General features: G+C 60.7%; 51 protein-coding genes and 1 pseudogene (1 of these 52 running past the window's edge). 22 read left to right on the forward strand and 30 right to left on the reverse strand.

What is annotated here, in order from left to right; translation table 11 throughout:
* Positions 1-380 (forward strand): annotated as a pseudogene (locus tag AC4IHP_RS21575) (hypothetical protein); the annotation flags it as partial.
* Between the two features lie 134 nt (positions 381-514).
* Here AC4IHP_RS21575 and AC4IHP_RS21580 read toward each other — a convergent pair.
* The 13 genes from AC4IHP_RS21580 to AC4IHP_RS21640 all read right to left on the reverse strand — a co-directional run bounded on the left by AC4IHP_RS21580 (position 515) and on the right by AC4IHP_RS21640 (position 16,143).
* Entirely contained in the window at positions 515-2,158 is a 1,644-nt protein-coding gene (locus AC4IHP_RS21580; protein WP_490832697.1) for an arylsulfatase, read from the reverse strand.
* Positions 2,159-2,178: 20 nt separating this feature from the next.
* Positions 2,179-2,973: a cyclase family protein gene (locus tag AC4IHP_RS21585; protein WP_490832698.1), complete on the reverse strand. Its 795-nt coding sequence runs from the start codon at positions 2,971-2,973 to the stop codon at positions 2,179-2,181.
* Positions 2,951-3,952 carry an NAD-dependent epimerase/dehydratase family protein gene (locus tag AC4IHP_RS21590; protein ID WP_490832699.1) on the reverse strand — a complete coding sequence of 334 codons (1,002 nt, stop codon included), beginning with the start codon at positions 3,950-3,952 and terminating at the stop codon, positions 2,951-2,953. The genes AC4IHP_RS21585 and AC4IHP_RS21590 overlap by 23 nt, the downstream gene beginning before the upstream one ends.
* 9 nt (positions 3,953-3,961) lie before the next feature.
* The gene (locus AC4IHP_RS21595; protein ID WP_490832700.1) at positions 3,962-4,945 is read right to left on the reverse strand and encodes a fumarylacetoacetate hydrolase family protein; all 984 of its coding nucleotides are present in this window, start codon (positions 4,943-4,945) and stop codon (positions 3,962-3,964) included.
* Positions 4,942-5,523 carry a cupin domain-containing protein gene (locus AC4IHP_RS21600; protein WP_490832701.1) on the reverse strand — a complete coding sequence of 194 codons (582 nt, stop codon included), beginning with the start codon at positions 5,521-5,523 and terminating at the stop codon, positions 4,942-4,944. The genes AC4IHP_RS21595 and AC4IHP_RS21600 overlap by 4 nt, the downstream gene beginning before the upstream one ends.
* 13 nt (positions 5,524-5,536) lie before the next feature.
* On the reverse strand, positions 5,537-6,784 hold the full coding sequence (locus tag AC4IHP_RS21605) for an MFS transporter (RefSeq protein WP_490832702.1): 1,248 nt from the start codon (positions 6,782-6,784) through the stop codon (positions 5,537-5,539).
* Positions 6,774-9,248: an efflux RND transporter permease subunit gene (locus AC4IHP_RS21610; protein ID WP_490832703.1), complete on the reverse strand. Its 2,475-nt coding sequence runs from the start codon at positions 9,246-9,248 to the stop codon at positions 6,774-6,776. Before AC4IHP_RS21610 ends, AC4IHP_RS21605 begins: the two co-directional genes overlap by 11 nt.
* Before the next feature lie 4 nt (positions 9,249-9,252).
* Complete coding sequence (locus tag AC4IHP_RS21615; protein ID WP_490832704.1) at positions 9,253-10,344, reverse strand: WD40/YVTN/BNR-like repeat-containing protein; 1,092 nt, start codon at positions 10,342-10,344, stop codon at positions 9,253-9,255.
* Between the two features lie 58 nt (positions 10,345-10,402).
* Positions 10,403-11,791, reverse strand: a complete 1,389-nt coding sequence (locus AC4IHP_RS21620) for a DUF1329 domain-containing protein (protein WP_490832705.1) — start codon at positions 11,789-11,791, stop codon at positions 10,403-10,405.
* A gap of 12 nt (positions 11,792-11,803) precedes the next feature.
* Positions 11,804-13,501 (reverse strand): DUF1302 domain-containing protein, encoded by a 1,698-nt coding sequence (locus AC4IHP_RS21625; RefSeq protein ID WP_490832706.1) that lies wholly within the window; start codon positions 13,499-13,501, stop codon positions 11,804-11,806.
* 57 nt (positions 13,502-13,558) lie between these two features.
* Positions 13,559-14,695: an FAD-dependent oxidoreductase gene (locus tag AC4IHP_RS21630; protein ID WP_490832707.1), complete on the reverse strand. Its 1,137-nt coding sequence runs from the start codon at positions 14,693-14,695 to the stop codon at positions 13,559-13,561.
* Between the two features lie 86 nt (positions 14,696-14,781).
* On the reverse strand, positions 14,782-15,192 hold the full coding sequence (locus AC4IHP_RS21635; protein ID WP_490832708.1) for a Rieske (2Fe-2S) protein: 411 nt from the start codon (positions 15,190-15,192) through the stop codon (positions 14,782-14,784).
* A gap of 9 nt (positions 15,193-15,201) precedes the next feature.
* The gene (locus AC4IHP_RS21640) at positions 15,202-16,143 is read right to left on the reverse strand and encodes a VOC family protein (RefSeq protein ID WP_490832709.1); all 942 of its coding nucleotides are present in this window, start codon (positions 16,141-16,143) and stop codon (positions 15,202-15,204) included.
* Between the two features lie 259 nt (positions 16,144-16,402).
* On the opposite strand from AC4IHP_RS21640, the gene AC4IHP_RS21645 reads away from it, so the two are divergent.
* On the forward strand, positions 16,403-17,365 hold the full coding sequence (locus AC4IHP_RS21645) for a LysR family transcriptional regulator (RefSeq protein ID WP_490832710.1): 963 nt from the start codon (positions 16,403-16,405) through the stop codon (positions 17,363-17,365).
* A gap of 59 nt (positions 17,366-17,424) precedes the next feature.
* Positions 17,425-18,582: an alpha/beta hydrolase family protein gene (locus AC4IHP_RS21650; RefSeq protein WP_490832711.1), complete on the forward strand. Its 1,158-nt coding sequence runs from the start codon at positions 17,425-17,427 to the stop codon at positions 18,580-18,582.
* A gap of 339 nt (positions 18,583-18,921) precedes the next feature.
* Here AC4IHP_RS21650 and AC4IHP_RS21655 read toward each other — a convergent pair whose 3' ends face one another.
* Positions 18,922-19,122: a hypothetical protein gene (locus AC4IHP_RS21655; RefSeq protein ID WP_490832712.1), complete on the reverse strand. Its 201-nt coding sequence runs from the start codon at positions 19,120-19,122 to the stop codon at positions 18,922-18,924.
* A gap of 143 nt (positions 19,123-19,265) precedes the next feature.
* On the reverse strand, positions 19,266-19,895 hold the full coding sequence (gene ycaC / locus AC4IHP_RS21660) for an isochorismate family cysteine hydrolase YcaC (protein ID WP_016774235.1): 630 nt from the start codon (positions 19,893-19,895) through the stop codon (positions 19,266-19,268).
* Between the two features lie 206 nt (positions 19,896-20,101).
* Between ycaC and AC4IHP_RS21665 the strand changes: the two genes are divergently transcribed.
* Positions 20,102-20,365 (forward strand): hypothetical protein, encoded by a 264-nt coding sequence (locus AC4IHP_RS21665; protein WP_217850025.1) that lies wholly within the window; start codon positions 20,102-20,104, stop codon positions 20,363-20,365.
* Positions 20,362-21,099: a Fic/DOC family protein gene (locus AC4IHP_RS21670; RefSeq protein WP_460119948.1), complete on the forward strand. Its 738-nt coding sequence runs from the start codon at positions 20,362-20,364 to the stop codon at positions 21,097-21,099. Before AC4IHP_RS21665 ends, AC4IHP_RS21670 begins: the two co-directional genes overlap by 4 nt.
* A 117-nt stretch (positions 21,100-21,216) precedes the next feature.
* On the opposite strand, the gene AC4IHP_RS21675 is transcribed toward AC4IHP_RS21670, so the two are convergent.
* Positions 21,217-22,143: a Gfo/Idh/MocA family protein gene (locus tag AC4IHP_RS21675; RefSeq protein ID WP_490832713.1), complete on the reverse strand. Its 927-nt coding sequence runs from the start codon at positions 22,141-22,143 to the stop codon at positions 21,217-21,219.
* Between the two features lie 275 nt (positions 22,144-22,418).
* On the opposite strand from AC4IHP_RS21675, the gene AC4IHP_RS21680 reads away from it, so the two are divergent.
* Together AC4IHP_RS21680 and AC4IHP_RS21685 are read left to right on the forward strand one after the other, a co-directional pair.
* Positions 22,419-23,024, forward strand: coding sequence for an SCO family protein (locus AC4IHP_RS21680; protein WP_016774221.1), 606 nt, complete (start codon positions 22,419-22,421; stop codon positions 23,022-23,024).
* Complete coding sequence (locus tag AC4IHP_RS21685) at positions 23,024-23,503, forward strand: copper chaperone PCu(A)C (RefSeq protein WP_490832714.1); 480 nt, start codon at positions 23,024-23,026, stop codon at positions 23,501-23,503. Before AC4IHP_RS21680 ends, AC4IHP_RS21685 begins: the two co-directional genes overlap by 1 nt.
* Before the next feature lie 219 nt (positions 23,504-23,722).
* Here the strand turns inward: AC4IHP_RS21685 and AC4IHP_RS21690 are convergent, their stop codons facing one another.
* Entirely contained in the window at positions 23,723-24,739 is a 1,017-nt protein-coding gene (locus AC4IHP_RS21690) for an ABC transporter substrate-binding protein (protein WP_490832715.1), read from the reverse strand.
* Positions 24,740-24,849: 110 nt separating this feature from the next.
* Here AC4IHP_RS21690 and AC4IHP_RS21695 point away from each other — a divergent pair, with 110 nt between their 5' ends.
* Positions 24,850-25,047, forward strand: coding sequence for a hypothetical protein (locus AC4IHP_RS21695; RefSeq protein ID WP_490832716.1), 198 nt, complete (start codon positions 24,850-24,852; stop codon positions 25,045-25,047).
* An 18-nt stretch (positions 25,048-25,065) separates the two neighbouring features.
* Positions 25,066-27,276 carry an LTA synthase family protein gene (locus AC4IHP_RS21700; RefSeq protein ID WP_490832717.1) on the forward strand — a complete coding sequence of 737 codons (2,211 nt, stop codon included), beginning with the start codon at positions 25,066-25,068 and terminating at the stop codon, positions 27,274-27,276.
* A gap of 9 nt (positions 27,277-27,285) precedes the next feature.
* Here AC4IHP_RS21700 and AC4IHP_RS21705 read toward each other — a convergent pair whose 3' ends face one another.
* Positions 27,286-27,687: a hypothetical protein gene (locus AC4IHP_RS21705; RefSeq protein ID WP_490832718.1), complete on the reverse strand. Its 402-nt coding sequence runs from the start codon at positions 27,685-27,687 to the stop codon at positions 27,286-27,288.
* Positions 27,688-27,974: 287 nt separating this feature from the next.
* Here AC4IHP_RS21705 and katG point away from each other — a divergent pair, with 287 nt between their 5' ends.
* On the forward strand, positions 27,975-30,248 hold the full coding sequence (katG, locus tag AC4IHP_RS21710) for a catalase/peroxidase HPI (RefSeq protein ID WP_490832719.1): 2,274 nt from the start codon (positions 27,975-27,977) through the stop codon (positions 30,246-30,248).
* A gap of 110 nt (positions 30,249-30,358) precedes the next feature.
* Here katG and pepN read toward each other — a convergent pair whose 3' ends face one another.
* Genes pepN through AC4IHP_RS21740 form a run of 6 tightly spaced genes read right to left on the reverse strand, consistent with a single transcriptional unit; the run spans position 30,359 to position 36,877 of the window.
* Positions 30,359-33,016, reverse strand: a complete 2,658-nt coding sequence (gene pepN / locus AC4IHP_RS21715) for an aminopeptidase N (protein WP_490832720.1) — start codon at positions 33,014-33,016, stop codon at positions 30,359-30,361.
* A 10-nt stretch (positions 33,017-33,026) separates the two neighbouring features.
* Positions 33,027-33,857 carry a DUF2797 domain-containing protein gene (locus AC4IHP_RS21720; RefSeq protein ID WP_415762122.1) on the reverse strand — a complete coding sequence of 277 codons (831 nt, stop codon included), beginning with the start codon at positions 33,855-33,857 and terminating at the stop codon, positions 33,027-33,029.
* The gene (locus AC4IHP_RS21725) at positions 33,854-34,114 is read right to left on the reverse strand and encodes a YeaC family protein (RefSeq protein WP_016774215.1); all 261 of its coding nucleotides are present in this window, start codon (positions 34,112-34,114) and stop codon (positions 33,854-33,856) included. The genes AC4IHP_RS21720 and AC4IHP_RS21725 overlap by 4 nt, the downstream gene beginning before the upstream one ends.
* A 35-nt stretch (positions 34,115-34,149) precedes the next feature.
* Positions 34,150-35,019, reverse strand: a complete 870-nt coding sequence (locus tag AC4IHP_RS21730; RefSeq protein WP_460119967.1) for a rhomboid family intramembrane serine protease — start codon at positions 35,017-35,019, stop codon at positions 34,150-34,152.
* The gene (locus AC4IHP_RS21735) at positions 35,016-35,987 is read right to left on the reverse strand and encodes a metallophosphoesterase (protein WP_460119969.1); all 972 of its coding nucleotides are present in this window, start codon (positions 35,985-35,987) and stop codon (positions 35,016-35,018) included. Before AC4IHP_RS21735 ends, AC4IHP_RS21730 begins: the two co-directional genes overlap by 4 nt.
* Positions 35,987-36,877: an NAD(+) kinase gene (locus AC4IHP_RS21740; protein WP_041480619.1), complete on the reverse strand. Its 891-nt coding sequence runs from the start codon at positions 36,875-36,877 to the stop codon at positions 35,987-35,989. Before AC4IHP_RS21740 ends, AC4IHP_RS21735 begins: the two co-directional genes overlap by 1 nt.
* Before the next feature lie 114 nt (positions 36,878-36,991).
* On the opposite strand from AC4IHP_RS21740, the gene AC4IHP_RS21745 reads away from it, so the two are divergent.
* Positions 36,992-37,942: a DUF1853 family protein gene (locus AC4IHP_RS21745; RefSeq protein ID WP_460119971.1), complete on the forward strand. Its 951-nt coding sequence runs from the start codon at positions 36,992-36,994 to the stop codon at positions 37,940-37,942.
* A gap of 115 nt (positions 37,943-38,057) precedes the next feature.
* Here AC4IHP_RS21745 and AC4IHP_RS21750 read toward each other — a convergent pair whose 3' ends face one another.
* Positions 38,058-39,341, reverse strand: a complete 1,284-nt coding sequence (locus AC4IHP_RS21750) for an arsenic transporter (protein ID WP_434765960.1) — start codon at positions 39,339-39,341, stop codon at positions 38,058-38,060.
* A gap of 150 nt (positions 39,342-39,491) precedes the next feature.
* Positions 39,492-40,049: an NADPH-dependent FMN reductase gene (locus tag AC4IHP_RS21755; RefSeq protein WP_039763234.1), complete on the reverse strand. Its 558-nt coding sequence runs from the start codon at positions 40,047-40,049 to the stop codon at positions 39,492-39,494.
* A gap of 183 nt (positions 40,050-40,232) precedes the next feature.
* Between AC4IHP_RS21755 and AC4IHP_RS21760 the strand changes: the two genes are divergently transcribed.
* Positions 40,233-40,469, forward strand: coding sequence for a hypothetical protein (locus tag AC4IHP_RS21760; RefSeq protein ID WP_434765961.1), 237 nt, complete (start codon positions 40,233-40,235; stop codon positions 40,467-40,469).
* An 84-nt stretch (positions 40,470-40,553) separates the two neighbouring features.
* Positions 40,554-41,447: a LysR family transcriptional regulator gene (locus AC4IHP_RS21765; RefSeq protein WP_460119976.1), complete on the forward strand. Its 894-nt coding sequence runs from the start codon at positions 40,554-40,556 to the stop codon at positions 41,445-41,447.
* On the opposite strand, the gene AC4IHP_RS21770 is transcribed toward AC4IHP_RS21765, so the two are convergent.
* From AC4IHP_RS21770 to AC4IHP_RS21785, 4 genes are all read right to left on the reverse strand, one after another.
* Entirely contained in the window at positions 41,413-42,027 is a 615-nt protein-coding gene (locus AC4IHP_RS21770) for a GNAT family N-acetyltransferase (protein WP_460119978.1), read from the reverse strand. The two genes, AC4IHP_RS21765 and AC4IHP_RS21770, sit on opposite strands and share 35 nt — an antisense overlap.
* Positions 42,028-42,325: 298 nt before the next feature.
* Positions 42,326-43,084, reverse strand: a complete 759-nt coding sequence (gene dnaQ / locus AC4IHP_RS21775; RefSeq protein WP_490832721.1) for a DNA polymerase III subunit epsilon — start codon at positions 43,082-43,084, stop codon at positions 42,326-42,328.
* Between the two features lie 214 nt (positions 43,085-43,298).
* A complete protein-coding gene (rnhA, locus tag AC4IHP_RS21780) occupies positions 43,299-43,769 on the reverse strand; it encodes a ribonuclease HI (RefSeq protein WP_007910572.1) in 471 nt (156 codons plus the stop codon).
* A gap of 89 nt (positions 43,770-43,858) precedes the next feature.
* Entirely contained in the window at positions 43,859-44,617 is a 759-nt protein-coding gene (locus AC4IHP_RS21785) for a class I SAM-dependent methyltransferase (protein WP_130888665.1), read from the reverse strand.
* A 66-nt stretch (positions 44,618-44,683) separates the two neighbouring features.
* Between AC4IHP_RS21785 and gloB the strand changes: the two genes are divergently transcribed.
* The 9 genes from gloB to AC4IHP_RS21830 all read left to right on the forward strand — a co-directional run.
* Positions 44,684-45,451 (forward strand): hydroxyacylglutathione hydrolase, encoded by a 768-nt coding sequence (gloB, locus tag AC4IHP_RS21790; protein WP_490832722.1) that lies wholly within the window; start codon positions 44,684-44,686, stop codon positions 45,449-45,451.
* 99 nt (positions 45,452-45,550) lie between these two features.
* Entirely contained in the window at positions 45,551-47,014 is a 1,464-nt protein-coding gene (locus tag AC4IHP_RS21795) for a transglycosylase SLT domain-containing protein (protein WP_041480626.1), read from the forward strand.
* 241 nt (positions 47,015-47,255) lie between these two features.
* Positions 47,256-49,088 (forward strand): extracellular solute-binding protein, encoded by a 1,833-nt coding sequence (locus AC4IHP_RS21800; RefSeq protein WP_490832723.1) that lies wholly within the window; start codon positions 47,256-47,258, stop codon positions 49,086-49,088.
* Positions 49,085-50,926, forward strand: a complete 1,842-nt coding sequence (locus tag AC4IHP_RS21805) for an extracellular solute-binding protein (RefSeq protein WP_490832724.1) — start codon at positions 49,085-49,087, stop codon at positions 50,924-50,926. The genes AC4IHP_RS21800 and AC4IHP_RS21805 overlap by 4 nt, the downstream gene beginning before the upstream one ends.
* A 4-nt stretch (positions 50,927-50,930) precedes the next feature.
* Positions 50,931-52,004 carry a microcin C ABC transporter permease YejB gene (locus tag AC4IHP_RS21810; RefSeq protein ID WP_016774154.1) on the forward strand — a complete coding sequence of 358 codons (1,074 nt, stop codon included), beginning with the start codon at positions 50,931-50,933 and terminating at the stop codon, positions 52,002-52,004.
* A gap of 1 nt (position 52,005) precedes the next feature.
* Positions 52,006-53,025: an ABC transporter permease gene (locus AC4IHP_RS21815; RefSeq protein WP_016774153.1), complete on the forward strand. Its 1,020-nt coding sequence runs from the start codon at positions 52,006-52,008 to the stop codon at positions 53,023-53,025.
* A 1-nt stretch (position 53,026) separates the two neighbouring features.
* The gene (locus tag AC4IHP_RS21820; RefSeq protein ID WP_490832725.1) at positions 53,027-54,637 is read left to right on the forward strand and encodes an ABC transporter ATP-binding protein; all 1,611 of its coding nucleotides are present in this window, start codon (positions 53,027-53,029) and stop codon (positions 54,635-54,637) included.
* A gap of 19 nt (positions 54,638-54,656) precedes the next feature.
* Positions 54,657-55,451 carry an enoyl-ACP reductase FabI gene (gene fabI, locus AC4IHP_RS21825; protein WP_014339032.1) on the forward strand — a complete coding sequence of 265 codons (795 nt, stop codon included), beginning with the start codon at positions 54,657-54,659 and terminating at the stop codon, positions 55,449-55,451.
* Between the two features lie 150 nt (positions 55,452-55,601).
* Positions 55,602-57,365, forward strand: partial view of a hypothetical protein gene (locus AC4IHP_RS21830; protein WP_490832726.1) — the 5' portion only. 1,359 nt of this gene lie beyond the right edge of the window; the window shows 1,764 of its 3,123 coding nt (coding positions 1-1,764); its start codon is at positions 55,602-55,604; its stop codon lies off the right edge, out of view.

Consider the following 57,365-nt stretch of genomic DNA (forward strand, 5'->3'; position numbering starts at 1 on the left):
ACATTGTGGGAGTGAGCTTGCTCGCGAAAGCGCTGGGTCAGTCGGCGAAGATGTTGAATGTGCCGCCGCTTTCGCGGGCAAGCCCGCTCCCACAGGAGACTTGTGGCGCCACCGAATCAATGGTCAACACGGAACATTGTGGGAGTGAGCTTGCTCGCGAAAGCGGTGGGTCCGTCGGCAAAGATGTTGAATGTGCTGTCGTCTTCGCGAGCAAGCCCGCTCCCACACGTTTTTGTGGCGCCACCAAATCAATGGTCAACACGGAACATTGTGGGAGTGAGTTTGCTCGCGAAAGTGCTGGGTCAGTCGGCAAAGATGCTGGATTTGCCGCCGCCTTCGCGGGCAAGCCCGCTCCCACAGGGGTTTTGTGGCACCACTAAATCAATGGCCAACACGGAACATTGTGGGAGTGAGCTTGCTCGCGAAAGCGCTGGGTCAGTCGGCAAAGATGTTGAATGTGCCGCCGCTTTCGCGGGCAAGCCCGCTCCCACAGGGGTTTTGTGGCGCCACCAAATCAATTGCGCGCCGGAAACACCACTCCGACCCGCCGCGCATACGCCATCCACGCGGCCTTCAACCGCTCGACCGTCTGCGGTTGCTTGCTCGCCAGATCAGTCGTTTCACCGCGATCGCGCGCCACATCGAACAACTGCCACTGCACCGGCTGCGCAGCGTCACCCAACCCGACCTGCGGGCGCATCCCCAACAACTTCAAATCTCCCTCGCGATAATAGGCATTGCCAAACAGCTCGCCGGCCAATGCGCCGTCGGCATGCGGGCTGCCCTTGCCCGCCAGCATCGGCAGTAGCGAGCGGCCGGTAATCGGCTGCTTGCCAGCCTCATTCGGCACGGCAATCCCGGCGAGCTCGAGAAAGGTCGGCGCCAGGTCATCAACCCGTGCCACACCGCGCTCGATGCCCTGACGACGCAACGCCTTGGGCAGTTGAATGATCGCCGGGACGCTGATGCCGCCCTCGGCCGTGGTGCCTTTGAACAGGTGAAACGGCGCCGCGCTGACTTCGGCCCAGCGCAGGCCGTAATCAACTTGCGATCCCACGCGCCCGAGGTTGCCCAGGCTGTTGTCAGTACGCGGTCCCGGTGGATAGAACTGCCCATGGTTCTCGCCCGCCGCGCCGTTGTCGGACATGAACACGATCAGCGTGTTGTCGTACTGCCCGCTCTTGCGCAGGTAATCGAGCAGTCGGCCGATGTTGTCATCGAGGTTATCGACCATTGCCGCGTATATCTCCATTTTTCGTGCGGCGACCTTGCGCTGTTCCGGGCTCAGTTGTTCCCAGCCCGGCAGTTTCGGATTGACCGGCAGCGGCTGCGCAGGGTGCGCATCCGCGGCGAGCAGGCCGAGCTTTTTCATGCGTTCGATCCGCGACAGGCGCACGCTGTCGTAACCCTCGTCGAACCTCCCTCGGTATTTGTCCAGGTACGCTTGTGGTGCCTGCAAGGGCCAATGCGGCGCGGTGTAGGCGGCATAAGCAAAGAATGGCTTGCCGTCTTGTTTGACGTTCTGCAGATAGCCGATCAGCTTGTCGGTATAGAAATCCGTAGAGTAGAAATCTTCCGGCACCTGCACGGACTGACCGTTCTCGCGGTAATGCACTTGTTCGATCTTTGTCGGGTCGACAGTCTCCGGTTTGAAGTGCGGCGCGCCCCCCTCAAGTAAGCTGAACGACTGGGTGAAGCCCCGTCGGTCCGGGCCCTGATCGGCATCCAGGCCCAAATGCCACTTGCCCGCCATCAACGTGTCATAACCCCCGCGCTGCAACAGCTCGGCGACCGACCAGGCTCTCTGATTCAGGTAGCCCTCATAACCCGGTTTGCCGCGCTGGAACGGCTGCAATGCTTCGGCCATGGTACCGAGGCCGACCAGATGATTGTCGGCTCCGGACAGCAGCATCGAGCGGGTGATCGAACAGGTCGGCGCCGCATACAGGCTGGTGAACTGCAAACCATCGCGGGCCAGTTGATCGAGGCTCGGCGTATGGATCTCGCCGCCGTAACTGCCGAGGTCGGAGTAACCCAGATCGTCGGCAACGATTAGCAGAATATTTGGCTTCACCGCAGCATCGGCAGCCAGCGCCGCTCCGCTGCCAAGGGTCAGCACCGCGCAAAGCATGGGCCAAAACGTTCGCAAAACAGGCATAAGGACTCTCTTGTTATTGTTCAGTCTTCGAAAATCGCCACCGCGCGGACAAATCCTGCCGAAGCATGTTTGATCTTGTAGGGGAAGCACGACACGGTAAAACCGCTGGCCGGCAGTTGGTCGAGGTTGGCGAGTTTTTCCATCTGCCCGTAACCGATGTCACGCCCGGCCTTATGACCTTCCCAGATGATCGAAGCGTCGCCGCTGGCAGCGAATCGTTCGCGAGTGTATTTGAACGGCGCGTCCCAGCTCCAGGCATCGGTACCGACCACCCGCACCCCGCGCTCGAGCAGATAAAGCGTCGCCTCTCGACCTATGCCGACACCGGCATCCAGATAACCCGGCTGGCCGAACAGCGCGCCGGCGCGGGTGTTGATCAGCACGATATCCAGCGGTTGCAGCTCATGCCCGATGCGCGCCAGCTCGGCTTCAACCTCGGTAGCAGTGACCACATGGCCGTCAGGCAAATCACGGAAATCCAGTTTCACCCCCGGTTGCAGGCACCAGTCCAGCGGCAGTTCGTCGATGCCAAAGGCCGGTTCGCCGCCGTCGGTGGTCGAGGCGTAATGCCAAGGCGCGTCCATGTGCGTGCCGCTATGGGTGGTGATGTTCAGGCGCTCGGCGGCCCAGGATTCATTTCCGGGCATTTGCTCAAGTTGCAGGCCGGGGAACATCGCAGCCATTTCCGGCCAACCTTGCTGGTGATCCATGTAATCGATCTTCGGCAGCAGCGGCGGCGGGTCCGTGTAAGGGTTGTTGTCGAGGGTCACCGACAGGTCGACCAGACGACGTTTACGCGCGATGGGCTTTGACATGGGTAATCTCTCCGGGCAATGGCAGATGCCGATAAGGGGCGGGATTCAAGGCATTGCGCAGCAACGCGGCGACATTGCCGTCATGGCTGAAGCCGGCCGCGCGGGCTTGTGGGGTCTTCAGGGGCGGCAGGCGCCCGAACAGCGTTTGCAGAGCTGCGTCGGGAGCAAAACTGATCAGCGAGCGGCGCTGTTCGCCATAGACTGCCGCCAGCGCATCGATCACCTGGGCAATCGACAACTGCAGCACCGGCAGTTGCCAGACTCGCTGCTGCGCCACGCTGCCGTCCAGTTCGGCAGCCTGAATCAGGTTGCTCACACAGCAGCGCGCGGACATCCACCACGCCGTCGCTTCGGGCGACACCGGGCAGCAATAGTCGACATCTTCGGCAAAGGCGCGCAGCAGGTCGCTCATGAACGCCGAGCGCAAGCCGTTGGGCTCGCGCGGGCGGGCGACGATTCCCGGAAGGCGCACCGCGCGGCCATCCACTTCACCGCGCCTGGCCAGATCCATCAGCGCCTGCTCTACCATCGCCTTGTGCGTGCCATAGGACAGTTGCGGGCGAATCTCGGCCTGCTCGTTCATCTTCGCTGGCAGGTCGGCGCCGTACACCGCGACGCTGCTGGCATACACCAGCACCGGCGGTCGTGTCTTGTTGCGCAGTTGGTCAAGCAATTCCAGGCTCGCCAGCAGGTTGACCTGATAGCCCGCCTCGTAATGTTGTTCCGCCGCGCCCCCCGGAATGCTCACCAGATGAAAAACCACGTCGATGCCATCGGCGAGCACCCGGCGCATCAACGCTGCGTCGGTCACGCTGCCGCTGTGTCGACGCAGACGCGGGTCGTCCGGCAAGCCCTGCACTTCGGTGTCCAGCGCCAGCAACGAACGAATGACCTGTCCGCGCAAGCTGCCCCGCGCGAGTAGACAGCGCAGCAGTTCACGGCCGACGAAACCGTTGGCGCCGGTAATCAATACACGCATGGGCATTCCTCAGCCATGGGCCTTGACGACGCGCTGGTCGATGGCGCCAAAAAGTGAGCGGCCATCGCTGCCAATGACGTCCATGCGCACTCGATCGCCAAAGCGCATGAAGCCGGTTTGCGCTCCACCCTGCTCGATCATTTCGATCGCGCGACGCTCGGCAATGCACGCCGAACCGGCGCTGCGTTCGGCATTCGACACGGTGCCGGAACCGATCAGCGTGCCGGCGCGCAAACGCCGGGTCAGTGCGGCGTGGGCGATCAGTTCACCAAAGTGAAAATTCATCTGCCCGCCGTGCGGCTGACCGAACCGTTCGCCGTTCCACTCAACCTGCAGCTGCAAATGCACACGACCTTCGTGCCAGGCTTCGCCGAGTTCGTCCGGAGTAATCGCCAGCGGCGCGAAACTCGAAGATGGCTTGGCCTGCAGAAAGCCGAAACCGGTACGCATTTCCCGTGGTGCCAAAGCGCGCAGGCTGACGTCGTTGATCTGCAGAATCAGCTTGATGTGGGCCAGGGCGTCTTCAGCCGGGCAGCCCATCGGCACATCGTCAACCAGCACAACAAACTCGCCTTCGAAGTCGATGCCCTGGCTTTCGCTCGGCAACTCGATGTCATCGCGTGGGCCGATGAAATCATCGCCGGCGCCCTGATACATCAAAGGCGTGTGGTCGGCGCCTTCGATCGGATCGAGGTTGAACGCCTTCTGCATCAGCGCGCCATGGCTGAGAAACGCCGAGCCGTCGCACCACTGATAGGCACGCGGCAACGGCGCCATGGCTTGCGCGGGATCAAAGGCAATCGTCTGCCTGAAGTCGCCCTCCTCCAGCTGCCGCGCCAGGGCCTGCAAGCGTGGTTCGACCACTGACCAGTTTTCGAGGGCGTGTTGCAGCGTCGGTGACACAGCGCTGGCGTCCAGCGCACGGGTCATGTCACGCGAGACAACAACCAGGCGGCCGTCGCGAGTGTTGTTTTTCACAGTAGCGAGTTTCATGCCGAGGCTCCCTGGCGCTGTTGCAGTTCGGCGGCAAGGCGCCCGTCGAGAAGAATGAAGACCATGCGTGCCATAGCCTCGGTGCGGTTACTCCACGCGTGGTTGGTGCCGCGCTGCACGACCACGTCGCCGCGCTTGAGCTGCACTTCCTGATCGTCAAGCACCAGCCACACTTCGCCCTCGGTGACGATGCCGTAATCGAGGGTTTCGGTGCGGTGCATCAATTTGTGCCGGGCGGAGGCATCGCCGGTGCCGGCGTGGGACTGGCCGATCTCGGCGAACACTGCTGCTGCGTCGGCGGCGCTGACCTGGTTCTGCACGCTGTCCGGCGGAATATCAACGACGCGGATCACACTGCCCTGCGGGTCGGGACTCAGTTGTAACGGCTTGCGTGTCGGGTCGTCGCCGTTGTCGAGTACGGCCGGGCTGGCGCTGCTGTTCCACAGTTCATGAAACACCGTGCCGGGTACCGCTTGCAGGGCGAATACGCTGGCGGTCGGGCCGCAACTGGCGATCACTGCGCGGCCAGCAGCATCATGCCCGGTGACCACGCGTTTGAAGGGGGGAAGCGCTTGCATGGAGATTCCTCGTTCAATGACCATTGCTGATGGAGTCGTGACTGCCGACAGGCGCACGCGGCAACAGACCGCCGAGCTTAGGCACCAACAGACAAAACAGCGCCACGACCAGTTGCAGCCAGCCGATGACGGCCAAGGCTTGTGGCAGGACAGAAACAGCGCCGGCGGTGATGGCGAGCACCACCAACGGGCTGATGAATTCACCGGCGAAAATCGCCGCAGTAAAACAACCGGCGGCGCGCCCGCGTTGCTCGAAACCGACCTGCGCCATGATCCAGGTGATCAGCGTCGGCAACATCAACCCAATACCCAAACCATTGACCAGCACCGCAACCACCACTTGCACATGGCTGCTCGCACCGGCCATCAACAAACCGCCGATACCCGCCAGCCCGTAGGCGATCAGCAGCAGATGCTGGCTGCGCAAGCCACTAAGCAGGCGAAAACTCAAGGCCCCGACCAGCACACCGAGCTGGTTGGCGCCCATGGTCATGCCGATCTGCTGCGGCGCATCGACGTGCAGCAGATTGAGCAGGTAACCGGCCTGCACCGGCACGATGAACAAGCTCAGCCCGGCCAGCAGTGCCAGCGCGTACATCGGCGTCAGCGCGCGCCATGGAAAAGCGCGTTTCACCGGCTGCGCAAGGGTTGAGGCCGCTGGCACACGCGGTTGCGGTTCCCAGAGCTGCCAGGCCATCAGCGGAAGAAAAACCAGCCCCACCGCGTACAGCGCGAACGGCGTGCGCCAGTCGTTCTGGCCGAGAAAACCGCCGAGGGCGATGAACACCGCTGCCGACAACGAGGTCGCGACCATTTGCAAGGCGAACAGGCGTTCACGCCGTGCGCCGCTGTAGTAGTCGCCCATCAACGTGGTGCAGCAGGTCATGATTCCCGCCTCGGCCAGACCGATGCCGGCGCGGCTGGCGACAATCGCCGGCAACGACTCGAGCCACAACGGCAACACCCCGCACAGCACATACAACGCCATGCTCGCCAGCAACAGCGGCTTGCGTCCGAGACGATCGGCGATCACCCCGGCAAACGGCGCGAGCACGGCAATCATCAACGCCGGCAAGGTCAGCACGATCGGCACCAGCACCGCATTGCCCGGCACCTCGGCGAAATGCGCCTGCATGCGCGGCAACACCGGCGCAAGCAATACCGCGCCAAGCACTGGCAGACAGCTGCCGAGCAGCAACAGCAGCGATTGCGACAGACCGGCTTCACGGCTGTGGGTTGGCACTGCAAGTTCAACGGCCATGACAGGTCTCCCGGTGGCGCGATTGATGAACGTCGGCGGCGACAGCACTGGGCGGTTGCACCACGTTGACCACCTCGATCGAGGCTTCGACACCGCTTTGAGTGCGCTGCGCCGGCAGCAGGAAGTACGCCAGTGCCGGCAGCAGGACCAACGCGCCGACCATGTTCCAGACGAACATGAAGGCCAGCAGAACGCCCATGTCGGCCTGGAATTTGATCGGCGAGAAAATCCACGTCGCCACCCCAATCGCCAAGGTGATACCGGTGAGCATCACCACTTTGCCGGTCGACACCAGCGCGCGGTAATAGGCCTCCGACAGGCTCGCGCCCTGACGCAGATGACCGAGCAGAATGCTCATCACGTACAGCGCGTAATCGACGCCGATACCTACACCGAGGGCAATCACCGGCAAGGTCGCCACCTTGACGCCGATATTCAGCCAGACCATCAACGCCTCGCAGAGGATCGAGGTGACGATCAGCGGAATCACAGCGCACAGCGTCGCGCGCCAGGAACGGAAGGTGATCAGACAGAGAATGATCACCGCGCCATAGACCCAGAACAGCATTTCGCGGTTGGCCTGCTTGACGACGATGTTGGTCGCCGCTTCGATCCCGGCATTGCCGGCGGCGAGCAGAAATTGCACGTCCTGATTGTTGTTGGCAGCGGCAAATTGCTCGACGTGCTCGACCAGCCGCGTAAGGGTTTCGGCCTTGTGATCAGTGAGGTAGGCGTAAAGCGTCAATAGGCTGCAATCTTCGTTGTACAGGCCACGCGGTGCGCTGGCGGTGATCATGTTGAGCATCGCCTGATTGTTCTGCAGCTCGTACCACTTGGCACTGCCTTCGCTGAGGCCGACCAGCATGCGTCGGTTGAGCAAGGCCAGTGAATTGGTCGAATCCACCCCCGGCAGCGCACGCAGTTGCCAGTCCAGCGCATCGACTTTGGCCAGGATGTCGTAACGCGCACACTGCCCGGGCGGGGTCTTGACCATCACCGCGAACAGGTCGCTGCTGGCGCCGTAGTGCCGGGTCAGAAACGCGTCGTCCTGGTTGTAGCGCGAGTCGGCACGCAGCTCCGGGGCACCGGCATCAAGGTCGCCGATCTTCAATTGCAGGCTGACGACAAAGCCCATCGCCGCCAGCGCCAGACTGATGGCAATGCACAGGCTGGCCCAACGCCTGTGGGTGAACAGGTCGAGAAAACGCCAGAATCCATGTCGGCGCTGGCCGGCCTGTTCGCCTTGCTCGCTTTTCAGGCTCAATTGCGCCGCTCGTGGTGTGACGCCGATATAGGACAGCAGCACCGGCAGCAGGATCAGGTTGGTGAAAATCAACACTGCCACGCCGATGCTGGCGATCACTGCCAGATCCTGAATCACCTGGATCTTGATCAGCATCAGCACGGCAAAGCCCACTGCATCACACAGAAGCGCGGTCAGCCCGGCGAGGAACAGTCGGCGAAAGGTGAACCGCGCCGCGACGACGCGATGCATGCCACGGCCGATGTCCTGCATGATGCCGTTCATTTTCTGCGCGCCGTGGCTCATGCCGATGGCGAACACCAGAAACGGCACCAGCACCGAATACGGGTCGAGTTGATAGTCGAACAGCGGTAACAGGCCGAGCTGCCAGACCACGGCCACCAGCGAGCAAAACACCACCAGCACGGTGCTGCGCAGGCAGCGGGTGTACCAGAACAGCACCGCCGTGGTGATCAGAATGGCCACGGCAAAGAACAGCAAAATCTGCTTGAGCCCGGCAATCAGATCGCCGACTTTCTTGGCAAAACCGGTGATGTGGATGCCGACCTTGTCGCTTTGGTATTCGCTGCGCAGCGCCTCCAGTTGCTCGGACAACGCTGAATAATTCAGCGCCTGGCCGTCGCTGGTGGTAGCCAGCAGCGGGACGTAAATGATGCTCGAGGTCTGATCGAACGCCACCAGTTGCCCGAGTTCGTTGGAGCGCTGCACATTGCGGCGCAAGGCGTCGAGGTTGGCTGGCGTGCCGGCGTAATCGTCGGGGATCACCGGGCCGCCATCCAGTCCTTCTTCAGTCACCGCCACCCAACGGGTGGCCGGTGTCCACAACGATTTCATGTAGGCGCGATCGACACCCGGCAACAGGTACAGTTTGTCGCTCAGCGTCTGCAGGGTTTTCAGGTAATCGGCGTCGTAGATATCGCCCTGACGGTTGGCAACGACGATGCGCAATGAGTTGCCCAGACCGCTGAGCTGTTTCTGGTGCTCAAGATAATTGGCAATGTACGGCTGCTGCGTCGGAATCATTTTCTCGAAACTGGCATTCAGTTCGATGCGCGTAGCCTGATAACCCAGCACCAGCGTGGTGATCAGACACACCAGCAACACCCACAGCCGATGGTTGAACAGCGTGCGTTCCACCAGCGAACCGGAGCGCGGATCGAAACTCGCCAGGCTGACCGTGGCGTTGTCGAATGACTTCATGACCTCACTCCGAAGCAATAGCGGTGGGTGGCGCCAGACGCGTCAACCCGGTGAACCCGGCCAGCACAAGGCTGCCATCGGCGGCCTGCACGACGCTGGCGACCGGTTTGGCCAACGGCGCGCCATAAGGCCGCAACTGCGCATCGGCTTGAGTGCGGAACAGCGCGCCGCTCTGATTGACCAATAACAACTGGCCATCGGCGGTGCGGATCGCGTCGCTGAAGGAGACTGGCATCGGCACTGGCGCCGGGACGAAACTGGCGCCGTTGTCGCGGGACACGAAGGCGTTGCCCTTCAAGCCCGCGGCCAGCAGAGCGCCGTCTGCGCGCACCTGCAAGGCGAAGAAACTGCCGCTATAGGGGCTGTCGAGGGCGGCGAAGGACTGTCCGCCATCCTCCGAGCGGGCCAGATAACCCTGCTCGCCGGCGATGAACCACTGCGCGCCGTGCGCGGCGAGTGCATACAGATGTGCCCCAACCGGGTTGTCGATCTGGCCGACCAGCGACTGCCAGCTCGCCCCGCCGTCCTCGGTTTTGAAGGCGAGCCCGTAGGCGCCAACGATCAAACCGTGGCGGGCGTCGCTGAACTTCAGCGCCAGAAAGGGTTTGTCCGCACCTTCAGCGACCAGGCGCTCAGCGGTTAGCACTCGCGCCGCGGCCGCATCGGCATCGCTGGCGATGGCCGCTTGTGCGCGGGCCGCGTCCAATTCGAGCTGCGCGGCGCGGCGGCCGTCCAGTTGCACCTGCCAGGTCTCCCCCGCATCGGCGGACATCAGCACCGCCCCGCCATGGCCGACCGCCCAGCCGTGTCGGGCATCGACAAATTGCACTGCCGTCAGGCTTACCGACACCGGCACGGACGCCTGACGCCAAGTGATACCGTTGTCATCAGAGAGCAAGACGATACCGCGCTCGCCCACCGCCACCAGCCGCGCGCCGGCCTGTGCCAGATCGAGCAACACCGCGTGTTCAGCCTGCGGCGCGTGCATCGCCGGAGTGCTCAATACATCGCCGACCGCTGCTTCGGCTGCGCTCAAGGGCAGTGCCAAAGGCAACGCCAACGTCAGCAAGCCCACCAACTGACAGATTCTGTTCATAGCCACCTCGAAACCAGTGTGAAACCGGACCTCGACCTGCGTCGCGGTCCGGCTCGATTCAGCGAACCCCGGCACCCGCCATCGCCGCCGGTGAGAATTCCGAGGCCTTGTAGCGATCGACCACGCCGTACTGCTCAGCCAGACCGGTGTAGACGTTTTGGATAAACCAGGCGCCGGACGTCAGGTCATAGAAACCCGAAGACAGCTGCGCCTGCGCCGGCAGGTCCGGCAGAACGGCGGGCAGCGACCACAGGGTCTTGGCCAGTTGGCCGTTGGCGTCCCAGCGATCGCCAAGCATCGCTTGCCAGGTGTCTTCGTCGAGGTAGTAGCGGCCCTTCGGCAATTGGTGGCGCTTGCCCGGTGCCAGCTCGGCATCGATTACCCACACGCGATGCAGCTCCCAGCGCACGTAATCGGGGTTCATGTGATGGGCGGAGAACAGATCTTCGGGTTTGTTGGCGGTGAGGACCTTGTTGGTGTTGTAAGGGATGTACATTTCCTGCTTGCCGACCAGTTTCCAGTCAAAGCGATCCATGCGCCCCTGGAACACGCTCAATTCATCGAACGACATGACTCCGGCGGTGGCCGGTGTCGGGGTGTCACAGCAAGCGTTGGGCAACTTGCGCACGCGGCGCTGGCCAGTCAGGTAAACGTGGGCCTGTGATTTGTCGCCGTTGATATTGGTGCGGCCCATGATCTGCTCACCGGCGCGCAGCGGCGGGCCGACGTTGAGCAGGCGGAACAGCCAATAATCGCCGGCGAACGTTTCCGGCGAGCCGTCCTGGTAGTAATACGGCATGTCCTGAATCGCCTGGCCGTCGGTGGTCATCACCGACTTGCCGTCAGCGGTCATCAGGTAATGACGGAAGTGCATGGCCAACGAGGTCCCGCGCCAGTTCAGCACGTGGTTCCACATGGCTTCGGCGCCGTTGCGCGGGATCGGGAACGGAATACCGCCGAACGCACCCTCCGGTACCGGCCCGGCGCTGCTGTCCACCAGTTTGGCGCGGGTCGCGTTTTTCAGGGTGTTGTCATACACCCACTGCGGCGCGGCAGCCGAGCGCCGGGTCGGGTAGACGTCGATGCGATAGGTGTCCGGAAAGCGCTTGAACATTTCCCTGGTGCCGTCGCTGAGTTTGCTGGCGTACTGCGCAAGATTTTTTGAAGTGATGCTGAACAACGGTTTGTCAGCGGCAAACGGATCGCTGCGCTTGCCGCCCGGTTTGTAAGACGGCTCGACCTTGGTGTAACCGCCCTGCCAGGCCGGGATGCTGCCGTCGGCATTGCCGGCACGCTCGGCGCCCATCGGCGTCAGCGTCGTCGACAGTTTCGCTGCTTCCTCGGCAGTGGCGGCGCGCGCGCCATGGCTCAGAACGGCCAAAGTCCCCAGCAGTGCGAAACACACAGCCTTGAGTCGAAAGGCACGATGGTGATGATGAGAAGTCATGCGCAAGTCCTCTTAAAACGTGGTCTTGACGGAAAAGGCCAGGTAATCCCGATCCTTCAGCGATTGTTTGTAATTGAACTGGCTGAGGCCATTGAGGTTGGTGTCCTCGGCGCCGTAGTAATGGGTGTAGGTCAGGCCGGCGGTGACGCGGTCGAGGTAGGTAGCCGAGATGCCGATGTTGATGTCGCCACCGTTATCCGGGCCGAACGAGCTGACCACCGCTGATTTGCCCAAGGGGAAGTAGCTGACGCCCACCGGAATGCTGATATCGACGCCGGAGAAGAACTGCCGATAGGTCGGCGTGTAGACGAGTTTGAAACCGAGGCCGTCGTCGGTGGCGTTGGGGTCCAGCGCGGCGCGGTTCTTGGTCACGCTGAGCAGACGGTTCCATGCGACTTCGCCGACCAGTCCGGATTCCCGGGCGAGAAAGTTGGGGCCGAACGAGGCAATGACGTTGAGGTTGACGTGAGCCGTTCGACCCACCGCGTATAGCGCATCGTCATCGTTATCGGCGACGACGCCTGGCAGCACGGTCTGGCCGTTGGACACCAGCGGCATGTTCCAGCGCATCGACGCTTCACCGGCGAAGCTGTATTCGTCCATGGTCGTGGAAAAACTGGCACCAAGGGCGCGAATGTCTTCCGGGTAGACCCAGTAATACTCGCCGATCTGCCCGGTGCTGAAGTTCGGCGCACCCGCCGAAGGTTTCAGGTAAAGCTTGGGCGTCTTGTCGTGATACTGGATCGCATAGAGGCCGTATTCAACGCTTTCGGCGCTGTATTTCAGCTGCAAACCGCCCTGCCCCGAACTGCGTGCTTCCTTGTCATTGCCATGGAAAAAGGCCGCCGGACTCGCCGGATTGCCGCCGAGAAATGGCGGGAACGGTGCACCGACAATCAGCCGCTCGGTGCCCTCGCCGATGGTGTCGCTGGTGGAGAAATAGCTGCCCGCCGCCGGCAGGCGTGTCTCTTCCCATTCGAGCTGGTAGAAGCCGCCGAGCGAGATGTCGTTGGTCAACTGGAAGGTGCCCGACAGTTGATTGACCGGACGGGTGATTTCCTTGAACTGGGTGTTCGGCACCGACTGCGCCTTGACCACGTCGACCGGGGCCATGCCGCCGGCAATGCCGTTGGCGCCGAAGAACAGGCTCTCGCCCCAGATCAGACCGTGGCGTCCGGCGCGCACCGAGGTCGCGCGGTCGGCCAGTTCGCCGTTCCAATACACGAAGGCGTCGAGGATTTCCGCATCACCGCCGTGCAGGTGGCGGGTGTCATCGGTGAACTCGTCGTAATCCACCGAGCGTGCGTTGGCCCGGGACGGATCGTTGTTGTCATTGCTGCCTTGATACTCAGTGTCGTACCACCCCGCGCCACTCAAGCGTGCGCCGAAATCCCGATACGACAGATCGAGTTCGGACAGGATGTCGGTACGGTTGGAGATCAGGCCTTTCTTGAATGCGCGATCGCCGTCGTCCTGATTCAGCGCAACCTGACCTTCGGACAATTTGCTGCTCGGGTTTTGCGTGCGCCACGCGGCGCTGTACTTGACCGTGTTGTCCCAGCGCAATGTGAAATCCGGATTGCCGGTGTCGATGTCGAACGCCTGCGCCGCGTGGCTGCACACCACCAGCACGGCAGCGATACTCAAACCGAAGGGTGCAGACGAGCAGACCCGGCGACGCGCGAGCGCCGCAGTCGTTGAACTAACCATCGCGTTAACCTCTTGTTTTTATAGTGGTAACTGCTGTGGGTGGAGCGCCGTGGGCGGCTAGATCGGCTCGGCGGTGCGCGCGAGCATTTGCTTGACCAGACCGATGCGATCAAAGCTGCGGTCGTGTTGCATCTCCTTGTCGCCGGCCAGCACCGAGCTTTCGCTGATGTACTTGCAGCGCTCGAAGCGCCGCGCCATGAAGCGCTGCAACTGCGCCTCGACACTGCTCGCAGCGGACGAATCACGGGTGAGTTCTTCGCTGAGCACGATTGCATCTTCGATGGCCATGCCAGCGCCCTGCCCAAGGTGCGGGGTGGTTGCGTGGGCGGCATCACCGATCAGCAGCACGCGGCCGCGATGCCACGGTTCATCGACGAATACCACTTCCATCGGCTTGTAGACGACTTGGCGGCTGTCGGTGATTTGCTCGCGCAGTTCGCCGATCAGGCCGCTGAAGCCTTGCAAGCGTTGGCGCATCTGCGGCGCGAGATCGGCCGGGTCCATCCATGGGTTGGACGGTTCGTGGGAGGTCAGGAACAGGTACATCAGATCACCGGCCAGCGGCACCAGCCCGGCGTTGCCTTCGGCGCTTTGATAGTTGGCCAGGTGATCGATCTGTGGCGCGCGGGGGAAGTTGTAGCGCCATACCGACTGGCCAGTGAAACGCGGGGTGTAGGTGTCGCCGAAGACCAGACTACGCACTTTCGAAAACAGGCCGTCGGCGCCGACCACCAGATCGTAGACACCGCGACTGCCATCGGTGAACAGCACGTCGACTTTTTGGCCGTTGTCATCCAGCGTCTCGACACTCAGACCCAGCCGGACTTTTGCACCAAGGCCAAGGGCGGTTTCGCTGAGCACCTTGTGCAGCGCCAGACGCGAAATGCCGACGTTCGCCGGGTACTGCGGACCGGCCAGACGCTGTCCCGGAATCTGTGCCAGTTGCTGACCGCCCGGGCCGTAGATGGCCACATCTTCAAAGGCATAAGCGGCATCAAGGTAACCGTCGAGAACGCCCAGTTTGGCCATCTCGCGTACCACGTTGCTCTGCTGAATAATCCCGACGCCGTAGACCGTCCACTCGGATTTGAGCTCGATCAGGTCGACCTCGATACCTTTGCGCCGCAACGCGATGGCTGCGCACAAGCCGCCAATACCACCGCCCACGATCAGAACGTTGTTCACTGCACTCATGGCTCACTCTCTTTTTATTCTTGTGATCGAAGCAGCGTCTTGCGCTACGTCGTTGGGTGAAGCTTCCCGGCAAAGCAGGGATTTGACTAATCGCGAGTGGGGATGCGATGTATCGCCGTACGCGATACATCGATTGGTCCCGACACTGGCCTCGGCTCGGGCAGCAACACCCGCAGCCAACCGCCCTCTTCACGCCATTCCAGTGCCTCCAGCGATTGCCCGAGACACGGGCCGTAGACGCATTCGCCGGTGCTCGGCAGGAACTGCGCGCCGTGGGCATAGCAGACGATCAACCGGCCATCGGCCGACAAAAAACGGTCCTTGCGATACTCAAGTCGCACGTCCAGATGCGGGCAACGGTTGCGATAAACCCGCACCTGACGGCCATGGCGTAGAGCAAACAGACTGTCGCGCCCCTGCTGCAACGGATCGAACCCACGTGCCTGCCCTTCGACCAATTCATCCAGCCGACACAGCGGCCACTCGCGCTCATTCATGTCCCGGTCTCAACCAAGCTTCGGTGGCGGGCCGCCGGGCGCCCACTTTTCCTTGCTGCCAAACAGAAACAGCTGCGAGTTGTCCGCCGACAGCGGCGCACGCCGGGCTTCCCAGGCGTCATCGTGCTTGTCCATGTCGGCGTCATATTCGATGTGGCAGCCCAGCGGGCTGTTGAAGTACCAAAACCAGTTCGAACCAAACAGATGCCGGCCCGGGCCCCAGAAACTGGTCCAGCCCTTCTCCTCGAAGCGCGTGCCGGCGAGCAGCACTTCGGTGCCGCTGCCCATGTGAAAAGTAAAGTGTTCACAGCCTTTCATATGCGCAGGGGTCTGGATCATGAACAGGCAGTGGTGATCGTCAGAGCCGGCCGGACGCATGAACGGTCCGGCGCCGATGAAGGTATCGGTGGTGCGAAAGCCCAGACGCTGCGCATAGAACGCCTCGGCCCTCGCCGCGTCCGGGACGAAATACACCACATGCGACAGGGTCCGCGGGATGGCGCTCATCTCCGGGCTGATGCCGGGCTGATTGAGTGGACGCTGCGGCGCGTGGCCGGCGGCGTTGGTCAGATCGGCCGGGGCGCTGTAGGGCTTGCGCACGCTGACTTGAAAGGCAATCGCAAAGCCCATGTCATCAACGCTGTGCAGCACGCCGTGAGCGTCGCGGCTGACGGGCCGGTCGCGTGCCAGTTCGTCTTCGATGGCATCCAGGTCGCTGAGTGCGCCGACGCCATACACGGTTTCACGAATCGACGGCGCTGGGCCAATGGCCGCTGGCAGGTCGGGGTCATCGGCGCGGCGGATGATTACGGCGGTGCCGTCGAGTGCTTCGAAACGCCCGCCCTGACTGTCGACACCGACCGGCGCAAGGCCATAGTCGCGCAGGCAATCGGTACAGGCTTGGATGTCATCGACGCCAAAGATCAGGGCATCAAGGCCAATGATGTTCATGGCTTACCACTCCATTGAAATTATGATCCGGCGGCCGCCGCCGCAGACGCCAAAAAAGCGTTGGGCCAGACAGGAAACCGGTGGTGGTGTCGGCGGCTGTGGGCCGACTGCGGCGAAGATTGGCGCAAGGCTCGGCAGCTGACTAATCGCGAGTGGGGATGCGACCTATCGGCAAACGCGATACCTGCCTGGGTGGTTGACGCGCCGATGGAATCGTTCGAAGGTATTGGCAAAATAAATACAACAAGCGGACCTGCCCATGCGTTTCAACCACCTGGACCTGAACCTGCTGGTGGCGCTAGATGTGCTGCTCGAAGAGCAGAACATCACCCGCGCCGCCGAACGCCTGCACATGACCCAGTCCGCGACCAGCGGCGTGCTCGGGCGTTTGCGTACATATTTCGAAGACGAGTTGCTCGTTCAGGTCGGGCGCAAGATGCAGCCCACGCCCTACGCCACCGAGCTGGCCAAACCGGTGCGCGAAGTGCTGCTGACGATTCAATCCTCGATCACCGCCAAACCGGTGTTCGACCCGACAACAAGCAAGCGCCACTTTCGTCTGGTGACTTCCGATTACCTGATCAGCGTGCTTTTTGCTCAGGTGATCCAGAAGATCCATCAAGAGGCGCCGAACATCACTTTCGAAATGCTCGGCCCCAGCGACAACTCCGGCGAATTGCTGGTGCGCGGTGAGGTCGATCTGATGATCGTGCCCGAGCGCTACATCATTGAAGGTCACCCTTCGCAGCTGTTGTTCGAAGAAGAACATGTCTGCGTGGTCTGCCAGGGCAACAGCGCGGTTGGTGCCAGCCTGACTCTCGAGCAATACATGGAGATGGGCCACGTCTCGGTGGGTTTCGGCCGCACCCGGCACATGAGCATCGAAGAGTGGTTCATGAACCAGTACGGTTTCAACCGCCGTATCGAAGTGATTACCAGCGACTTCAACACCCTGCCCCAACTGATTGTCGGGACCCAGCGCATCGCCACAATGCACCAGCGCCTGGCCAATCTCTATGCGCGCTATCTGCCGCTGCGCATCCTGCCGCCACCGGTGAAAATTCCGCTGATGCGCGAGTACATGCTCTGGCACCGCAGCGTCGACGGCGACCCCATGCACCGCTGGCTGCGCGAACGCATCAGCGAGTTCATCCAGCATTTGGAGCAGCCGCCTATCGAGTCTCGCGATACCTCGTATCCGCCGTCACGATTGGCCAATTAACCGGTTGATCCTTAACGTGCCTTGCAAATGCCAAGGCAACCACAAGGACAACAAAAATCATGTTCCGCTACTTCCCGACCAACTACGTGTGGAATCTCTCGGTCGACCTGGCCATTGAAATGGGCGCCCGCATGGGCGAGATCGAGGCCATGTGCGCACCACTGCAAGAGGCCGCCAAACAACCGGACGCAGCCGGCACCAAGGCGTTTCGCGAGACCTGGGCGAAAATGGCCGACAAGCTCTGCGGCCTCGCCGAAGAAGACGAAAGCAATGGCCGGCTGCTCTCTGCCGGCGAGAAATACAACCGCGCCGCGACTTACTATCTGACCTGCGAGCGCCTGCAAGCCCACGGCGCGCCGGGGCGTACCGAGTTGTATCAGCGTTTTTTGCAGACCTTCAAACGCGGCATCGAACTGTCGCAGGAAAACTGCCAACGGGTGGAGATTCCTTATGAAGGCAAGCACCTTTCCGGTTTGCTGGTACGCGCCGAAGGCGTCGAGGGGCCGGCGCCTATTCTGGTGCAGGTCAACGGCCTGGATTCGACCAAAGAGATGAAATACCGCGTCGGCCTGCCGGCCTGGCTGGCCAAGCGCGGCGTGTCGTCGCTGATCATCGACCAGCCCGGCACCGGCGAAGCGCTGCGCCTGCATGGTTTGACGGCACGTTACGACAGCGAGCACTGGGCCAGTCGCGTGGTCGACTGGCTGGAAACCCGTGATGACGTCGACGTCAAACGCATCGGCCTCGAAGGCGTTTCTCTGGGCGGTTATTACTGCCCGCGCGCAGTGGCGTTCGAACCGCGCTTCGCCTGCGGCGTGGTGTGGGGCGCGAACCACGATTGGCGCAACGTGCAGAAGCGTCGCCTGGAAAAAGAAGGCAGCTTCCCGGTGCCGCATTATTGGGCGCACGTCTGCTGGGTGTGGGGTGCCAAGGATGTCGAGGAATTCATGAGCATCGCCGAAAATGTCCACCTCGACGGCGTGCTCGACCGCATCAAAGTGCCGTTCCTGGTCACCCATGGCGAACAGGATTCGCAGATCCCGCTGAAGTGGGCGCATCGCACTTACGAGCAGTTGGTCAACAGCCCGAAATGCGAGCTTAAGGTCTTCACCGAACGCGAAGGCGGCGTGCAGCATTCCAGTTTCGATAACAGCATCAATGCCGGCCACTACATCGCTGACTGGGTCGCCGAAACATTGGGCGGCCGTACGGCATAAGCGCTTCGTCAGCAACACCACACCACCCTGTAGGAGCGAGCCTGCCCGCGATGAGGCCCTCCGCCTCAACTCAATGGCGCCTGCCACACCGCCATCACGAGCAGGCTCACTCCTACAATTGACCGTATTCCTTCAGTTCAACCCGATCCCCCTGTGAGAGCGAGCCTGCTCGCGAAAAGGCCTTCCGCCTTAACATCAAACCTCCTGACCCACCGCCATCGCGCAATGCCATACCCTGCTCGCCGCCACCAACCTGAGCACCCTCCAGCCGCAAACGCAGGTGATCGAAAACGAAAAAACCTGCCATGAAGAGGCAGGTTTCCCATTGCCAGCGCTCGATCAGCGTGACGGCGGATGCTCCGTCGAAACCGAATTGGCCGCATCCACATCCGACATGTCTTCTTCTACAGGCGCCTCATCTTCCGGCGGCAAAGGCGCCTCGGGGTTTTCGCGCTTGGGATCGTGCCCGGTCTCGTTGTCGGTGGTGCGCGTCACGGCTTGTTGCGACTGGTTGCCCGGTGCGTTTTCATCAATGTCCATGTCGGTCTCCGAGGTGTTCAGCGATAGGTACCTGAATGTGTGAAATGCCGGCGCGTGACAAGTGCCCGGCAATGGACGAACGGCTTTCTGTAGAAAACGCAAAAGCCTGCTTTCGAGGCAGGCTTTTGCGTTGTGTTGGAGGCTTACTTCTGCTGCGTCAGCGCCGAGTAGCTGTTCATCAGGTTGCGGTAGTTAGGAATGCGCTGCGACAACAGATTGCCCAGGCCTTCAATGTCGTTGCGCCAGTCGCGGTGCAGCTCACAGGCCACCGAGAACCAGTTCATCATCTGCGCGCCGGCCTGAGTCATGCGGCTCCATGCGGCTTGTTGCACGGTGGTGTTGAAGGTGCCGGACGCATCGGTGACCACGAACACATCAAACCCTTCCGCCAGCGCCGACAGCGTCGGGAACGCTACACAGACATCCGTGACCACACCGGCAATGATGATCTGCTTGCGCCCGGTGGCCTTGATCGCCTTGACGAAATCTTCATTGTCCCAGGCGTTGATCTGGCCAGGGCGAGCGATGTACGGCGCGTCCGGGAACATCTCTTTCAGCTCCGGTACCAGCGGGCCGTTCGGGCCTTGTTCGAAGCTGGTGGTGAGGATGGTTGGCAAGTCAAAGAACTTGGCCAGATCCGCCAGCGCCAGCACGTTGTTCTTGAACTCGTTCGGCGAGAAGTCCTGCACCAGCGAGATCAGACCTGTCTGGTGATCCACCAGCAGTACGATAGCGTCGTCTTTGTTCAGGCGGTTGTAGGTTGGAGTGGTCATGATGTGCGTCCCTTTTCAAGTTTGAAGTTTTGTTGTTGCGTTCAAGTTGGGTACAGATTACTGACGCACAGCAAAGGGATAAATCGGCTGAAAAGCGTTTCACCGTCCACTCAAACCGGACAATGGCAAACGTTGAAAATGCTCGACGGTTAATCCGCCAGAACGTCGCCATGCTATGCTCCGACAGAGAAAACGAGGGGTTAACAATGAGCGAATCAGCCACTGACAGCGTCGCGAGCGAAGTTCGCAAGCTCGCGGAAAAACACAGGGTAGGCGCCGAGCGTGACGGCCTGAGTCGCATGGCGGTGACGATAACGCGGCTCGCCGGTGATGCCGTTGAACTGGACAGTGTTGAGCAACTGCTGGTCAACCTGAAGCGAAAGGGTGTCTTGAACAAGTCTGAAATCATGGCCTTACAAGGACGTTACCTTCAGGAAAAAAGGCATTCGAAGAAGCAGCTCAGCGCATGACGTTCGACCCCTTCGGCGATTTCGAAACTGAAGGCTACCTTCGCAACTCGCTCAAGCTGAAAGACCCGGCTGAAGTAAAGGAATCGGAACATCTCTCTTTCGAAGCCAGTATCGAAGACGCCCTTGCTCATCTGGCAAAAAAAAGATCCATCGACTATCAAGCGGTACTCAGAACTCATGAAATCCTGTTTGCCGGTTTCTACCCATGGTCAGGCAAAGACAGGAATGAGCTGGTTCCCCACCTCGCGGTTTTCAAAGGATCAAAAGACGATCCGCATCACACACCTTTCGAGCGACCTGAGCTGATCAAAAGATCCGTCGAATATGCGCTGGAGCTGGCTGCAAACAAAAAACGCTTCCACGAGCGCCCTGGCGAGGTGATGGGCCAATTGGCTTTCGCTCATCCGTTTCTGGATGGTAATGGGCGGACTATCCTGCTTGTTCACATGGAACTGTGCTACCGGGCCAAGTTTGCCATCGATTGGTCGAAGACCAACAAAGATGCGTATTTACGGGCGCTCAGCGACGAGATCCGCGATCCTTCCAGAGGCTACCTGGACGATTATCTGAAGCCTCACGTCGTAGACATCTCAAGCCGTGAGGAATGGCCCGGAGTGATTGGCGATATCAAAGGGTTGGACGGTTTGGACAAGGAAGGAATCGTCTACGCGAATCTGGACAATCCCGACATTCAGCAACTGTATGAAACCTACAGAACGCAGCCAATAAAGTGACTGCAGAAGCCTGCTGTTAGAAGCAGGCGTTAGTTGTCTGGCAGCCAGTCTCTTGACCTTGCCGTCTGGGCGACGCAGACCTGCTTACGCGCCCTGACGACTCAAGCTGAAATTCACTCAATCGTAAAACGGCTCAACCAACGCCCGACTACCGACAAAGAAACTGTCCGCCACCAAGCGCAACGGTTGCAGATCGAGGTCGCTGGCCTTGTCGCCGATCAATTGCTGGAAGTGGCGATAGACCGCTGCGTACTCGCCCTCCTCCGACACACGTTGGCGCACGCCGTCGATACTCAGCACGGCGCCGCCGTTGTCCAGGCGCAGGACGCCCTCGGCGCAGCGGATTTCGATGCTCCACAGTTCGTCGTGGCCATGGTCGAAGTCGAACTCGGCGCGCACGTCGAGACGACGCGCATCGGACATGTTGATCGAGGCGGCAATCGGCGACTGGCAGTTGCTCGGCACGCGCAGCTCGGCGGCTTCGACAAACAGCGGCAGCGCCAGCAGGTGGGTGACGATCGACAAGGCGTTGATGCCCGGGTCGAACACACCGAGGCCGCCCGGTTGCCAGATCCATGCCTGACCCGGATGCCACTTGCGCACGTCTTCCTTCCAGTCAATCTGTACGCTTTGCAGGGTGCGGCTGGCCAGCCAGTCGCGGGCGGCGGCGATGCCCGGCGCATAGCGCGAGTGCCAGGCGAACAAAGCACTGACGCCTTGTTCCGCGACTTGCTCGACCAGGGCCATGGCTTCGCCCAATGTTGCACAGGGCGGCTTTTCCACCAGCACGTGCTTGCCGGCCGCCAATGCCTGTTGCACCAGCGCGAAGCGCCCTTGCGGCGGCGTGCAGAACGCAATCGCATCGACGGTCGGGCCGTTCTCGAGCAGCTCGCCCAGAGACTGGAAGTTTTCCACCCCGGCGCAAGGTTTGCCTTGGGTAGCGACCGCCACTAACTGGAACGCTGGGTTGGCGAGGATGGCGGGGACGTGTTGATCCTGGGCGATCTTGCCGTAGCCCACCAGGCCGAGACGAATCGGTTGCATTACAGACTCCTGTTGTTGTTTTGGTCTTTGCAGCGCAGCGGCAAGAGTACGTGTTTCTGCGCTCGCCTCCAATCGTCATACTATTTAAATCGACTCTGATCACAACGGACGAATGAGGTGTATCCGTCATTTCTTCTTACACCTTTTGTCGCCCGATCCGGCACCGCGCGGCGTTCGGCAGCCGGCGATCAGCCTCAGTTTGCTATCATGCGGCGCTTTTACGGTTAACCCCTCGCCAGTCCTGCCGACTGGCAGGCTGCAAAAGGCGGTATTAGATGACGGCTTTGTTGACTCGCCGCAAGGTACTTGCGGGAATGGGCGTACTCGGGCTCGGCCTGCTCGCCGGTTGCGACACCCGTGGCCAACTGTCGTACAAGTACGGCAAGGATCTGAGCGACAAGATCCTCGGACGCACCTTCAAGCTGAAGAACCCCGAAGGCGAAACCATGTCGCTGTCGAGCTTTCGCGGAATGATGCCGATGATCTTCTTCGGCTTCACCCAGTGCCCGGCCGTTTGCCCCACCACCCTGGCCCGCGCCGCGCAGATCAAGAAACTCATGGGCCGCGACGGCGATCGTTTGCAAGTGGTGTTCATCACCCTCGACCCCGAGCGCGATACGCCGCAGATCCTCGACGCCTACGTCAAAGCCTTCGACCCGAGCTTCGTCGCGCTGTACGGCACGCTTGAGGAAACCAAGGCCACCGCCAAGGAATTCGACGTGTTCTACGAGAAAGTCCCGGCCGGCGACACCTACACCATCTCCCATACGTCCACCAGCTACGTCTATGACTCGCGTGGTGAGTTGCGCCTGGGCCTGTCCACTTCGCTGACGGCTCAAGAGTGCACGGAAGATTTGCTTACTGTTATGGAGGTCTGCTGATGCATCCCGTTCTGAATCACCTCAAACGCACCGTATGTGCACTGTCCCTGCTCGGCTTGGCCTTCCAGGTGTCGGCGCAGACCAAAGTCGACGACGCCTGGGTCCGTGCCACCGTGCCGACCCAGTCCGCCAGCGGCGCGTTCATGACCGTCACTGCCGACACCGACAGCAGGCTGCTCAGCGTTGCCTCGCCAGTGGCCAAGGACGTGCAGATTCATGAAATGAGCATGAAAAACGATGTGATGACCATGGGCCCGGTGAAATCGGTTGAGCTGCCAGCCGGCAAAGCCGTGAGCTTCGACCCGAACGGCTACCACGTGATGCTGATGGGCCTGACCGGTCAGTTGAAGGAAGGCGACAGCGTGCCGCTGACCCTGACCGTGGAAAATGCCAAGGGCGAGAAAGAAACCATCGAAGTCAAAGCACCGGTTCGAGCGCTAACCAACATGGGCGGCCACGATCACAGCAAGATGCATTGATCGCTGCCTGAAAGACTGTTCGCCTGACATAAAACGGGGCGGCCTGATCGATGATCGGGCCGCCCCGTTTTTTATTGGCCGGTAGAAGGCTTAAGCCCCTAAACCTGTGGGAGCGAGCCTGCTCGCGAAGGCATCAGGTCAGTCAAATCATCTGTGGCTGAAACTGCGCTTTCGCGAGCAGGCTCGCTCCCACATTAATTCTGGGTGACGCCCAAGCCCTCAACTCCCTGCGCCACCATGCGCTTCTTCAAAGAAGTAATCCTTCCAGCTCGCCGCTTTGTTCTTCAACACGCCCAGTTCCTGCAATTTCTCGGCATAAATGAACGTGCGTTGCGGTACGACGGTGAAGTCGATCTCCGGGTCTTTGACGATTTGCTCTACCAGTGCCAGCGGCAGTTTCGATTGCTCTACGCGGATGTAGGCCTGGGCGGCAGCGGGTTTGTCGGCTTTGATGATGTTCTCGGCTTCGGCCAGTGCGTCATAGAAAGCTTTGTAGGTTTTCGGGTTGTCGTCGTGGAATTTTTCCGTGGTGTAGAGCACGTTGAACGTCGCCGGGCCGCCGAGGATGTCGTAGGAACTCAACACTTTGTGCACGTTCGGGTTTTGCAGCGCCTGGTATTGAAACGGTGGGCTGGAGAAATGCGAGTTGATTTCCGAGCCGCCGGCAATCAGCGCAGCGGTGGCGTCCGGGTGCGGCAGGCTGACTGAAATGTTGTCGAACTTCTTGAACTGCTCGTCTCCGAATTCCCTGGCGGTTTCAATCTGCAGGGTGCGCGACTGGAAACCCACGCCAGCGGCTGGCACGGCGATGCGGTCCTTGTCGCTGAAGTCCTTGAGGGTTTTGATGTTCGGGTTGTTGGTCAGCAGGTAATTGGGCATCGAGCCCAGCGCGGCGATGGCTTTGACGTTCTGCTTGCCCTTGGTGCGGTCCCACACGGTGAGCATCGGCGGCACGCCGGCCGAGACGACGTCCAGCGCTCCGGTAAGCAGCGCCTCGTTCATCGCCGTGGCGCCGGAAATGCTGTTCCAGTCGACCTTGATCTCCAGGCCCTGGGCCTTGCCGTGTTTTTCGATCAGCTGTTGATCGCGCACGACGTCGAGAATCAGGTAACCGATGCCGAATTGCTGGGCGATGCTGATCTTGCCCTCGGCCTGGGCGAAGCTGCTGAACAGCGCACCCGCTGCCAGAGTAGCAGCCAACAGAGTCAGCGCAGAACGTTTGAACGGTGTGGCCATGACAACCTCGCAGCATGGGGATGGGCTGAAAGGTCTGACTTTATAGCTATAAAAAATAGAAATTAAATACCTTTATCGCATATCCATAGCACTGAGCGACTCGACGCCTGGTGAGAAAATTCTTCAGTGGTGCAGAGGCCTACAACAGTCTGAAACAAAAAACTGCTCCTTCTGAAAACGGCTCTAAGGCTCGAAACCCCCATCCGCTGCGGGCGCCGGAAATTTCAGGGATCGCCAGTCGCAGGTTTAAAAAGCCGATCAGCCTTCCTGCTCTTGATATCATCACCCACACTTTTTTGACCCTTTGATGACATGCAGGCCTTTTCGTGAGCGTTCTTTTCAACTGGCTGCGGCGGCCGAATGCCCGCCTCCTTTCCCTGATCGTTCTGGTATTGATGGTGCCGGTGTGCCTGCGTGTGGCCCTGGGCTGGTCGACACCGCTGGGCTTTCTCTCGGACCTGGCCGTCGGCAGTCTGCTGATCGTGGCGCTGCATCGCCGCGCGTGGTGGCTGGCCTTGCCAGTGCTGGTGTTCTGGGCGCTGCTGGCGATCGCTACGGCAGAACTGGTCAGCGCCGTGGGTCGGCTGCCGACGCCTTCCGATATTCATTATCTGATCGATCCGCAGTTCGTCGAGAATTCCACCGGCGGCGGACTTGCGCACCCTGCCCTGACCATCTCTTTGTTGGGTGCGCTGGTTTTCTGGCTGGTGGCTCAGTTTGTTGGTCGCGGCCTGTCTCGCCCTGCTCTGCCTCGCTCTGTCTGGGCCGCGCCAATCGTGTTGTTCGCCGCACATTGGGGAGCGCAAAACCTGTGGCCGAATGATGGCGACGCCTGGCGCCTGTACAACCTGCCGCATCAATTGCTCGCCAGCGAAGTCGCCGACCTGCAGATCCAGGCCGAGGAATGGCTGGACGGCGACGTTGAAGAACCCACACCGGCGATGGCCGGGCTCACCGACGTTGACCTCAATGGCCAGAAGCTGCTGGCTGCGCCGGGTCAGGCGCGCAATGTGCTGATCATTGCCCTGGAAGGCATTCCCGGCGCCTACATCCGCGCCAACCGCGAAGCGATCGGCAGTCATTACCAGGAAGACTTGATGCCCAACCTCAGCCGCTGGGCCGAGCGCGGCATGAACACCCCGGATTACGTGCTGCACACCCACCAGACCATTCGTGGTCTGTACGCCATGCTGTGCGGTGACTACGACAAGCTCAACAACGGCACGCCCAAAGGCGTGGAAATGCTCACCCTCAACGAACGCAATCAGGCCTGCCTGCCGGCGCAGCTGCGCGAACACGGCTTCAGCACTCATTACTTGCAGGGCGCGGGCCTGCGCTTCATGGCCAAAGACAAAATCATGCCGCACATCGGTTTCGATGCGACCCATGGCCTGGAATGGTTCAGCAACAGCAACTATCTGGAGTTCCCGTGGGGCAAGGATGACAAGGCGTTCTTCGAAGGTGCGCTGGATTATGTCGACCAACTGAAAAAACAAAAACAGCCGTGGATGCTCACGCTGCTGACAGTCGGTACCCACCAGCCCTACTCCGCACCGGACGATTATCTGCAGCGCTATGAAACACCGAAGCAGGCTGCCGTCGGTTATCTGGACGATGCGCTGGACCAGTTTTTATCAGGACTGGAACGCCAAGGTGTTCTAAAGGACACGCTGGTAGTCATCACCTCGGATGAATCCCATGGCATCGACGGCGTGCGTCTGGCCTCGTCATGGGGTTTCAATCTGACGCTGGCACCGGAACAGGCTCAGCTGCCGCGTCTGAATGCCGGGGTTTACGGCCACGTCGATCTGAGCACTTCGATTCTCGACTATTTCGACCTGCCGGTGCCGACTGCGCTGAGCGGGCGGTCATTGTTCCGCGACTACGATACCGGTCGCGAGATCATGTCCTTCACCAACGGCAAACTGCGCTACCACAACGGTCAGGGCATCTTCTCCGAGTGCGACCTGCCGCGCCGCTGCCGCTACTACCAAAGCGCCGGCTTCATCGCCGAAAGCGCCATCTACAAAGGCACCTACAGCGGCCATCCGGCCCGACAGATTGCCGCGCGCGCCGATGCTCTGGACTTGTCGTTGCTGCGCACACCACTCAATCATCGCTACCAGTTCGGGAGCAACAACATCATCCCTCTGCAAGCGCAGATCAAGGATGACTGGGCCGACAACCTGATTGGCGCGCAATACCTGGAAATGCCCAAAGGCTCACACACCCGCGTACGCCTGACCGTGCGCTCGGTCGATCCGCAGCAGGCGGCGTACATTCAGCTCAAGGCCAAGGAATTCGAACAGGACGTGCAATTGGGCCTGCCGGCTGAAATGGTGGCGACGGCGGATCAGCCGCTGGAGATGGATTTCAGCTTTGAAAACCCGCAGCCGCGCAAAGCCTTCTCGTTTCATTTGCTGGGCTATGGCAATGGCGCGGTCGAGGTCTCGGACTTCAGCGTGATCACTGAACTGCCTGGGCAGGATGACATTCTTGATGACGTGCCCGAGGACGACACCGCGCAATCGAGTTGACGTCTTTATTTATAAAGGCTGCGCTCGCCTGTCACTTTGCCTTGGGGTATCGAGTGTAAGATCGAAATTGCCTGTCACTTTCCCGGCTTTTCCCAGATCCAGAGCAAAAGTGCCTGTTACGGTTTTGCGAAAATTGGCAAAGGTGACGATGAGTTCACCCTCAATAATGTGTTGGTCAAAATGATTGATCACAACCTTCCAATACCGTCCCATGGTTGGAAAAGTCACTGTGTGAGGCCCATCCCCCTCCAACGAATTCGGAACAGACAAATCCACCGTGTGTTTAAAATCGTCAGTTCCGATGATGATAAATTCCTTCTCGGTCTCTGCATAAACACATAACTTGCTCTCCAGAAATTTATCGTCATCGAGAAACGCGACAAAGCTACCGGTAGCATTTCGTTTGTTCATAAGGTCACTTGTTCTGTCCTGAGACATGTCGATATTCCCTTAAGGTAAAGGTGACGTTGCGTTGACTCCAACATATTGTGATTGCGTGGTATCAACCACTGTCAAAGCTGACAGTTTTTAAGATCGCTACGAAATAACGCCGCTTTTGCATCACGATATCGCGCTAGCAAAAGAGCCTGCCTATCGCCTGCCAAGACTGCGGCTATTAGCCGACTTGCCAACTCGGGTCTAGCCTTACCAGTCCGAAGTCGGCACGAGCCGGCCGCAGACCTGATAGGGATACGAACATGGCAAACGAATCGAAATGCCCGTTCAACCACGCCGCCGGCGGCGGTACGACGAACCGTGACTGGTGGCCGAATCAACTCAATCTGAAAATTCTCAGCCAGCATTCCCCCAAGTCCGATCCGCTGGGCCAGGACTTCGACTACGCCAAGGCCTTCAAAAGCCTCGACTTCCAGGCGCTGAAACAGGACATCAAAGCGCTGATGACTGATTCTCAGGATTGGTGGCCGGCCGACTTCGGCCATTACGGTCCGCTGTTCGTGCGCATGGCCTGGCACAGCGCCGGGACCTATCGCACCGCCGACGGCCGTGGGGGCGCCGGTTCCGGTCAGCAACGCTTTGCGCCGCTCAACAGTTGGCCGGACAACGTCAGCCTCGATAAGGCCCGCCGCTTGCTGTGGCCGATCAAGCAGAAATATGGACGCAACATTTCCTGGGCCGACCTGATCGTGCTCACCGGCAACGTCGCGCTGGAATCCATGGGCTTCAAGACCTTCGGTTTTTCCGGTGGCCGCGCCGATGTCTGGGAACCGGATGAAGATGTGTACTGGGGTTCGGAAACCGAGTGGCTTGGCGGCGACAACCGTTACGGCAAGAGCAATGGCCCGGTGCAGGAGCCCGGCGACGGCACGCTGGTGGCTGAGCCCGATTTGCATGGCCGCGAAGAAAGCCGCACCGATCAGGGCGAACGCAATCTGGAAAACCCCCTCGCCGCTGTGCAGATGGGCTTGATCTACGTCAACCCGGAAGGCCCGGAAGGCAACCCGGATCCGGTGGCCTCGGCCAAGGATATCCGCGAAACCTTCGGCCGCATGGCCATGAACGATGAAGAAACCGTGGCGCTGATCGCCGGCGGCCATGCCTTCGGCAAGACCCACGGCGCCGGCCCTGCCGACAATGTCGGCCCAGAGCCGGAAGCGGCAGGTCTGGAGCAGCAAGGTCTGGGCTGGAAAAACGCCTTCGGCACCGGCAAAGGCGCCGACACCATTACCAGCGGTCTGGAAGTCACCTGGACCACCACGCCCACGCAATGGAGCAACAACTATCTGGAAAACCTGTTCGGCTTCGAGTGGGAGCTGACCAAAAGTCCGGCAGGCGCCAATCAGTGGCAACCGAAAAACGGCGCGGGTGCGGGCACTGTTCCCCACGCTCACGATCCGAGCAAGAAGCTCTCGCCGACCATGCTCACCTCCGATCTGGCGCTGCGCTTCGATCCTGCCTATGAACAGATCTCGCGGCGCTTCCTGGCCAATCCTGATCAACTCGCCGACGCGTTCGCCCGCGCCTGGTACAAGCTGATCCATCGGGACATGGGGCCGCTCTCTCGCTACCTCGGGCCGGAAATGCCGCAAGAGGAATTGCTCTGGCAAGACCCGCTGCCCGACGTAACGCATCCGCTGATCGATGACAGCGACGCCACTGCGCTGAAAAACAAGGTGCTGGCTTCAGGACTGTCGGTGTCACAACTGGTCTCGACCGCGTGGGCGGCGGCGTCGACCTTCCGCGGTTCAGACAAGCGCGGCGGTGCCAACGGCGGGCGCTTGCGTCTGGCCCCACAGAAGTTCTGGCAGGCCAACCAGCCCGAGCAACTGGACAAGGTGCTGAGCACACTGGAAGGCATTCAGAACGAGTTCAACAACGGCGCGGCCGGTGGCAAGAAAATCTCGCTGGCTGACTTGATCGTGCTGGCCGGCAATGCCGGGGTGGAGAAAGCCGCGCAAAACGCCGGGCATTCAGTGTCGGCGCCGTTCTCGCCGGGCCGCGTCGATGCTTCGCAGGAGCAGACCGATGTCGAATCGTTCGGCTTCCTCGAACCGATCGCCGATGGTTTCCGCAATTACAGCAAAGGCAAATACACGGTTGCGGCAGAAACCCTGCTGATCGACAAGGCGCAATTGCTTACCCTCACGGCACCGGAAATGACCGTGCTGCTGGGTGGTTTGCGGGTATTGAACACCAATGTCGGCCAGACGCGGCATGGCGTGTTCACCGATAAAACCGAAACGCTGACCAATGACTTTTTCACCCACCTGCTGGACATGGGAGTTGAGTGGACCCCAACGTCACGGGATGCCGATGAGTTTGAAGGCCGTGACCGCAAGACCGGGGCGCCAAAGTGGACGGCGACGCGAGTGGATCTGGTGTTCGGCTCGAATGCGCAATTGCGCGCATTGGCCGAAGTGTATGCCAGCGCCGATGCCAAGACGCAGTTCGTCAACGATTTCGTCAAGGCATGGACGAAGGTGATGAATCTGGATCGGTTTGACCTGCGATAACCGAGCAAACGCAACGCCTCATGCAGGAGCTGCCGAAGGCTGCGATCTTTTGATCTTCAAAATCAAAAGATCGCAGCCTCGTTTCACTCGACAGCTCCTACCGGAGCAGGTTACGCCAGGCTCTTGCTCACCACCTCATACACATCGCTGGACAGCGACCCGGACGCCAGAATGCGCTCCAGCTCAGCCTTCATCAACGCCTGACGGGCGCTGTCGTATTTGCGCCAGCGGGTCAGCGGGGCCAGTTGGCGCGAGGCGATCTGTGGGTTGAAACCGTTCAGTTCGATCACCAGATCGGCAAGGAAGCGATAACCGGAACCGTCCGCCGCGTGGAAGTTGATCAGGTTCTGCCCGGCGAAGGCGCCGATCAGTGCCCGCACCTTGTTCGGGTTCTTGATGTTGAACGCCGGGTGCTGCATCAACGCCTTCACCCGCTCCAAACCGCCCGGCAAGGTGCTGCCGGCCTGCACGCTGAACCACTGATCCATGACCAGCGGATTGTCCTTGAAGTGCTCCGCGAAGCTGGCCAAAGCCAGGGCCTTCTGCTCTTCGAACGGCGAGTTGACCAGCACGGCCAGCGCGGTCAGGCGCTCGGTCATGTTGTCGGCAGTTTCGAACTGCTCCAGGGCCGCTGCCAGTACTTCCGGCTTGCCGCTAAGCATCAGATACGACAAGGCGATGTTCTGCAAGGCGCGACGGGCGAAGTGCTCGGCCTCGGCCACGTACGGTGTCTTTTTCGACAAGTCGCGGTTGGCCTGATAACGCAGCCACAGCGCTTCGAACAAGCCTTCAGCGAGTTGCTTGCGGGCAAATTCGCGAGCGACATGAATCGCCTCGACGTCGGCCACTTCGCTGATCTCGGTGAGATAAGCCTCCCCCGGCAGCGAGAGCATTTCGGCAACCATCGCCTGATCCAGCGACTCATCGGACAGCACCGTGCGCAGCGCCGACACCAGACGCGGATCGAGCTTCAGGCTCTCGCCCTTCTGCTGCTGAGCAATCAGTTCCTGAAGCACTTGCACCGACAATTGCTGACCGGCATCCCAGCGGTTGAAACCGTCGCTGTCGTGCTGCATCAGGAACATCAGTTGATCGCGGTTGTAAGGGAAGCTCAGTTTCACCGGTGCTGAAAAGCCGCGCAGCAGCGATGGCAGCGGCTGTTCGTCGATGTCGACGAACGTGAAGGTCTGCTCGGCCTCGGTCACCGAGATCACCCGAGTGGTGCCTTGTGCCGAGGTTTCGCCCGCCAGACGCAGGGCGATTTCGTTGCCCAGACTGTCGAGCAAGCCGAGCTCGACCGGAATCACGAATGGCAGTTTTTCTACTTTGTCCGGAGTCGGCGGGCAGCTCTGGCGGAAGGTCAGACTGTAGGTTTTTGCGGCAGCGTCGTAGGACTCGCTCACCGCCAGACGCGGCGTGCCGGCCTGACTGTACCAGCGCTTGAACTGACTGAGGTCGACGCCATTGGCGTCCTCCATGGCCTTGATGAAATCGTCACAGGTCACGGCCTGGCCGTCATGGCGATCGAAGTACAGATCGCTGCCCTTACGGAAGCCTTCGGCGCCCAGCAAGGTGTGGATCATGCCGACTACTTCCGAGCCCTTTTCGTACACGGTCAGGGTGTAGAAGTTGGAAATCTCGATGAAGCTGTCCGGGCGCACGGCGTGGGCCATCGGGCCGGCATCTTCGGCGAACTGGTGGGTGCGCAGATACGCCACGTCCTGAATACGCTTGACCGTCGCCGAGTTCATGTCCGAGGAAAAACCGGCATCGCGGAACACCGTGAAGCCTTCCTTGAGCGACAGCTGGAACCAGTCACGGCAGGTCACGCGGTTGCCCGACCAGTTGTGGAAATATTCGTGGGCGACAATCGCCTCGACCCGCTGGTGCGCGGCATCAGTCGCGGTTTCGGCGCGGGCCAGCACGGCGCTGGAGTTGAAGATGTTGAGGCCCTTGTTCTCCATCGCGCCCATGTTGAAATCGTTGACGGCGACGATCATGAAGATGTCCAGATCGTACTCGCGACCGTAGACCTCTTCGTCCCAGCGCATGGATTTCTTCAGGCTGTTCATCGCGTGCTGGCACTTGTCGATGTTTTCCGGCTCGACATAAATGCGCAGCGCGACGTTGCGCTGGCTCATGGTGGTGAAGGTGTCTTCGACGCACCACAAGTCACCGGCGACCAGCGCGAACAGGTACGCCGGTTTCTTGAACGGGTCCTCCCAGGTCGCCCAGTGCCGGCCGTCTTCGCCGGGGCCGGAAGCGATCGGGTTGCCGTTGGAGAGCAGCACCGGGTAGCTGTGCTGTTCGGCCACGACGGTGGTAGTGAACTTGCTCATCACGTCCGGACGGTCGAGGTAATAAGTGATCTTGCGAAAGCCCTCGGCCTCGCACTGGGTGCAGAACATCGTGCCGGACTTGTACAGGCCTTCCAGCGCGGTATTGGTTTCCGGGTGGATGCGCACGCTGGTGTCGAGGGTGAACGTTTCACTGCTCGGCTGCAGGGTCAGGTGACTGTCCGAGACTTGATAGTCAGCGGCACTCAGCTCCTGGTCCGCCAGCGTTACCGAGAGCAGTTCCAGTTGCTGGCCGTCGAGCACCAGCGGCGGCAGGCCGGCGCCACGCTCGGGGTTGCGGCGCATCACCAGTTGCGCGTGAACCAGGCTGTGGTCCTCGAACAACTCGAAGGTCAGGTGGGTTTCGTCGATCAGGTACTCGGGCGCCTGATAGTCCTTGAGGTAAATCATCTTCGGTTGTTCGGTGCGCATGCTGGAATCCTTATTGATGCACGGCGAGCTGGTAAGCCGTGTATTTACGAATGTTGATCACGCCGGTGTCGAAGATCAGGTACTGGCCCTTGATCCCCAGCAGCGTGCCTTCGGCAATCGGGTTCTTGTCCAGGTTGAAGCTGACGATTTTCGCCGGGTATTGCTCGACCGGGTAGCGGATTTCCAGCGGTTCGACATCGGCAATCGTCTGAATTGCCTGTAGGCCGAATCGCTCCTGCAAACCTTGCAGGCCTTCTGCGCAGCTTTCGAACAGTTGATCACGCACCTGCGCCAGATCCACCGCCGCCGCATCGCCCTTGAGCAGTGCGCGCCAGTTGGTCTTGTCCGCCACCTGACTGCGGAACAGGTCTTCGACAAACCCCGATTGCTGGCGCGTGGATACGCGCATGATCGGCAGCGCCTGACTCGCGCCCTGATCGAGCCAGCGGGTCGGCAACTGCGTGGCACGGGTGATGCCGACCTTGATCCCCGACGAGTTGGCCAGATAAACCACATGATCGGTCATGCAGAACTGCTGGCCCCACACCGGATCGCGGCAGGTGCCGGCGTCGAAATGGCAGCGCTCCGGGCTCATGATGCACAGATCGCACTGCGCCAGTTTGGTCATGCACGGGTAGCAATAACCCTGACTGAAACTGGTTTTGGTCCTGCGCCCGCAATGGGTGCAATGGATTGCTCCCAGGAACTCCAAACGCAGCGTGCTCCCGATCAACGGGTTGACCGGCACCTCGACGTCATCCAGACGAAACGCGTACTGCACGTTCGACCCGTCCAGACGCGCCGACATTTTGCTGATTGCACCGCGGCCAATCTCGATCAATGGATGGCATCCGACTTGAACAGGATGTTCGGCACTTCGATCGACTTCGACGCACACTCTTGCGGGCCCATGTAACCGGTGCGCTGGTCTTCCGGCAGGTTCTGGATTTCCCAGGCAATCATTGCCTGCAACGACAGCTCGCGCTGCTCGGCGGTGAGTTTGTTGCCGTCGGACCATTTGCCGATTTCCACGGCCAGTTTCAGGCTTTCGTAGATGTCCGGGGTGATGTTGTTGATCATGTCGTTGAAAGAGGACATCAGGGTCTCCGCGCTCTTTACTGAAACAAAAAATTTTAGACGGCCAGTTTACGGCGGTTATACAAACCGCCCAACAAACCGGTAAAGCATCCGATGAGTAACCCGCTCAGGTGCGCGGCGTTGGCGATCTGGCCGAAACCGATCAGCGAGATCAGCCCGGACATGCACACCACCAGCCACACCAGCATCATCACCAGTACCCCGCGCGGCAGGCGATAGGCCGGGTTCGGCGCCAGCAGCTGGAAGATCCAGCAATGTCCGAGCAAGCCGTAAAGCACGCCGGACAGACCGCCGAACAGGCTCGGGCCGCTCCAGACGAACTGCGCGTAGTTGGACACCAGACTGAACAGCAGCGTCAGGCCGATCAGGTTGATGCTGCCCTGGCGCGACTCGATGCGCCGCCCCAGCTCCCAGTACCACATGCCGTTCATGGCCAGATGGAGAATGCCGAAGTGGATCAGCATCGGCGTGACCAGCCGCCACCACTGCCCTGCCGCCAGACTGTCGGCCAGCGGCGTGAAATGGATGTACTCGCCGATCACGCGGAAATCGAGGAAGGTCAGCCAGCGCAGCGTTTCCAGGTTTTCGCCGAGAAAGGTCAAGCCACCGACGATCAGGCTCAACAGCATAATGAACCCGGTGGCTTTGGCGTGTTTCAGCTGTTCGGCGAAGCCTGGTCGTTTGAAGGTCTGGCCTGCGGGAATGTCGAGTTGCTGATCCGGATCGCCGGCCGGGAAGCGCTCGTACAGCGAACGCACGTCCTCGCTGATTTCCTCCGGCGCCCACAACACCTGCTCGCCCGCCTCTTCACTGACCCGATGGGGCACTTGCATGCGTTGCAGCAGTTTGACGAAACCGCTCAAATCCACCGCCAACGGCAGGCGCAATACCGCTATCGCACTCATTGCAGCACCTCCGGCCGCTCGACATCGACCCAGACGAATTTTTGCGGATCCAGGCGCGTTTCCTGATCCAGACGATAGGCCACCAGTTTGCCGTAGAGCACCGCACTGTAATCCAGGCACGCGAGGTTCGGGCGGATCGGCGCCGGTTTGCCGCTGCGCCAGTAATGGCCGACGAACAGCAACGGCTCGTCGACGCCATAGCGCAGCAAAGAATTCTTTTCGCTTGAAGTCAGCGGCGTCTGCGCGACAGGTTCTGGCAACGCATCGGGCTGGAAGACGATGTCGCCGTAGGTTTTCGGGTCGTCTTCCCAGAACTTGGTGCGAAAGAACGAACGCACCAGACCGTCGCCGCTAGTCATGGTCAGGCCACCGGGCAGACGCATGTCGGTGCCGCGCAGCAAGCGGTCGAACACGGTGCAGGCGAAGCTGCCGGGAACCGCCGAGGCCTGGAGGAAATGCTCATCGACGCAGCCATTGGGGAACAACGCCCGCAGCGGCTCGATAAGCCCGGCATCCCAGCACGCATGCACCACGCGAAAACGACCGGCATCGACGAACAGCGGTAGCTCGTAGAACCACTGCTGGAAGTCATGCCAGTCGCCGGGATGGTCTTCAAATTGAGTCAGGGTTTCCTGCAGCAGCCGTGCATGGCGCTTGGTATGTTCGCGCACGAACTGCTTGCCGCTGCCTGGTGGCGCCGGAGTTACCCAGCCGAGCGCGTTGAATTCATGGTTGCCCATGATGCACAGCGCCTGCCCCGCCTCGACCATGTCATGGACGATGTGCAGCGCCTCGCGAATGCGCGGGCCACGGTCGATGATGTCGCCGACGAACACTGCCATGCGTGACGGATGGCGCCAGACCCCGCCCTGCTTGTGATAACCGAGACGGTCCAGCAAGTGTTCGAGGGTCAGAGCGCATCCGTGCACGTCACCGATCAGGTCGTAACTGCGCGCGGGATCGAGCATCAGTCGCCTCCGCCTCCCAACTTGCTGCCCCAGCCAAGCTTGGTGCGGCACACCTCGTAGTAATTGTGATCGAGCGGATGAATCAGGCGCAGCTTCTGCGCTTTCTTGCTCACGGTGATGGTGTCGCCCGGTGCGCAGGTGAAGTGGTTCTGGCCGTCGCAGGAAACCTGCGGGTAGATCTGCATATCTTTGGACACGACGATTTTCAGCTCACTGTTGCCATCGACCACGATCGGCCGTCCCGACAAGGTATGGGGGTACATCGGCACAATCACAATAGCGTCGAGCTTGGGATGCATGATCGGCCCGCCGGCAGACAAGGCGTAGGCAGTGGAGCCGGTGGGCGTGGCGACGATCAGGCCGTCGGCCTTCTGACTGCAGACGAACTGGCCGTCGATGTACAGCTCGAATTCGATCATCCGCGTCGATTTGCCCGGGTGCAGCACCACGTCGTTGAGCGCATCGCCCTGGCCGATGGCCTCGCCATGGCGACGCACTTCGGCTTGCAGCAGGAAGCGGTTTTCCACCAGATAGTGGCCGTCGAGCACTTCGGCGACCTTGATTTCCAGCTCGTCGGGGCGAATATCGGTGAGGAAGCCGAGGCTGCCACGGTTGATGCCCAGCACCGGAATATTATGTCTGGCCAGCGCCCGCGCGGCGCCGAGCAGGCTGCCGTCACCGCCGACGACGATGACCATGTCGCAGACTTCGCCAAGCATCTTGCGCGACGAGGTTTGCAGGCCGTGGCCGGGCAGGACTTCAGCGATGGTGTCTTCGAGGATCACATGCAGGTGACGGTCGAGCAGAAAGCGTTTCAGTCGGCGGACGGTATCCAGCACCTGGGAACTGCCCAGGCGACCGATGATGCCGATATTACGAAATTGCTCCATGGGACCTCTGCGGACAATCGAAAACGCGAAAACCCGATTATGGGCGAAAGCGCCAGATAGACAAAATCCTTTCAGCCTCAAGGGCGGGCTCAGGTTTAAGGCTATGCTCGCAAGATGATCCTCTTTCCCGACCTGTTGCAGTTGCCTCATCAATTACGCCATCCCGAAGTGCGGGACCTGGCGTGGGTCATCCTCGCGCCGCCGATGCTCGCCGCCACGCCGTGGCCACAGCGCCATCCGCTGGCTGGCAGCGACTGGGTGCACGACCCGCAGCGTCTCGAACACTGGCTGCGCGAGCTCGACCGCGACAGTTACGGCCTGCTGCAATGGCTGGCGCAGGCGCGCACCCGGCGTCTGGGTCTGTATTACGAGCGTCTGTGGCAGTTCGCCGTGGAGCATGCGCCGGGCATCGAACTGATCGCCGCCAACCTGCCGATCCGCCGCGCCGGGCACACCCTCGGCGAACTCGACATGCTCCTGCGTGACCGCGACGGCGTGCATCATCTGGAACTGGCAATCAAGCTCTACCTTGGCCCGCAGGCTGGCGATGGCCGCGATCCGGCGCAGTGGCTGGGACCGGGTTGTCATGATCGGCTGGATCGCAAACTGGCGCATCTGGCCGAGCATCAATTGCCGATCTCGGCGCGCCCGGAAAGCCGCGAAGTGCTCGCAGCGCTGGATATCGAGACGTTCAGTGCGCAATTGTGGCTGGGCGGTTATCTGCTGTACCCGTGGCCCGGGCAAGCGGATTCACCGCACGGCGCGCATCCGCAACATCTGCGTGGCAGTTGGCTGCATCAGAAGGACTGGCCGGCGTTTGTCGCGCAGCGGCCGCCCGGGCGCTGGCAACCCCTGCCCCGCCACGCCTGGCTCGCGCCGGCGCATTACCCGGCGGAGCAGGTCTGGGCGGATGAGGATTTGCGTTTGTGGCTGGAAGACCTGCCAGCACTGGCCCCGGCGCAGCTGATGGTGCGCCTGAGCGAGAATGCCCGAGGCGAATGGGAAGAGGCTGAGCGGCTGTTTCTGGTGGCGGATCTTTGGCCGAATGTGCCCGGCCAAGCCTGAGATCTGTGGTGCCCGACCCAATTCGCGAGCAGGCTCGCTCCCATAGAGAATGCATTTCAAATGTGGAATGCGATCCCTATGGGAGCGAGCCTGCTCGCGAAAAGAGCAACTCGGTCTATATGGACAACCGCACCGCCAGTGCCGCCAACGTCACCAGCAACACCGGCACGGTCAGCACAATCCCAACGCGGAAGTAATAACCCCAGCCAATGTGGATGCCCTTGCGCTCCAGCACATGCAGCCACAACAACGTCGCCAGACTGCCAATCGGGGTAATCTTCGGCCCCAGGTCGCTGCCAATCACGTTGGCGTAGATCATTGCTTCCTTGATCACCCCGCTGGCCTGACTGGCGTCAATCGACAGCAAGCCGATCAACACCGTCGGCAAGTTGTTCATGATCGACGACAGCAGCGCCGTCAGCACCCCGGTGCCCATGGCCGCGCCCCATACACCGTGCTCAGCGAACACGTCCAGCCAACCAGCGAGATAACCGGTGAGCCCGGCATTGCGCAGGCCATACACCACCAGGTACATGCCCAGCGAGAAAATCACGATCTGCCACGGCGCTTCTTTCATCACCTTGCGCGTAGAGATCTTGTGGCCCCGCGCGGCAATGCCCAGCAGCAACGCGGCGCACACGGCGGAAATGGCGCTGATCGGAATGCCCAGCGGTTCAAGTGCGAAGCAGCCGATCAAGAGGATCACCAACACCGCCCAACCGGCATAGAACGTGGCCTTGTCGTGGATTGCGGTTTGCGGATTTTCCAATTGTTCCGGGTCGTAAGCCGCTGGAATATCGCGGCGAAAGAACCACAGCAACATGCCCAACGTCGCCGCAACGCTGACGAAATTGACCGGCACCATCACTGCGGCGTAGCGATTGAAGCCGATGTGGAAGAAGTCCGCCGAAACGATGTTGACCAGGTTCGACACCACCAGCGGCAGGCTCGCCGTGTCGGCAATGAACCCGGCGCCCATGACGAAGGCCAGCGTCGCCGCCGGGGAGAATCGCAGCGCCAGCAGCATTGAGATCACGATGGGCGTGAGAATCAGCGCCGCGCCGTCATTGGCGAACAGCGCCGAGACCAGCGCACCGAGCAGCACCATGAAGGCAAACAGCTTGCGCCCACTGCCCCGGCCCCAGCGCGCCACATGCAGCGCTGCCCAATTGAAGAAGCCAGCCTCGTCGAGCAACAGGCTGATGATGATCAGCGCCACGAAGGTGCCGGTCGCGTTCCAGATGATCTGCCAGACCAGCGGGATGTCCGTGAGGTGCACAACGCCAAAAATCAACGCCAGCACGGCGCCCAACGTTGCACTCCAGCCGACGCCGAGACCTTTGGGTTGCCAGATGACGAGGGTGATGGTCAGCAGGAAAATCAGTGACGCAGCGAGCATTCGCAGGAGCCTTCAAATATCGAAAATGGAATGAAAATCAAAATGTGGGAGCGGGCTTGCTCGCGAATGCGCTGTGTCAGACAGCAATTTTTTGTCTGACACAGTGCATTCGCGAGCAAGCCCGCTCCCACATTTGTTTGGTGTACGCGGTTATTTCTTGTGTTGCTCGACGAACTGGCCGTACGCATCGATGAATTTCTGCAGGAACGGCTTCACCGAATCGCTCAGCTTGCCCGCTTCATCAAACGCGTTGCCCGCACCGCCCAGATACGCTTCTGGCTGTTGCAGGCAGTGAATATCGAGGAAAACAAAAGTCTGGCGCAGGTGCTGGTTGGCGCCGAAGCCGCCGATGGCGCCTGGCGATACGCTGATCACCGCGCCAGGCTTGCCACTCCACGCGCTCTGGCCATAAGGGCGCGAGCCGACGTCGATGGCGTTCTTCAACGGCGCCGGGATCGAACGGTTGTACTCAGGGGTTACAAACAGCACCGCGTCGGATGACGCCACTTTCTGACGGAAAGTGCTGTAGGCTGCGGGCGGAGAATCGCCGTCGATGTCTTCGTTGTACAGCGGCAGTTCACCGATTTCGACAATCTCGAGCTTGAGATTGGCCGGTGCCAGTTCGGCGAGGGCCAGTGCGACTTTGCGATTGATCGATGCTTTGCGCAGGCTACCGACCACTACGGCGACGTTGTAGACATTGCTCATGGAAGACTCTCGATGGTCCGTGGGAAGAGTCGCTAGTTATAGATGATCCAGTGACGCTTTCACCAGCGGTCAATGGTTTTTCCTGCGTGAGGAATATTTTTTTCCTGTAAGAAAACTTACCGAGCTTGGTGACGGTCTACAAAGCCGCAAATCAAGCGTTTTATCTCCAGAGGTCTTAAGCAGATGGCAGCAGTACTCGTCGGTCAGTTTCATGCAAGAGATGCGGAAGGCCGCGTTTATTCCGTGCATGAATTCCAGGAATCGAACCCGTCTGCAGACGGTTTCACCGGCTCGGAGCCCGTCACCACCTACAAATTGGCTATCGGCGACCGTATCAACAAGGTCAGCGACAGCGAGTACCTGCTGGTTCAGTCGGGCATAACCCTGATCCGTGAACCTGAGCCAATCGTTGCTCAATAACCCTGTGTTATGAGCAGAAGTCTTGTGTGCAGACTTGGGGTAGGATTCAGCCTCTGATCCCACTGCTGAACATGGACTTCACGCATGCGTTTACGCCACATCGAAGTGATTCAGGCGCTCTTGCAGACCGGTCACCTGGGCACCGCCGCCGAATGGCTGCAATTGCCGGTGACCGAGGTCGAAGAGCGTTTGCGCGAAGCCGAGAGTCAGCTGGGGTTCATGCTGTTTGCCAGCGTTCGCGGGCGCCTGCAATCGACCCCCGAAGCGCGCGCCCTGCAGGTGGAAATCGCGCATGTCTATGAGGCGCTGGAGCCGGTGCAGCGGCTGGCCAGCAGCCTCAAGCAATACCTCGCCCCACCCTTGCGCATCATCGGCACCCCGCCGCTGGCCCAACAATTACTGCCACAAAGTCTTGCGACCCTGCGCCGACGCTTGCCCGACGCACCTTGCAGCCTGCTCAGCGCGCCGACTCGCGACATCGTCCGCAGCCTGCTACTACGCGAAAGCGATCTGGGCCTGAGCCTGCACGATCCCGAACATCCCGATATCCACTGCCAACCGCTGGCCCAAGGCAAGCTGCAATTGCTCGCCCCGCACGGCTGGCTGCAACCCAAGCAGAAATACATATCCCTGGCAGATCTGGCGGGTCAGGCCATGGTCGGTCTTGAAGGTCAGGATCCGCTCAGCCCGGCGCTGGAAAACAAGCTCCAGGCCTTGCACCCGGCGCCAAGCATTCAGACCCGCGTGCAGACCCATCAGATGATGCGCAGCATGGTCGAGGCCGGCGAAGGTCTGGCCATCGTCGACCCCTTCACCGCTCTGGGCGCCCGCGCCGGTGGCCTGGACGTCTGCCCCCTGTCACCGGCGGTGCCGATCTGCCTCTATGCCCTGACGTTCAAACATACCGCGCCGTCGGCGGCGATTCAGGCACTGCTGGCCATCGTCACGGAACAAGCCGAGGCGATGTTGTCGAGCTGAGTGGTTTTTCCAGCGGATTGTCGAACAGGCGATACCAGAACAAGGCGACTTCGGCGGTGTGCGCATCAATGCCGCGATAGCGCAACTGGTCGATGCCGCCGATCACATAACCACAACGCTCATACAGACGACAGGCGCCGAGGTTGTTGTTCTGGGTTTCGAGCATGATGCCCGGCAGCTTCTTCTTGCGACTCCAGAACTGCGCCACATCAAGCAACGCCTTGGCCACGCCATGGCGCCGGGCCGGGGCATGCACGGCCAATTCATCGATGTGGGCAAAACCGTTCCAGTTGGTACTGATCACCAGATGGCCGACCGGCTCGTCGTCCAGATACGCCATGAAAATCGCACTGTCGGGCGCGTTGTGAAAGGCGCTGAACTCTTCCGGGTCGATGCCGTAGCACTTGCGGTACGGCACGATCGGCGTCACCGGCCACTGCTCGACCGGTTTGCCGATCGCGGCAGCACCATAGGCGGTGACCTCGAAACTGAAGTCACTGCCCCAGATATACGGGGCGAAACCTTCATCGGCGACGCGCACCGACAACCCTGGGTATTTCGGATTCATGACCGGTTGCATACTGGGAAAAGTCCTCATTCCTTGACGCAGCCGACGGTGTCGACCTTGCTGTCGCGATGGATGATTGCCAGCGCAAATTTCAACTCTTTGTACATGAGGCTCAGTGTCCTGAGGCGGCAGATTTGCACCTGACCAGTGCAATCAGGGTAGAGGGTTGCGACGAATGTGGCGAGAGTGGCAACTTGGCTCCATGTCGCCAAACGCAAAAAATCGCTGCCTTGCCGGTCCCTACTATGGAATGCAATCCCCGTAGGAGCTGCCGAAGGCTGCGATCTTTTGATCTTTGATCTTCAGGTTTTCAGGCCTGCGCATCAGCCTCGGCAATCTGCGTCCACAACGCCGGCGCCCCCGCTGATTTGGCGATAATTTCCAGCCGCACCAGATGCGCCGCCAGTTCTTCTTCGGTCGCACGGATGATGCGTGCTGGCTGGCGATCGACCGGCAGACGACGGATCTCCGTGGCCGAGTTGTCCGCGCCCTCGCCCGTACCATTGCCGTCGGAGGCGTTGCCGGCCAGCGACAGGCTGGTCTGGCCGCCGGTCATGGTCAGGTAGACGTCGGCGAGAATCTCCGAGTCGAGCAAGGCGCCGTGCAGTTCACGGCCGGAGTTGTCGACCCCATAGCGTTTGCATAACGCGTCGAGGCTGTTGCGCTGGCCCGGGTGACGTTCCCGGGCCATCATCAGGGTGTCGAGGATCGTGCAATGCTGGGTGATGTCAGCGCGATCGTGGTGGCCCATCAAGGCGAATTCGTTGTTGATGAAGCCAACGTCGAACGCCGCGTTGTGGATGATCAGCTGTGCGCCCTGGATGAACTCGAAGAACTCGTCGGCGACTTCGGCAAAGCGCGGCTTGCCGACGAGGAATTCGTTGGTGATGCCGTGCACACCGATCGCACCCTCGTCGCTTTCGCGATCCGGTTGCAGATACACGTGGAAATGCCGGCCGGTCAGGCGCCGACCGATCAGTTCGACGCAACCGATTTCAATGATCCGGTGACCATCGGTCACCGGCATGCCGGTGGTTTCGGTATCGAGTACAACGGATCTGGTGGCCATCAGTGCTCAGCTCTCAACGGGTCAATCGTGCAAAAGCGCGGATGTTAACACGCTGGACTCGAACCCTGTAGGAGCTGCCGAAGGCTGCGATCTTTTGATTTTTCCTACAACAAGATCAAAAGATCGCAGCCTTCGGCAGCTCCTACAGGGGAATGCATTCCAATGTGGGAGCGAGCCTGCTCGCGAATGGCAGCGCCACGGTTCATAAGCGAAATCAGCTCTGCTTGTAACCGCGAACCTCATCCACCCCACGGTTAGCCAACTGGTCAGCCCGCTCGTTACCGTGATGGCCAATGTGTCCGCGCACCCATTTCCAGGTGACCTTGTGGCGGTTGACCTGCTCGTCCAGCTCTTTCCACAGATCGGCATTCTTCACCGGCTCTTTCGCAGCAGTCTTCCAGCCGCGCTTCTTCCAGTTGGCCATCCACTCGTTGATGCCTTTCATCACGTATTGCGAGTCGGTGACCAGCAGCACTTCGCAGGGACGCTTGAGTGCTTCGAGGCCACGAATCGCGCCGAGCAGCTCCATGCGGTTGTTGGTGGTGTTGGCCTCGCCGCCCCACAGTTCCTTTTCGACGCCCTTGCACACCAGCAGCGCGCCCCAGCCACCAGGGCCGGGGTTGCCCTTGCAGGCGCCATCGGTGAACAGTTCCACGGTGTCGACGCTTTCCACACTTTCGCTCATGCCAGTCTTTCCAGAAAAATGCCTGTCCTGCCAATCACGGATCGACAATGACCGTGGCCGGGACAAGCCCGGCCACAAATAAAGAGGGTTTATGGTTCGATGCGGCGGCGGTTGACCTTGGCCATCGGCAGCGGAATCAGCTTGCCCATCGGCTCGCGGCGCTCCTGGCGCAAGGGCCTGAGCCCCACCACGATCTTGCGCGCCACCAGTAAATAGAAGCCACCGCCGGACAGCTGCCAGTCCCCGGCCTTGCGTTCCCAGCCGGCCAGACGGTGCTGCCACTTGGGCGACGCGAGCGGCGGACGATAGCACCCGAAGCGGCGTTTCTCCAGCGCGAAGCCCAGCAGATTGAGCCAGTCGGCGACCCGCGAGGGCGAGATGCAGCGCGCCTTGCGCAGGGCATCATTGGCGAAGAAATGCCGCAGCCCCCAAGTGCTCCAGGGGTTGATGCCGATGATCAGCAGGTGCCCGCCGGGGCGCACGCTGCTCGCCGCTTCACGCAGCAAACCGTGGGGCGACAGGCAGAAATCCAGGCCATGCTGCATCACCACTACGTCGGCGGCGTGCTCGCTCAACGGCCAGGCCTGCTCTTCGCAGACGATCTCGACCCCGGGCAACGGCGCACCGAGGCGCACGTTGCGCTGCACTTGAGGCGCGGCCGGTGGGGTTTCGGCGGACGGCCCGTAATGCACCAGATAACCGCCGAAGAACCGGCCGAGCTCGTCGTCGAGCATGCGCCGCTCTTCATCCAGCAGAAATTGCCCGAGCGGCCCCGACAGCCATTCGCGGGCGGCGCTGATCAATGCCAGCCAGTCGGGATCGGCCTGAGCGAACGCTTTATCGGTCATGTCATTCTCCAACGCGCCAGGAACTACTAAGATGCGCCAATGTTTTCCGCTTGGCGAATTCCGACGATGATACAGATCAGTGCCCTGCCCGCGTTCACCGACAACTACATCTGGTTGTTACAGGATCACCAGACCCAGCGCTGCGCGGTGGTCGATCCGGGCGACGCCGCCCCGGTGCAGGCGTGGCTTGACGCGCATCCGGGCTGGGTGCTCAGCGACATTCTGATCACCCACCATCACCACGACCACGTCGGCGGTGTCGAGCGCCTGAAAGCCGCGACTGGCGCCAAGGTCTACGGGCCGGCCAGCGAACGCATTCCAGCGCGCGACGTAGCGCTCAAGGACAACGACAGCGTCAGCGTGCTCGGCTGGGATTTCGACGTCTATGCAGTGCCCGGCCACACTTTGGGACACATTGCTTATTACCACCATGGCCTTCTGTTCTGCGGCGATACCCTGTTCGCCGCCGGTTGCGGCCGGCTGTTCGAAGGCACGCCCGAGCAGATGCATCACTCGCTCAGCCGGCTCGCGGCCCTGCCGGAGGATACGCTGGTCTACTGCACCCATGAATACACCTTGAGCAATCTGAAGTTTGCCGCCGCCGTCGAGCCGCGCAATCCGGACGTCGCCGCTCGTCTGGAAAAGGTCACTGAGCAACGGCAGAACGGCGTGATGACCCTGCCGTCGACTCTGGCCCTGGAAAAGCTCACCAATCCGTTCTTACGCACTTCTGAAACATTGGTTACACAAAAAGTGGACGAACGGGAAGGCGCTCAAAACCGGGCGCCGAGTGAGGTTTTTGCGGCTCTGCGGGCATGGAAAGACACGTTCTGACGACCGCGTCGGCGGGGGCAAAAATTCTCAATGGTTGACCGCAGGGGGTGCGCTTTCTAGAATCGCCCGACATTTTTGCCCGGAACTTACTTCCAGCCAATGTCGTCATCCATACGTAAGTCCGTCAATTCAGATGCTTTGACCCGCCTGGCGCAAGCCATCGCGGTGGCTGTGTCCGCCACGCTGGCGGGCTGTTCCAGCCACGCTCCGCAGACTGAAGCGACGCACACGCCGAACATTGCTGCGCGAGCCAAGCAGAAGCCGATCTGGCTGACCGAGAAGCCCACTCCCGTAGCGCCCCAGGACATCTGGGAGCGCATGCGCCAGGGCTTCCAGTTGCAGGAAGGCCTTGGCGTCAATCCGCGCATCGAGCAACAACGGCTGTGGTTCGCCAGTAACCCCTCTTTCCTCGAGAATGCCGGCGAACGCGGCAGTCTCTACATTCATTACATTGTCGAACGCCTCGAAGAGCGCAACATGCCGCTGGAACTGGCCCTGCTGCCAGTCATCGAGAGCGCGTACAACCCGATGGCCTATTCCCGCGCCGATGCGGTGGGCCTGTGGCAATTCATTCCGTCCACCGGGCGTTACTTCAACCTGCGCCAGACGCGTTTCTACGATGGTCGTCGCGACATCACCGCCTCGACCACCGCTGCGATGGATTACCTGACCCGCCTGCACGACATGTTCAACGGTGACTGGCTGCTGGCTCTGGCGGCCTACAACGCCGGTGAAGGCACGGTCAGCCGGGCGATCGAGCGCAACGAAAAGCTCGGCCTGCCCACCGACTACTGGAACCTGCCGCTGCCGGCGGAAACCCAGGCCTATGTACCGAAATTGCTGGCACTGTCGCAAGTGGTACTGGCGCCGGAAGCCTACGGCGTCAACCTCAACCCGATCGCCAACGAGCCGTACTTCCAGGTCGTCGAAATCAACCAGCGCATGGACCTGTCCAAGGTCGCTGCGGTGGCCAACATCGATGAAGACGAACTGTTCCAGCTCAACCCAGCGTTCAAACAGCGCACCACCATCGACGGCCCGCAGCATTTGCTGGTGCCGACGTCCAAGGCGCAACTGCTGACCGCCAGTCTGCAGACCATGCGCCCGGACGAACTGATCAGCCCGCGCTCGCTGAAACCGGTGTTCGAAGGCGCCGATCCGTCTGAAGTGGCGCAGCTCAAACGCGCCTATCGGGTCAAGCGTGGCGACAACCTTGGCTCCATCGCCAAGGCCAACAAGGTTGAAGTCAAGGATCTGCAGCGCTGGAACAAGCTGACCGGCAAGAATCTCAAGGTCGGCCAGACTCTGGTTATGCAGGACAACACCAAGCGTGCCCCGGCGCGCAAGTCCGGCCGGGTCAACACCGTGGTCGCGGCGAATACCAAGACCAAAGGCAAGGACGAGAGCAAGCAACAGACCCAGTACAAGGTCAAGCGCGGCGACACCTTGTACGTGGTGGCCAAGCGGTTCAACGTCGAGATGCAACATCTCAAGCGTTGGAATCCCGGTGCGGGCAAGGCGTTGAAGCCGGGGCAGATGCTCACGGTTTACCAGCCACATTGATTGAGGGAGCCTCTGAGAATTCAGGGGCTTTTTCTTTTGTGGGAGCGGGCTTGCTCGCGAATGCGGTGTATCAGTCACCTGTATATGCAACCGACCGACCGCATTCGCGAGCAAGCCTGCTCCCACCAAAAGCAAATGCAATCGAAAGCGATTAACACGGCATTAACCCGCATCTTTTTCCTGTCCAGACAAGCTGTTACTGTACGGCCCACAAAGCCCAAGCCGCTGGATCGGATCTGACTTGAAGCGTGCCCTCTCCCTGCTCCTGATCAGCCTGGCCTTGAGCTCACCCGCAAGCGCGACGATTACCGAAAGTCATGGTTATGCGCAGTTCGGCACGCTCAAGTACCCGGCCAGATTTACCCACTTCGACTGGGTTAACCCGCAAGCGCCCAAGGGCGGTACGTTGCGGGTGATGGCGTTCGGCACCTTCGATACGGTCAACCCGTACACCTTCAAGGGCACCAGCCCGGTCACCACCGCCAATTTCCTCCAGTACGGCATCAACGAGCTCAACGAGCCGCTGATGGTCGGCACCGGGCAATACTCGCCCTCCGGCGACGAGCCAGCGTCGAGTTACGGTTTGATCGCGCAATCGGTCGAGTACAGCGAAGATCGCAGCTGGGTGGTGTTCAATTTGCGTCCTGAAGCACGGTTCCACGACGGCGTGCCGATCACCGCCTACGACGTAGCGTTCTCCTATCGAACGCTGCTCAAGGACGGTCATCCGCTGTATCGCACTGCCCTGCAGGAAGTGCTGCGGGTCGACATCCTCAACAAACAGCGCATCCGTTTCGTGTTCAAGCGCTCGGGCAACCCGCTGCTGATCCTGCGCCTGGGCGAGCTCCCGGTACTGCCGCAGCATTACTGGAAAGACCGCGACTTCAAGGCCACCACCTTCGAGCCGCCGCTGGGCAGCGGGCCGTACCGCATCACTTCAGTCACGCCGGGGCGGCAGCTGATTTTCGAGCGGGTCAAGGATTACTGGGGCAAGGACCTGCCGGTCAATCGCGGCAAGTACAATTTCGATCGCATGGAAGTCGAGTTCTACCGCGACAGCGATGTGGCCTTCGAAGCGTTCAAGGCCGGTGAGTTCGACATCTACATCGAGCATCAGGCGAAGAACTGGGTCAACGGCTACAACTTCCCTGCCGTACGTCGTGGCGATGTCATCAAAACGCAGATCCCGCATCAGATCCCGACCCAGACGCAGGGCCTGTTCATGAACACCCGCCGCGCGACGTTCTCGGACGTCCGGACTCGCGAGGCGCTGGGCCTGATGTTCGACTTCGAGTGGACCAACCGCGCGTTGTTCAGCGATGCATATCAACGCACCACCAGTTACTACCCCAACAGCGAATTCACCGCCTCGGGCCTGCCGGTCGGGCATGAATGGCTGATGCTCAAGCCGTACAAGGATCAGCTCCCGGCCAGGCTGTTCACCGAGCCGTTCACCCTGCCGAAAACCGACGGCCGTGGCATCCCGCGCGAGACCATGCGTAAAGCTCTCGCCCTGCTCGCCGAAGCCGGCTGGAAACTCCACGGCCAGCGCTTGCAGAACGCTGACGGCCAACCGCTGCGCTTCGAACTGCTGCTGGTCAATCCGAGCCTGGAGCGCCTCTATCAGCCGTACATCGAGAACCTCAACAGCATCGGCATCGACGCGCGCCTGCGCACCGTCGATCGTGCGCAATACAAACAGCGCCTCGACCAATTCGATTTCGACATGATCTCGATGACCCTCGGCCAGACCTTAAGCCCGGGCCTCGAGCAGTGGCAGTACTTCCATTCCAGCCAGGTGAACGTCAAGGGCAGCAAGAATTACGCGGGCATCACCAATCCGGTGGTCGATCACCTGCTCGAACAACTGCTCGCCGCGCGCACCCGCGACGAGCAGGTCGCCGCCGGCAAGGCGCTCGACCGCGTGCTGCTCTGGCAGCACTACAGCATTCCCAACTGGTACCTCAATTATCACCGTCTGGCCTACCGCAACCGGTTGGCCTTTGTCACCACGCCGCCCTACACCCTGGGCCTGAGCGCATGGTGGCTGAAGTCTTCGGAGAAAGATCGATGAACGCTGTTCGCACCCTGCTCGCGCAGGCCGGCGGCTTGCTGTTCGCCGGGCTGGCCTGGGCCGCCCCGCAACACGCCGTGACCCTGTACAACGAGCCGCCGAAATACCCGGCCGACTTCAAGCATTTCGACTACGTGAATCCCGATGCGCCCAAGGGTGGCGTGTTCCGCCAGGCCGGGTTTGGCGGCTTCGACAGCCTCAACCCGTTCATCAACAAAGGCGTGCCCGCCGATGACATCGGCCAGATCTACGACACCCTGACCAAACACAGCCTCGACGAGCCGTTCACCGAGTATGGCCTGATTGCCAGCAAGATCGAAAAAGCCGACGACAACAGCTGGGTGCGCTTCTACCTGCGCCCGGAGGCACGCTTCCACGACGGCCATCCGGTGCGTGCCGAAGACGTGGTGTTCAGCTTCGAGACGCTGACCAAGGAAGGCTCGCCGATGTTTCGCGGCTACTACAACGACGTCGCCGAAGCCGTCGCCGAAGACCCGCTGAAAGTGCTGTTCAAGTTCAAGCACAGCAACAACCGCGAGCTGCCGCTGATCCTCGGCCAGTTGCCGGTCCTGCCGAAACACTGGTGGGCCAGTCGCGACTTCAACAAGGGCAATCTGGAAATTCCGCTGGGCAGCGGCCCGTACAAGGTCACCCAAGTGAAGGCCGGGCGTTCGGTACGTTACGAACGGGTCAAGGATTACTGGGGCAAGGACTTGCCGGTCAACCGTGGCTTTTACAATTTCGACACGATGACCACCGATTACTACCGCGACAACACCGTCGCCCTCGAGGCGCTGAAGGCCGGGCAGTTCGATTACTGGCTGGAGATGACTGCGAAGAACTGGGCCAGCGCGTATAACGTTCCGGCGGTCACCGAGGGCCGTTTGATCAAGGAACTGATCCCCAACAGCAACCCGACCGGCATGCAGGGCTTCGTCTTCAACCTGCGCCGTCCGGTATTCCAGGATGTGCGCGTGCGTCAGGCGCTGGGCCTGCTGTTCGATTTCGAATGGACCAACAAGCAATTGTTCAACGGCGCCTACGTGCGCACTCGCAGTTACTTCGAGAACTCGGAAATGGCCGCCACCGGCCTGCCGGACGCCGAACAACGAACGATCCTCGAGCCGTTCCGCAGCAAACTGCCGGCCCAGGTGTTCAGCGAAGCCTTTGAAAATCCCAAGACCGACGCCAGCGGCATGATTCGCACCCAGCAGCGCGAGGCGTATCAACTGCTGCAAGAGGCCGGCTGGAAGATCGTCGACGACAAAATGGTCGATGCCACGGGCAAACCGGTGGTGATCGAATTCCTCCTCGCCCAGACCGAGTTCGAACGCGTGCTGCTGCCGTTCAAGCGCAACCTCAGCGACCTCGGCATCGATCTGGTGATCCGCCGCGTCGACGTCTCGCAGTACATCAACCGCGTGCGCTCGCGGGACTTCGACATGATGGTCGGCAGCTTTCCGCAATCCAACTCGCCGGGCAACGAACAGCGCGAATACTGGATGAGCGCCGCCGCCGACAAACCGAGCAGCCGCAACAGCATGGGCCTGAAAGACCCGACCGTTGACCAACTGGTGGAAAGCCTGATCAACGCCGACTCGCGCAAAAGCCTGGTGGCCCATGCCCGCGCGCTGGATCGCGTACTGCAATGGGGCTACTACGTGGTGCCCAACTGGCACATCAAGAGCTGGCGCGTGGCCTACTGGAACCACATCGGCCACCCGAAAACCTCGCCCAAGTACGACATCGGCATCAACACCTGGTGGGTCAAGCCTGACGCCAAGCCTGCCGTAGAAGTCGAAAACCAACTGCAAGCCGACCCTGCGGGCACGGAGTAATCAGATGCTGGCGTATATCTTTCGGCGACTGCTGCTGATCATCCCGACCCTGTTCGGCATCCTGCTGATCAACTTCGTGATCATCCAGGCCGCGCCCGGCGGCCCGGTCGAGCAGATGATCGCCAAACTCGAAGGCTTCGAAGGCGCCACCAGCCGGATTGCCGGCGGCGGTGCCGAGGTGGCTGTGGCCGGTTCGTCCTACCGTGGCGCGCAGGGCCTGGACCCGGCGCTGATCAAGGAAATCGAGCACATGTACGGGTTCGACAAATCGGCCCCGGAACGCCTGTGGATCATGGTCAAGAACTACGCGCAGCTGGATTTCGGCGACAGTTTCTTCCGCGACGCCAAGGTCATCGACCTGATCAAGGAAAAGATGCCGGTGTCAATCTCGCTGGGGCTGTGGAGCACGCTGATCATGTACCTGGTGTCGATCCCACTGGGGATCGCCAAGGCCACGCGGCACGGCAGCCACTTCGACGTCTGGACCAGTTCGGCGATTATCGTCGGCTATGCGATCCCGGCGTTTCTGTTTGCGATCCTGCTGATCGTGGTGTTTGCCGGCGGCAGTTATCTGGACTGGTTCCCCCTGCGCGGGCTGACTTCCAACAACTTCGATGAGCTGAGCCTGGGCGGCAAGATCCTCGACTACTTCTGGCACCTGGCACTGCCAGTCACCGCGCTGGTGATCGGCAACTTCGCGACCATGACCCTGTTGACCAAGAACAGTTTCCTCGACGAAATCAACAAGCAGTACGTGGTGACCGCCAAAGCCAAAGGCCTGACCCGCCATCGCGTGCTCTACGGCCACGTGTTCCGCAACGCCATGCTGCTGGTGATTGCCGGTTTTCCTTCGGCGTTCATCGGCATTTTCTTCACCGGCTCGTTGCTGGTGGAAGTGATTTTCTCCCTCGACGGCCTCGGCCTGATGAGTTTCGAGGCGGCGATCAACCGCGATTACCCGGTGGTGTTCGGCACCCTGTTCATCTTCACCCTGCTCGGGCTGGTGGTGAAACTGATCGGCGACCTGACCTACACCTTTGTCGATCCGCGTATCGACTTTGCAAGCAGAGAGCATTGAGATGAACCTGTCCCCTCTCAACCGCCGGCGCTTCGAACTGTTCAAGGCCAACAAGCGTGGCTGGTGGTCGCTGTGGCTGTTCCTGATTCTGTTCGGCCTGAGCCTGGGCGCCGAGCTGATTGCCAACGACAAACCGCTGGTCGTGCATTACGACAACAACTGGTATTTCCCGGCGATCAAGCGCTACCCGGAAACCGCCTTCGGTGGCGAATTCCCGCTGGAAGCCAACTACAAGAGTCCGTACATCCGTGAGCTGCTCAAGGCCAAGGACGCGTGGATTCTGTGGGCACCGATCCCCTACAGCTACCAGAGCATCAACTACGACCTGAAAGTCCCGGCCCCGGCGCCACCTTCGGCGGACAACCTGCTGGGCACCGACGATCAGGGCCGCGACGTGTTGGCGCGGGTGATCTACGGTTTCCGCATTTCCGTGCTGTTTGCGCTGACCTTGACCGTGCTGAGCTCGATCATCGGCGTGATTGCCGGGGCGCTACAGGGGTTCTACGGCGGCTGGGTCGATCTGGCCGGGCAGCGTTTTCTCGAGATCTGGTCGGGGCTGCCGGTGCTGTACCTGCTGATCATCCTCGCCAGTTTCGTCCAGCCGAATTTCTGGTGGCTGCTAGGCATCATGCTGCTGTTCTCGTGGATGAGCCTGGTCGACGTGGTGCGCGCAGAGTTCCTGCGTGGGCGCAATCTGGAATACGTGCGCGCCGCCCGCGCGCTGGGCATGCAGAACGGCGCGATCATGTTCCGCCACATCCTGCCCAACGCCATGGTCTCGACCATGACCTTCATGCCGTTCATCCTCACTGGCGCCATCGGCACCCTCACCGCGCTGGACTTCCTCGGCTTCGGCTTGCCGGCGGGCAGCCCGTCGCTGGGCGAACTGGTCGCCCAGGGCAAATCCAACCTGCAAGCGCCGTGGCTGGGCATGAGCGCGTTTGCCGTGCTGGCGCTGATGTTGAGTCTGCTGGTGTTTATCGGCGAGTCCGCTCGCGATGCCTTCGACCCGAGGAAGTGAAATGAATCAGGATAATCTGATCGAAGTGCGTGACCTCGCCGTCGAGTTCGGTTTCGGCGAGCGGGTACACCGTGTGGTCGAGGGTGTGAGCTTCGACATCAAGCGCGGCGAGACCCTGGCGCTGGTCGGCGAATCGGGCTCGGGCAAATCGGTGACGGCGCATTCGATCCTGCGCCTGTTGCCCTATCCCATGGCGCGGCATCCGGCCGGCAGCATCAATTACGCCGGGCAAAACCTGCTGAATTTGAGCGAGAAGACCATCCGCCACATCCGTGGCAACCGCATCGCCATGATTTTTCAGGAGCCGATGACTTCGCTCAATCCGCTGCACTCGATCGAGAAGCAGATCAACGAAGTGCTCGGCATCCACAAGGGCCTCAGCGGCAAAGTCGCGACAAAGCGCACTTTGGAGCTGCTGGAGATGGTCGGCATTCCCGAGCCGCACAAGCGCCTCAAGGCCCTGCCCCATGAATTGTCCGGCGGTCAGCGCCAGCGGGTAATGATCGCCATGGCCCTGGCCAACGAGCCGGAATTGCTGATTGCCGACGAACCGACCACCGCGCTGGACGTGACCGTTCAGCTGAAAATCCTCGATTTGCTCAAGGAACTTCAGGCTCGATTGGGCATGTCGCTGCTACTGATCAGTCACGATTTGAACCTGGTGCGAAGAATTGCGCATCGCGTATGTGTCATGCAGCGCGGTTGCATCGTCGAACAGGCATCGTGCGCAGAGCTGTTCCGTTCGCCGCAGCATCCGTACACTCGGGAATTGCTCGGCGCGGAGCCCAGCGGCGGCCCGGCGAGCAATGAAATCGGCGCGCCACTGCTCGAAGTCGAGGACCTGAAAGTCTGGTTCCCGATTAAGAAAGGCCTGCTCAAGCGCACGGTGGATTACGTCAAGGCAGTGGATGGCATCAATTTCAGCCTGCCTCAGGGCCAGACCCTGGGGATCGTCGGCGAAAGCGGTTCCGGCAAATCCACCCTCGGTCTGGCGATTTTGCGGCTGATCGGCAGCAAAGGCGCGATCCGCTTTGAAGGCAAGCAGCTAGACTGCCTGACGCAGAGTGAAGTTCGCCCGCTGCGGCGGGAAATGCAGGTGGTGTTTCAGGACCCGTTTGGCAGCCTGAGCCCGCGCATGTGCGTCAATGACATCGTTGGCGAAGGCCTGCGGATACACAAGATGGGCACCGCCGCCGAACAGGAGGCGGCGATCATTGCGGCATTGAAGGAGGTAGGTCTGGATCCGGAAACCCGGCACCGCTACCCCCACGAATTTTCCGGTGGGCAACGGCAGCGAATCGCCATTGCCCGGGCCCTGGTGCTGAAACCGGCGCTGATCCTGCTGGACGAGCCGACTTCGGCGCTCGACCGCACGGTGCAGCGGCAAGTGGTGGAGCTGTTGCGTTCACTGCAAGCCAAGTACAACCTGACGTATTTGTTCATCAGCCATGACCTGGCTGTCGTCAAAGCGCTGAGCCACCAGCTGATGGTGGTCAAGCATGGCCAAGTGGTCGAACAGGGAGACGCGCAAAGTATCTTTGCCGCCCCCCAACATCCGTATACACAGCAGTTGCTGGAAGCCGCTTTTCTGGCACCAGCCACTGCGCAATAACCTGAAAGAGGAGCAACACATGGGTTTTCTCGCCGGTAAGCGCGTACTGATCGTCGGTGTCGCCAGCAAGCTGTCCATCGCATCCGGCATCGCCGCCGCCATGCATCGCGAGGGCGCTGAGCTTGCCTTCACTTATCAGAACGACAAACTCAAGGGTCGCGTCGAAGAGTTCGCACAAGGCTGGGGTTCGAGCCCTGAGCTGTGCTTCCCGTGCGACGTGGCCAGCGATGAAGAAATCGCCAAGGTCTTCGAACAACTGAGCAAGAAGTGGGACGGCCTGGACTGCATCGTGCACTCCGTCGGCTTCGCCCCGGGCGACCAACTGGACGGCGACTTCACCGAAGCCACCACCCGTGAAGGTTTCCGCATTGCTCACGACATCAGCGCCTATAGCTTCGTGGCCCTGGCCAAAGCCGGCCGCGAAATGATGAAAGGCCGCAACGGCAGCCTGCTGACCCTGTCGTACCTGGGCGCCGAGCGCACCATGCCGAACTACAACGTGATGGGCATGGCCAAGGCTTCGCTGGAAGCCGGCGTCCGTTACCTGGCCGGTTCCCTCGGTCCGGACGGCACCCGCGTCAACTGCGTATCGGCTGGCCCGATCCGCACCCTGGCCGCTTCCGGCATCAAGAACTTCCGCAAGATGCTGGCCGCCAACGAAGCGCAAACGCCGCTTCGCCGCAACGTCACCATCGAAGAAGTCGGCAACGCCGGCGCCTTCCTGTGCTCCGACCTGGCGTCGGGCATCAGCGGTGAAATCATGTACGTCGACGGCGGTTTCAATACCACCGCGATGGGCAACATCGAAGAGTGATCTTCCTGTAGCCGATAAAAAACCCGCCGCTTCTGGCGGGTTTTTTTATGCCTGCAGAAAACCTCGGATCACTACATATGTACCGCCAACCGCCCTGCCCTGGCTTTGATACTCGGTGCTCAATGCTTACCAGCCGCCAGGGAGGCGCAGATGAACGACAGACCGGTACATGAACAGACACTGATCCAGAATCTCATCGCGGAATTGACCGCCGTACCGGTGGTCAGCGCCACCACGCCTGCACGCTCGCTGGAGGTTCCGCGTCCGTGCCTGCTGCGCGAATGGATGGAGCTTTACTGGACGGCCCTCGAACGCCCCGAATTTCTCGACTGGGCCAGCCGCTTCGACATTGATCTGGATACCCTGCAGATCAAGGGCGACACCTTGCAAGCGCAGATCCCCTCGAACGGCAGCGCCGGCGTTCGCAGCTTCACTCTGGAAGATGATTCCGGCTGGTGGCAGATGGCGCCAATGCTGCTGTCGATCTCCCAGCGTATCGATCCGGCGGGGTTGGGGCTGCCTTATATCGGCGGGAAATCCGCCAACCCGCTGTATCGCTTTCCACGGCGTGTGGTGCTGGCGTTCTACGGTTATCCGGAACCGCAAAACGCGATTCAGGCCCGAGTGATCGTTGCTGAGTTGAAGACCAGCGGTCTGGCGGCTATCGATGAAAATGGCCAGACGACTTCAGCGCTGGTCAAGGAGCGCAACGCGCAACTGGAGGACTTCCAGGCCATCGCCGATCGAATCGATGAGGTATTGCTGGCCAGCGATCCGTTCGAGCAGCGCGGCTTTCTCGACTCGCCGGTGACGCTGACTTCGGACTCTGTCTCCGCTCCCCTCAGAGGGCCGCGCCTAAAACTGGGCGAGCTTCTCGGTCGTTATGAATTCCCATTGCCAGAAGATGCCCGAGCCGCCAAAGCGCTTGCGCAGCGCCTGCGACAACAGCGCTGGCCGGAATTGCCCTATGTCAGCGATTACGTGCAGACCGGCGACCCCATCCGCCGCTATCGCGAGGACTTTGCCGACGTGGAAGACGCCCGGCACATCGTCCGCCGCCTCGAAGCGCTGAGCTGGAACAAGGAGCCGACGGCGAAGATCGATTACGAGGAGTCAAGCGAACCTCATCCGGAGTCTGCGCTGGCGGAGTGGATGGTAATCGGCCAGCGAGGCTTGCAAGTACTCAGTGCAAACGCCGATTTCCAGGCCATTCTGCAGCAGCATGGCTTGCCCGCGAACAGTCGCTTGCTGGTGACCGAATCGGGCCATATCGGCACTGCCAGCGCGAAAGGCTGGGTCACATTGACGGCGCAGGTAGAAGACCACGCCGATTTGAAACTCTATCGCGACCAGCTCAAAGCCAAGGCTGGCAAAGCCGGCGGCGCCTTGCGTTCCAACGGACAAGTCACGCTTGCGCAGATGCTGCGCTTCTACGAGCTGCCATTGCCGAAAACGGCGCAGCAGGCGCTGGCCTTCGCACACTGGGACAAGATCAATCTGCACATGCGCCCCGGGCACATGAACCATTGGTATCTGCTCGGCCAGCCTGGCAGACAGACCGCTCGATTCAGCGCTGCGCAGCGCCAGATCATCATCGAGACTACCCAAACGTTTCTGCCCAAAGACTCGGTACCGTTGTTCGACTATCTGAGCGAAGGCGTTGATACCGACTTGCCGCTCGCGACGCTCAAGGCCAGGGCCGACTACCTGATCAGCCGAATCCTGATCACGCCACGCGCTCGTACACTGGGCAACCAGCTATTGAAAAAACTCGCTCCGCCGGCCCAGAACAAACGGCTGGTGGCGACCAACCGCGACCGCCTGTTGCTCGCGGCGCTGATTCTCAGTCTGGAACCGAGCGCCGGTGCAGACCTGCACCGAATCATCGGCCAATGCCTGCAAGACCCTTATTTC

This window comes from Pseudomonas sp. UF-293, from assembly GCF_058245595.1.

Coding starts and splice junctions, on each gene's coding strand:
- AC4IHP_RS21580 (WP_490832697.1), bottom strand. CDS start 2,158: ATGCCTGTTTTGCGAACGTTTTGGCCCATGCTTTGCGCGGTGCTGACC.
- AC4IHP_RS21585 (WP_490832698.1), bottom strand. CDS start 2,973: ATGTCAAAGCCCATCGCGCGTAAACGTCGTCTGGTCGACCTGTCGGTG.
- AC4IHP_RS21590 (WP_490832699.1), bottom strand. CDS start 3,952: ATGCGTGTATTGATTACCGGCGCCAACGGTTTCGTCGGCCGTGAACTG.
- AC4IHP_RS21595 (WP_490832700.1), bottom strand. CDS start 4,945: ATGAAACTCGCTACTGTGAAAAACAACACTCGCGACGGCCGCCTGGTT.
- AC4IHP_RS21600 (WP_490832701.1), bottom strand. CDS start 5,523: ATGCAAGCGCTTCCCCCCTTCAAACGCGTGGTCACCGGGCATGATGCT.
- AC4IHP_RS21605 (WP_490832702.1), bottom strand. CDS start 6,784: ATGGCCGTTGAACTTGCAGTGCCAACCCACAGCCGTGAAGCCGGTCTG.
- AC4IHP_RS21610 (WP_490832703.1), bottom strand. CDS start 9,248: ATGAAGTCATTCGACAACGCCACGGTCAGCCTGGCGAGTTTCGATCCG.
- AC4IHP_RS21615 (WP_490832704.1), bottom strand. CDS start 10,344: ATGAACAGAATCTGTCAGTTGGTGGGCTTGCTGACGTTGGCGTTGCCT.
- AC4IHP_RS21620 (WP_490832705.1), bottom strand. CDS start 11,791: ATGACTTCTCATCATCACCATCGTGCCTTTCGACTCAAGGCTGTGTGT.
- AC4IHP_RS21625 (WP_490832706.1), bottom strand. CDS start 13,501: ATGGTTAGTTCAACGACTGCGGCGCTCGCGCGTCGCCGGGTCTGCTCG.
- AC4IHP_RS21630 (WP_490832707.1), bottom strand. CDS start 14,695: ATGAGTGCAGTGAACAACGTTCTGATCGTGGGCGGTGGTATTGGCGGC.
- AC4IHP_RS21635 (WP_490832708.1), bottom strand. CDS start 15,192: ATGAATGAGCGCGAGTGGCCGCTGTGTCGGCTGGATGAATTGGTCGAA.
- AC4IHP_RS21640 (WP_490832709.1), bottom strand. CDS start 16,143: ATGAACATCATTGGCCTTGATGCCCTGATCTTTGGCGTCGATGACATC.
- AC4IHP_RS21645 (WP_490832710.1), top strand. CDS start 16,403: ATGCGTTTCAACCACCTGGACCTGAACCTGCTGGTGGCGCTAGATGTG.
- AC4IHP_RS21650 (WP_490832711.1), top strand. CDS start 17,425: ATGTTCCGCTACTTCCCGACCAACTACGTGTGGAATCTCTCGGTCGAC.
- AC4IHP_RS21655 (WP_490832712.1), bottom strand. CDS start 19,122: ATGGACATTGATGAAAACGCACCGGGCAACCAGTCGCAACAAGCCGTG.
- ycaC (WP_016774235.1), bottom strand. CDS start 19,895: ATGACCACTCCAACCTACAACCGCCTGAACAAAGACGACGCTATCGTA.
- AC4IHP_RS21665 (WP_217850025.1), top strand. CDS start 20,102: ATGAGCGAATCAGCCACTGACAGCGTCGCGAGCGAAGTTCGCAAGCTC.
- AC4IHP_RS21670 (WP_460119948.1), top strand. CDS start 20,362: ATGACGTTCGACCCCTTCGGCGATTTCGAAACTGAAGGCTACCTTCGC.
- AC4IHP_RS21675 (WP_490832713.1), bottom strand. CDS start 22,143: ATGCAACCGATTCGTCTCGGCCTGGTGGGCTACGGCAAGATCGCCCAG.
- AC4IHP_RS21680 (WP_016774221.1), top strand. CDS start 22,419: ATGACGGCTTTGTTGACTCGCCGCAAGGTACTTGCGGGAATGGGCGTA.
- AC4IHP_RS21685 (WP_490832714.1), top strand. CDS start 23,024: ATGCATCCCGTTCTGAATCACCTCAAACGCACCGTATGTGCACTGTCC.
- AC4IHP_RS21690 (WP_490832715.1), bottom strand. CDS start 24,739: ATGGCCACACCGTTCAAACGTTCTGCGCTGACTCTGTTGGCTGCTACT.
- AC4IHP_RS21705 (WP_490832718.1), bottom strand. CDS start 27,687: ATGAACAAACGAAATGCTACCGGTAGCTTTGTCGCGTTTCTCGATGAC.
- katG (WP_490832719.1), top strand. CDS start 27,975: ATGGCAAACGAATCGAAATGCCCGTTCAACCACGCCGCCGGCGGCGGT.
- pepN (WP_490832720.1), bottom strand. CDS start 33,016: ATGCGCACCGAACAACCGAAGATGATTTACCTCAAGGACTATCAGGCG.
- AC4IHP_RS21725 (WP_016774215.1), bottom strand. CDS start 34,114: ATGTCCTCTTTCAACGACATGATCAACAACATCACCCCGGACATCTAC.
- AC4IHP_RS21730 (WP_460119967.1), bottom strand. CDS start 35,019: ATGAGTGCGATAGCGGTATTGCGCCTGCCGTTGGCGGTGGATTTGAGC.
- AC4IHP_RS21735 (WP_460119969.1), bottom strand. CDS start 35,987: ATGCTCGATCCCGCGCGCAGTTACGACCTGATCGGTGACGTGCACGGA.
- AC4IHP_RS21740 (WP_041480619.1), bottom strand. CDS start 36,877: ATGGAGCAATTTCGTAATATCGGCATCATCGGTCGCCTGGGCAGTTCC.
- AC4IHP_RS21745 (WP_460119971.1), top strand. CDS start 36,992: ATGATCCTCTTTCCCGACCTGTTGCAGTTGCCTCATCAATTACGCCAT.
- AC4IHP_RS21750 (WP_434765960.1), bottom strand. CDS start 39,341: ATGCTCGCTGCGTCACTGATTTTCCTGCTGACCATCACCCTCGTCATC.
- AC4IHP_RS21755 (WP_039763234.1), bottom strand. CDS start 40,049: ATGAGCAATGTCTACAACGTCGCCGTAGTGGTCGGTAGCCTGCGCAAA.
- AC4IHP_RS21760 (WP_434765961.1), top strand. CDS start 40,233: ATGGCAGCAGTACTCGTCGGTCAGTTTCATGCAAGAGATGCGGAAGGC.
- AC4IHP_RS21765 (WP_460119976.1), top strand. CDS start 40,554: ATGCGTTTACGCCACATCGAAGTGATTCAGGCGCTCTTGCAGACCGGT.
- AC4IHP_RS21770 (WP_460119978.1), bottom strand. CDS start 42,027: ATGCAACCGGTCATGAATCCGAAATACCCAGGGTTGTCGGTGCGCGTC.
- dnaQ (WP_490832721.1), bottom strand. CDS start 43,084: ATGGCCACCAGATCCGTTGTACTCGATACCGAAACCACCGGCATGCCG.
- rnhA (WP_007910572.1), bottom strand. CDS start 43,769: ATGAGCGAAAGTGTGGAAAGCGTCGACACCGTGGAACTGTTCACCGAT.
- AC4IHP_RS21785 (WP_130888665.1), bottom strand. CDS start 44,617: ATGACCGATAAAGCGTTCGCTCAGGCCGATCCCGACTGGCTGGCATTG.
- gloB (WP_490832722.1), top strand. CDS start 44,684: ATGATACAGATCAGTGCCCTGCCCGCGTTCACCGACAACTACATCTGG.
- AC4IHP_RS21795 (WP_041480626.1), top strand. CDS start 45,551: ATGTCGTCATCCATACGTAAGTCCGTCAATTCAGATGCTTTGACCCGC.
- AC4IHP_RS21805 (WP_490832724.1), top strand. CDS start 49,085: ATGAACGCTGTTCGCACCCTGCTCGCGCAGGCCGGCGGCTTGCTGTTC.
- AC4IHP_RS21810 (WP_016774154.1), top strand. CDS start 50,931: ATGCTGGCGTATATCTTTCGGCGACTGCTGCTGATCATCCCGACCCTG.
- AC4IHP_RS21815 (WP_016774153.1), top strand. CDS start 52,006: ATGAACCTGTCCCCTCTCAACCGCCGGCGCTTCGAACTGTTCAAGGCC.
- AC4IHP_RS21820 (WP_490832725.1), top strand. CDS start 53,027: ATGAATCAGGATAATCTGATCGAAGTGCGTGACCTCGCCGTCGAGTTC.
- fabI (WP_014339032.1), top strand. CDS start 54,657: ATGGGTTTTCTCGCCGGTAAGCGCGTACTGATCGTCGGTGTCGCCAGC.